General features: G+C 44.6%; 53 protein-coding genes and 1 pseudogene (2 of these 54 cut by a window edge). 14 read left to right on the plus strand and 40 right to left on the minus strand.

Going from position 1 to position 57,671, the window contains the following annotated elements; genetic code table 11:
* The 7 genes from VP98_RS15450 to VP98_RS15480 form a co-directional block, all read right to left on the minus strand.
* On the minus strand, positions 1 to 561 hold the 5' portion of the coding sequence (locus VP98_RS15450; protein ID WP_082087955.1) for a beta-galactosidase. Its footprint begins 1,503 nt before the window's first position; 561 of the gene's 2,064 nt are visible here — the first part of the coding sequence; its start codon is at positions 559 to 561; its stop codon lies beyond the left edge, outside the window.
* On the minus strand, positions 558 to 2,366 hold the full coding sequence (locus tag VP98_RS15455; protein ID WP_046176360.1) for a rhamnogalacturonan lyase: 1,809 nt from the start codon (positions 2,364 to 2,366) through the stop codon (positions 558 to 560). The genes VP98_RS15450 and VP98_RS15455 overlap by 4 nt, the downstream gene beginning before the upstream one ends.
* A 221-nt stretch (positions 2,367 to 2,587) precedes the next feature.
* Complete coding sequence (locus VP98_RS15460; RefSeq protein WP_046176361.1) at positions 2,588 to 3,547, minus strand: 2-hydroxyacid dehydrogenase; 960 nt, start codon at positions 3,545 to 3,547, stop codon at positions 2,588 to 2,590.
* Between the two features lie 178 nt (positions 3,548 to 3,725).
* Complete coding sequence (locus VP98_RS15465) at positions 3,726 to 4,577, minus strand: sugar phosphate isomerase/epimerase family protein (RefSeq protein WP_046176303.1); 852 nt, start codon at positions 4,575 to 4,577, stop codon at positions 3,726 to 3,728.
* 19 nt (positions 4,578 to 4,596) lie between these two features.
* Complete coding sequence (locus VP98_RS15470) at positions 4,597 to 6,357, minus strand: thiamine pyrophosphate-binding protein (RefSeq protein ID WP_046176304.1); 1,761 nt, start codon at positions 6,355 to 6,357, stop codon at positions 4,597 to 4,599.
* Positions 6,354 to 7,355 (minus strand): zinc-dependent alcohol dehydrogenase, encoded by a 1,002-nt coding sequence (locus VP98_RS15475; protein WP_046176305.1) that lies wholly within the window; start codon positions 7,353 to 7,355, stop codon positions 6,354 to 6,356. The genes VP98_RS15470 and VP98_RS15475 overlap by 4 nt, the downstream gene beginning before the upstream one ends.
* Before the next feature lie 52 nt (positions 7,356 to 7,407).
* Positions 7,408 to 8,853, minus strand: coding sequence for an aldehyde dehydrogenase family protein (locus tag VP98_RS15480; RefSeq protein WP_046176306.1), 1,446 nt, complete (start codon positions 8,851 to 8,853; stop codon positions 7,408 to 7,410).
* 241 nt (positions 8,854 to 9,094) lie between these two features.
* Between VP98_RS15480 and VP98_RS15485 the strand changes: the two genes are divergently transcribed.
* A complete protein-coding gene (locus tag VP98_RS15485) occupies positions 9,095 to 10,441 on the plus strand; it encodes a hypothetical protein (protein WP_052712270.1) in 1,347 nt (448 codons plus the stop codon).
* Positions 10,442 to 10,573: 132 nt separating this feature from the next.
* The gene (locus VP98_RS15490; protein ID WP_046176363.1) at positions 10,574 to 11,080 is read left to right on the plus strand and encodes a shikimate kinase; all 507 of its coding nucleotides are present in this window, start codon (positions 10,574 to 10,576) and stop codon (positions 11,078 to 11,080) included.
* A 220-nt stretch (positions 11,081 to 11,300) separates the two neighbouring features.
* Here the strand turns inward: VP98_RS15490 and VP98_RS15495 are convergent, their stop codons facing one another.
* The 11 genes from VP98_RS15495 to nhaC form a co-directional block, all read right to left on the minus strand.
* A complete protein-coding gene (locus tag VP98_RS15495) occupies positions 11,301 to 12,254 on the minus strand; it encodes a hydroxymethylglutaryl-CoA lyase (RefSeq protein ID WP_046176307.1) in 954 nt (317 codons plus the stop codon).
* A 3-nt stretch (positions 12,255 to 12,257) separates the two neighbouring features.
* Entirely contained in the window at positions 12,258 to 13,466 is a 1,209-nt protein-coding gene (locus tag VP98_RS15500; RefSeq protein WP_046176308.1) for a CaiB/BaiF CoA transferase family protein, read from the minus strand.
* A 1-nt stretch (position 13,467) separates the two neighbouring features.
* Entirely contained in the window at positions 13,468 to 14,175 is a 708-nt protein-coding gene (locus VP98_RS15505; protein ID WP_046176309.1) for a FadR/GntR family transcriptional regulator, read from the minus strand.
* A 67-nt stretch (positions 14,176 to 14,242) separates the two neighbouring features.
* Positions 14,243 to 15,265, minus strand: a complete 1,023-nt coding sequence (locus tag VP98_RS15510) for a LacI family DNA-binding transcriptional regulator (protein WP_046176310.1) — start codon at positions 15,263 to 15,265, stop codon at positions 14,243 to 14,245.
* Positions 15,266 to 15,367: 102 nt separating this feature from the next.
* Complete coding sequence (locus VP98_RS15515; protein ID WP_046176311.1) at positions 15,368 to 16,645, minus strand: TRAP transporter large permease; 1,278 nt, start codon at positions 16,643 to 16,645, stop codon at positions 15,368 to 15,370.
* Position 16,646: 1 nt separating this feature from the next.
* Positions 16,647 to 17,180 carry a TRAP transporter small permease gene (locus VP98_RS15520; protein WP_046176312.1) on the minus strand — a complete coding sequence of 178 codons (534 nt, stop codon included), beginning with the start codon at positions 17,178 to 17,180 and terminating at the stop codon, positions 16,647 to 16,649.
* Positions 17,181 to 17,252: 72 nt separating this feature from the next.
* On the minus strand, positions 17,253 to 18,281 hold the full coding sequence (locus VP98_RS15525) for a TRAP transporter substrate-binding protein (protein WP_046176313.1): 1,029 nt from the start codon (positions 18,279 to 18,281) through the stop codon (positions 17,253 to 17,255).
* Between the two features lie 332 nt (positions 18,282 to 18,613).
* A complete protein-coding gene (locus VP98_RS15530) occupies positions 18,614 to 19,825 on the minus strand; it encodes a CynX/NimT family MFS transporter (RefSeq protein ID WP_046176364.1) in 1,212 nt (403 codons plus the stop codon).
* A gap of 218 nt (positions 19,826 to 20,043) precedes the next feature.
* A complete protein-coding gene (locus VP98_RS15535; protein ID WP_156151413.1) occupies positions 20,044 to 20,733 on the minus strand; it encodes a TerC family protein in 690 nt (229 codons plus the stop codon).
* A gap of 73 nt (positions 20,734 to 20,806) precedes the next feature.
* Positions 20,807 to 21,856, minus strand: coding sequence for a lactonase family protein (locus tag VP98_RS15540; RefSeq protein WP_046176315.1), 1,050 nt, complete (start codon positions 21,854 to 21,856; stop codon positions 20,807 to 20,809).
* A gap of 402 nt (positions 21,857 to 22,258) precedes the next feature.
* Positions 22,259 to 23,638: a Na+/H+ antiporter NhaC gene (nhaC, locus tag VP98_RS15545; protein ID WP_046176316.1), complete on the minus strand. Its 1,380-nt coding sequence runs from the start codon at positions 23,636 to 23,638 to the stop codon at positions 22,259 to 22,261.
* Between the two features lie 286 nt (positions 23,639 to 23,924).
* On the opposite strand from nhaC, the gene tlp reads away from it, so the two are divergent.
* A complete protein-coding gene (gene tlp / locus VP98_RS15550; RefSeq protein ID WP_046176317.1) occupies positions 23,925 to 24,152 on the plus strand; it encodes a small acid-soluble spore protein Tlp in 228 nt (75 codons plus the stop codon).
* Positions 24,153 to 24,229: 77 nt separating this feature from the next.
* On the opposite strand, the gene VP98_RS15555 is transcribed toward tlp, so the two are convergent.
* From VP98_RS15555 to VP98_RS15600, 9 genes are all read right to left on the minus strand, one after another.
* Positions 24,230 to 25,765 (minus strand): response regulator, encoded by a 1,536-nt coding sequence (locus VP98_RS15555; RefSeq protein ID WP_046176318.1) that lies wholly within the window; start codon positions 25,763 to 25,765, stop codon positions 24,230 to 24,232.
* Positions 25,762 to 27,582, minus strand: a complete 1,821-nt coding sequence (locus VP98_RS15560) for a sensor histidine kinase (protein ID WP_052712271.1) — start codon at positions 27,580 to 27,582, stop codon at positions 25,762 to 25,764. Before VP98_RS15560 ends, VP98_RS15555 begins: the two co-directional genes overlap by 4 nt.
* Positions 27,583 to 27,651: 69 nt before the next feature.
* On the minus strand, positions 27,652 to 28,737 hold the full coding sequence (locus VP98_RS15565) for a glycoside hydrolase family 88/105 protein (protein ID WP_046176319.1): 1,086 nt from the start codon (positions 28,735 to 28,737) through the stop codon (positions 27,652 to 27,654).
* Between the two features lie 14 nt (positions 28,738 to 28,751).
* The gene (locus VP98_RS15570; RefSeq protein ID WP_046176320.1) at positions 28,752 to 29,075 is read right to left on the minus strand and encodes a cupin domain-containing protein; all 324 of its coding nucleotides are present in this window, start codon (positions 29,073 to 29,075) and stop codon (positions 28,752 to 28,754) included.
* A 599-nt stretch (positions 29,076 to 29,674) separates the two neighbouring features.
* The gene (locus tag VP98_RS15580; RefSeq protein ID WP_046176322.1) at positions 29,675 to 31,018 is read right to left on the minus strand and encodes an ABC transporter substrate-binding protein; all 1,344 of its coding nucleotides are present in this window, start codon (positions 31,016 to 31,018) and stop codon (positions 29,675 to 29,677) included.
* Positions 31,019 to 31,039: 21 nt separating this feature from the next.
* Positions 31,040 to 31,867, minus strand: a complete 828-nt coding sequence (locus VP98_RS15585; RefSeq protein WP_046176323.1) for a carbohydrate ABC transporter permease — start codon at positions 31,865 to 31,867, stop codon at positions 31,040 to 31,042.
* Positions 31,864 to 32,817, minus strand: a complete 954-nt coding sequence (locus VP98_RS15590; protein ID WP_046176324.1) for a carbohydrate ABC transporter permease — start codon at positions 32,815 to 32,817, stop codon at positions 31,864 to 31,866. The genes VP98_RS15585 and VP98_RS15590 overlap by 4 nt, the downstream gene beginning before the upstream one ends.
* Before the next feature lie 153 nt (positions 32,818 to 32,970).
* Positions 32,971 to 33,849, minus strand: a complete 879-nt coding sequence (locus VP98_RS15595; RefSeq protein ID WP_046176325.1) for an aldose 1-epimerase family protein — start codon at positions 33,847 to 33,849, stop codon at positions 32,971 to 32,973.
* Between the two features lie 30 nt (positions 33,850 to 33,879).
* Positions 33,880 to 34,935, minus strand: a complete 1,056-nt coding sequence (locus tag VP98_RS15600; RefSeq protein WP_046176326.1) for an LLM class flavin-dependent oxidoreductase — start codon at positions 34,933 to 34,935, stop codon at positions 33,880 to 33,882.
* Between the two features lie 423 nt (positions 34,936 to 35,358).
* Here VP98_RS15600 and VP98_RS15605 point away from each other — a divergent pair, with 423 nt between their 5' ends.
* Positions 35,359 to 36,300 carry an agmatinase family protein gene (locus VP98_RS15605; RefSeq protein WP_046176327.1) on the plus strand — a complete coding sequence of 314 codons (942 nt, stop codon included), beginning with the start codon at positions 35,359 to 35,361 and terminating at the stop codon, positions 36,298 to 36,300.
* Positions 36,301 to 36,380: 80 nt separating this feature from the next.
* Here the strand turns inward: VP98_RS15605 and VP98_RS15610 are convergent, their stop codons facing one another.
* From VP98_RS15610 to VP98_RS15620, 3 genes are all read right to left on the minus strand, one after another.
* Entirely contained in the window at positions 36,381 to 36,902 is a 522-nt protein-coding gene (locus VP98_RS15610; RefSeq protein WP_046176328.1) for a PTS sugar transporter subunit IIA, read from the minus strand.
* A gap of 29 nt (positions 36,903 to 36,931) precedes the next feature.
* A complete protein-coding gene (gene rbsK / locus VP98_RS15615) occupies positions 36,932 to 37,855 on the minus strand; it encodes a ribokinase (RefSeq protein WP_046176329.1) in 924 nt (307 codons plus the stop codon).
* Between the two features lie 71 nt (positions 37,856 to 37,926).
* Positions 37,927 to 38,196 (minus strand): hypothetical protein, encoded by a 270-nt coding sequence (locus tag VP98_RS15620; protein ID WP_046176330.1) that lies wholly within the window; start codon positions 38,194 to 38,196, stop codon positions 37,927 to 37,929.
* Positions 38,197 to 38,461: 265 nt separating this feature from the next.
* Between VP98_RS15620 and VP98_RS15625 the strand changes: the two genes are divergently transcribed.
* A complete protein-coding gene (locus tag VP98_RS15625; protein ID WP_052712272.1) occupies positions 38,462 to 40,495 on the plus strand; it encodes a sensor domain-containing protein in 2,034 nt (677 codons plus the stop codon).
* Positions 40,496 to 40,510: 15 nt separating this feature from the next.
* Here the strand turns inward: VP98_RS15625 and VP98_RS15630 are convergent, their stop codons facing one another.
* Both VP98_RS15630 and mobB read right to left on the minus strand, forming a co-directional pair.
* Positions 40,511 to 40,981, minus strand: coding sequence for a COG4315 family predicted lipoprotein (locus VP98_RS15630; protein WP_052712273.1), 471 nt, complete (start codon positions 40,979 to 40,981; stop codon positions 40,511 to 40,513).
* A gap of 269 nt (positions 40,982 to 41,250) precedes the next feature.
* Positions 41,251 to 41,736, minus strand: coding sequence for a molybdopterin-guanine dinucleotide biosynthesis protein B (mobB, locus tag VP98_RS15635; RefSeq protein ID WP_046176332.1), 486 nt, complete (start codon positions 41,734 to 41,736; stop codon positions 41,251 to 41,253).
* Between the two features lie 41 nt (positions 41,737 to 41,777).
* Between mobB and VP98_RS15640 the strand changes: the two genes are divergently transcribed.
* Positions 41,778 to 42,356 (plus strand): molybdenum cofactor guanylyltransferase, encoded by a 579-nt coding sequence (locus VP98_RS15640; protein WP_046176333.1) that lies wholly within the window; start codon positions 41,778 to 41,780, stop codon positions 42,354 to 42,356.
* A gap of 29 nt (positions 42,357 to 42,385) precedes the next feature.
* Here VP98_RS15640 and nasC read toward each other — a convergent pair whose 3' ends face one another.
* Together nasC and nirB are read right to left on the minus strand one after the other, a co-directional pair.
* Entirely contained in the window at positions 42,386 to 44,467 is a 2,082-nt protein-coding gene (nasC, locus tag VP98_RS15645) for an assimilatory nitrate reductase catalytic subunit NasC (protein WP_046176334.1), read from the minus strand.
* Between the two features lie 13 nt (positions 44,468 to 44,480).
* The gene (gene nirB, locus VP98_RS15650; RefSeq protein WP_046176335.1) at positions 44,481 to 46,745 is read right to left on the minus strand and encodes a nitrite reductase large subunit NirB; all 2,265 of its coding nucleotides are present in this window, start codon (positions 46,743 to 46,745) and stop codon (positions 44,481 to 44,483) included.
* A gap of 345 nt (positions 46,746 to 47,090) precedes the next feature.
* Between nirB and VP98_RS15655 the strand changes: the two genes are divergently transcribed.
* From VP98_RS15655 to VP98_RS18645, 3 genes and pseudogenes are all read left to right on the plus strand, one after another.
* Complete coding sequence (locus VP98_RS15655) at positions 47,091 to 48,290, plus strand: nitrate/nitrite transporter (protein WP_046176336.1); 1,200 nt, start codon at positions 47,091 to 47,093, stop codon at positions 48,288 to 48,290.
* A 175-nt stretch (positions 48,291 to 48,465) separates the two neighbouring features.
* Positions 48,466 to 49,326, plus strand: a pseudogene (locus VP98_RS15660) (aldo/keto reductase).
* Positions 49,327 to 49,413: 87 nt separating this feature from the next.
* On the plus strand, positions 49,414 to 49,626 hold the full coding sequence (locus tag VP98_RS18645) for a hypothetical protein (protein WP_082087956.1): 213 nt from the start codon (positions 49,414 to 49,416) through the stop codon (positions 49,624 to 49,626).
* Between the two features lie 67 nt (positions 49,627 to 49,693).
* On the opposite strand, the gene VP98_RS15665 is transcribed toward VP98_RS18645, so the two are convergent.
* Entirely contained in the window at positions 49,694 to 50,365 is a 672-nt protein-coding gene (locus VP98_RS15665; RefSeq protein ID WP_046176337.1) for a hypothetical protein, read from the minus strand.
* Positions 50,366 to 50,639: 274 nt separating this feature from the next.
* Here VP98_RS15665 and VP98_RS15670 point away from each other — a divergent pair, with 274 nt between their 5' ends.
* Positions 50,640 to 51,050 (plus strand): DUF4395 domain-containing protein, encoded by a 411-nt coding sequence (locus tag VP98_RS15670; protein ID WP_046176338.1) that lies wholly within the window; start codon positions 50,640 to 50,642, stop codon positions 51,048 to 51,050.
* A 210-nt stretch (positions 51,051 to 51,260) separates the two neighbouring features.
* On the opposite strand, the gene VP98_RS15675 is transcribed toward VP98_RS15670, so the two are convergent.
* The 5 genes from VP98_RS15675 to VP98_RS15695 all read right to left on the minus strand — a co-directional run bounded on the left by VP98_RS15675 (position 51,261) and on the right by VP98_RS15695 (position 54,246).
* Positions 51,261 to 51,575: a hypothetical protein gene (locus tag VP98_RS15675; RefSeq protein ID WP_046176339.1), complete on the minus strand. Its 315-nt coding sequence runs from the start codon at positions 51,573 to 51,575 to the stop codon at positions 51,261 to 51,263.
* A 342-nt stretch (positions 51,576 to 51,917) separates the two neighbouring features.
* Positions 51,918 to 52,163: a hypothetical protein gene (locus VP98_RS15680; RefSeq protein ID WP_046176340.1), complete on the minus strand. Its 246-nt coding sequence runs from the start codon at positions 52,161 to 52,163 to the stop codon at positions 51,918 to 51,920.
* Between the two features lie 57 nt (positions 52,164 to 52,220).
* Entirely contained in the window at positions 52,221 to 53,279 is a 1,059-nt protein-coding gene (gene rlmN, locus VP98_RS15685) for a 23S rRNA (adenine(2503)-C(2))-methyltransferase RlmN (protein WP_046176341.1), read from the minus strand.
* Positions 53,280 to 53,393: 114 nt separating this feature from the next.
* Positions 53,394 to 53,624 (minus strand): hypothetical protein, encoded by a 231-nt coding sequence (locus tag VP98_RS15690; protein ID WP_046176342.1) that lies wholly within the window; start codon positions 53,622 to 53,624, stop codon positions 53,394 to 53,396.
* Positions 53,625 to 53,637: 13 nt separating this feature from the next.
* Positions 53,638 to 54,246, minus strand: coding sequence for a class I SAM-dependent methyltransferase (locus VP98_RS15695; RefSeq protein WP_046176367.1), 609 nt, complete (start codon positions 54,244 to 54,246; stop codon positions 53,638 to 53,640).
* A gap of 329 nt (positions 54,247 to 54,575) precedes the next feature.
* On the opposite strand from VP98_RS15695, the gene VP98_RS15700 reads away from it, so the two are divergent.
* From VP98_RS15700 to VP98_RS15715, 4 genes are all read left to right on the plus strand, one after another.
* Positions 54,576 to 56,012, plus strand: a complete 1,437-nt coding sequence (locus tag VP98_RS15700) for an NAD(P)-binding domain-containing protein (RefSeq protein WP_046176343.1) — start codon at positions 54,576 to 54,578, stop codon at positions 56,010 to 56,012.
* A gap of 119 nt (positions 56,013 to 56,131) precedes the next feature.
* Positions 56,132 to 56,689: a PadR family transcriptional regulator gene (locus VP98_RS15705; RefSeq protein WP_052712274.1), complete on the plus strand. Its 558-nt coding sequence runs from the start codon at positions 56,132 to 56,134 to the stop codon at positions 56,687 to 56,689.
* A gap of 2 nt (positions 56,690 to 56,691) precedes the next feature.
* A complete protein-coding gene (locus VP98_RS15710; RefSeq protein ID WP_046176344.1) occupies positions 56,692 to 57,165 on the plus strand; it encodes a DUF4188 domain-containing protein in 474 nt (157 codons plus the stop codon).
* A 249-nt stretch (positions 57,166 to 57,414) separates the two neighbouring features.
* Positions 57,415 to 57,671, plus strand: the beginning of a protein-coding gene (locus VP98_RS15715; RefSeq protein ID WP_046176369.1) for a response regulator transcription factor. Its footprint extends 439 nt past the window's final position; only the first 257 of its 696 coding nucleotides appear in the window; it begins with the start codon at positions 57,415 to 57,417; its stop codon lies beyond the right edge, outside the window.

Consider the following 57,671-nt stretch of genomic DNA (forward strand, 5'->3'; position numbering starts at 1 on the left):
CTGGCTCCATATGTGTGTGCCCCACTTTTCATTCAGCCGTTCTATTTTCCCAAACTTTTTTTCAAGCCATTGATGCCAGAGATTTTCACATGTACTGCAGAAACATTCTGCAACGTGGGATTTAAATTCATTATCCAGCTGCCAGGCAATAACACCCGGCAGACTGCCAAGCTCCTGGGCCAGATGCTTTGTCACTTCCCCCGCTTTTTTTCGAAAATATTTATTGTTTGTACAAATATGCTGGCGGGAGCCATGGCCCATTTTTTGTCCTTCCTGATTTACAAACAGCCTCTCTTCAAAACCGTGAGTCAGCCAGACAGGAGGTGTCGGGGTTGGTGTGCATATAATGGTCTCAATCCCGTTATCATAAAGTGTTTGAATTACTTCTTTAAAAAAAGTGCTATCCAGGCTGCCTTCTTCAGGCTCAATGGACGACCAGGCAAATTCGCCTATTCTCACAACATTAATGCCCGCCTCTTTCATTAGCTGTATGTCCTGCGCGATTGTTTCTTCATCCCATAATTCCGGATAATAAGCAGCACCATGATAAAGTTTTTTCATTTCTGTACGTTCACCTCGTTTGGGTAATACAGGTCGGGCGCAGGCGGCTTTTTCATGTTATGGCCAAGAAAAAAACCCGGATGCGGCGACTGATTATACGCCACATTCTGCCATGCGACTGACAACCGGTAGACTGGGTCATGCATTAATGTGTAAAAACGATAGTCAGTTTCATCTGTTGTTGTATAAATACGCAAAGATTTGCTGTCTGCTGACCGCCAAATCACTTCTTCCCGCCAGTCGCCGAACAAGTCGGCCTGCAGGCAAGGGTTTCCTTTTGTTCCATTATTCGATCGAGTTCCTTTTGCTGTTAATAAATTGACAAGCCGGCCATTTTCATAATCCCATTTGTCAATTCGCCCAATGCCAATGCCCGTTTCCATGTCATATTCATGGTCAAGGAGCTCACGCAGCAAATCGCCATCCCACCAAATGGCGAAATTAAACGATTGCGGGCTTTGCTCACTAATTCGTTCCCCCGTACTGCTGTATAATCCGCCGTCACCATCCCGCCAGTGTGTAGACGACCAGAGCTCCGCCCCTTCATAACGCGGATCAATATCTGCCGCCATTCCTCTTCCCACATCTTCAAAAGACGGAATGCTCCATAACAGCTCACCTGTTTGTGCATCATGAATTTCAGTTCCATGATCGGATGGGGTTTCGTGAACCTGGAATATCTCCAGTCCTTCTCTGGATGGAATAAAGCTGCTGACATGAATGGCATCCCCATGACCAAGCCCGGTTGTATAAAGTCCGGTCCCATCGTGGTCGATCACACAGGAGCCATAAATAATCTCATCACATCCATCGCCGTCAACGTCGGCTACACTGACACTGTGGTTGCCCTGGCCGCTGTACCCTTCATTTGCGGGCTCCAGGCTGTCAAATGTCCACACTTTTTCAAGCCGGCTGCCGCGCCAGTTATACGCCGCCAGCACTGCTCGTGTATAGTAGCCCCGGCACATCACAATGCTCGGTCTTTCTCCATCTAAATACGCAACACAGGCAAGAAAACGGTCAACACGATTGCCCTCATCATCTCCCCAGTCTATTCCCCGGCCTCGTGGAGGTTCGTACTCAATCGTTTCCAGCGCTTTACCTGAGATGCCTTCAAAAACGGTTAAATATTCAGGACCCTCTAAAACGAACCCTTTTTGATTGCGATAGTCCATGTCAGAATCGCCAATAACCGCTCCTGTTCCATCAATTGTTCCATCTGCAGTTTTGCAGACAATCTCTGCTTTTCCGTCGCCATCAAAGTCATATACTAAAAATTGTGTATAATGAGCGCCGGCCCTTATGTTTTTTCCTAAATCAATCCTCCATAAGTGCGTGCCATCCAGCTTATAAGCATCCAGCAGCACGCTGCCTGTATAGCCGGCATGGGCATTGTCTTTGGAATTTGTCGGGTCCCATTTTAAAATAATTTCGTATTCCCCGTCTCCGTCTATATCTCCCACGCTTGCATCATTTGCCGAATACTCGTATTGAATATTATCTGGCGTTATGCCGCCGGGCGGTTTTTGAAGCGGCACCGATAAGTAGTTCGTATCCCAAACAGCTGCTTCTTCAAAATCAGGCTTCTCAATTCCGCCGATCAAAGGCCTCACCTGATAAGTAGATGTACCGCTTCCTTCTTTATCTAAATAATTTGTGCCGGACTGAAGTTCTTTTGCGATGCATTGGCCGTCACGGTAAACTGAAAAAGAAACGGATTGTTCTTCATGCCCGAGTAAACGCCAGCTCAGATAAACGCCTTTTTCTGTTTTTATGGCGATTAACCCCCGGTTCAGCTTTTCCATTTGCCTCGTTTTTTTCACAGCTCTGTTCCTCCCTTTTTTGTATGCGCTTTCACTTTCTGTTACATTACCTTTCTTTTTTCTTTCCGGCAATGACACTCTTTTGAGAGAGAAGGCACACCGCTAATTGAGACATTTTTGAAAAGTTGCACTTTCTTGATAATACCTAAACAAGCCGCCAGCAATGTGCTGACGGCTTGTTTGATTATGAATTTATCCTTCGATTAGAAGATAGGAGTCTTTAATTCCCTGCCTGTTACACCGGCCACCACGTTCTCCGCGGCCAGCATCGCCATTTTTTTCCGTGTTTCTTCGGTAGCCGAGCCGATATGCGGCAGCGTAACGACATTTGGCATCGAAAGAAGGGGGTTGTCCCGCTCCACCGGCTCCTGCTCAAACACGTCCAGCCCGGCAGCCCAGATCCGGTTTGATTGCAGCGCTTCAATTAATGCCGTCTCATCTACAACCGCACCGCGCGAAGCATTGATAAAAACGGCTGTTTCTTTCATTTGGGAAAATTCCTTTTTGCCAATCAGGCCTTTTGTTTCCGGTGTAAGCGGCGTCATTACACAAACGAAATCCGACCGCTCAAGCAGTTCATCCATCTGGCAATATACCGCATCATATGTATTTTCCGCTTGTTTATTTCGGGAGCGGTTGTGATACAAAATGTTCATATCAAAGCCAAAGCGCGCCCGTTTGGCTAGTGTAGAGCCAATGCCGCCCATTCCAATAATTCCAAGTGTTTTGTGATGGACGTCCAGGCCAAATTGATGATCTTTAAAGCCCTTCTCTGTCCATCCGCCCGTTTTCACAAACTGATCGAGCTCCGGCACGCGGCGCGCGGCAGCCAGCATCAAGGCAACAATCGTATCGGCAACCGTGTCATCGAGTACACCCGGTGTATTCGCTGCCAGGATGCCCCGCTTTTTTATAAGCGGAATATCAAGGTTATCATATCCAACCGATTTGTTTGCAATAACCTTCAAATGTGGCGCCTGGTCCAGCAGTGCTTCATCTACCTTTAAGCGCGTACCGATCAGACCATCTGCTTCTTTAAGCGCTTTCTCAAATTCCGGCATATTTTCTTTGTAATTTGTAAAATACACTACCTCACATGACGCGCGGATGTACTCGAGCGCTTCTTCGTATAAACGATTATAAACTACTACAGTTGGCTTCATTGCGTTCATCCTTTCATGCTTTTCTTTTTCCATTGTAGCACGATCAGGAAAGAATTCTTCTTTATCTTTTGCATTACCTCTTGTTTCTTTAATTTATAAAATAAAAAAGCAGCCTGGCCTGTTTCATCAATAGAAGGTTTTAAAAAAGACTGGCGACTTTTCCGCCAGTCTTCCTTTTTCAATTAATTTTTCGAATTCTTTCTTCTGGCTGCCAGGCAGCTGAATATTTATCCAAATACTGCTTCGCTGACTGCAGGCAGCGCCGCGCAAATTCTTCATAGCCAAGCTCCCTCAGCCGTTTTGCGTGCGGCAGTTCAATCGAATAAGGCACCTGCGGAATGCGGCTTAGAATAGATGCAACATCAATGCCGCCTTCTCCAATATATAGACGTTCTTCTCGCAAAATGCGGGTCATTTCTTCTTTCGATTCCGGGATAGCAGCTGATGCATCACATACGTGTGCAAAATGGAACCATTCACATGGAAGCTGATCAAGGTCTTCCAATTTTTCTCTCGAACGGTGAAAATGATGAATGTCTATCATCAGCCCGTTGTTTTCTTGATTTGCACTTCTTAACAGTTTCACCGCATCTGCCAGCGTAGAAACACCAGCAATCGGCACAAATTCCAGATCGATTGTTAATCCAAACGGCCGGGCTAATTCACATAGTTCCGCAAACCGCTCCAGCGCAAGGGAGCCATCCTTTGTCCAAACACTGCTCAGTACATGTCGGCCGCCAAGCTCCGCTGCGGCTTCCATGGCCGGCAGATAGCTTTTCGGGTCAATGTCATCACAAATACGGGCAAGCTCGATGTCAAGCAGTTTCATTCCTGTATCAGCCATTGCCTTTTTCGTTTCGCGCAGAAGCGCCTTGCTTTCTGTCAATGAAACATCATGCTCACCCGGTACACCCATATGAATAGGCCTCAGGCTGACATAATCATAACCCGTACGGGCAGCAATCGATATCATCTCCGGGGGCGGACAGCCAAGAACGGTCAAATACGCAAGTGAAAACTGGCTGGTCATCTGTTTGCTCCTCCCTCTCTTAGTTCGTTGAAACGTGATGCACGGTTTTGCCCGGTGAATAAATGTCCATGATGTTCCAGTGACCCGCTGTCGGCACCGGATTATTGAGCATCGCAACATCAATCACGACCGGCTTATTCGCCTGGACCGCCGCTTCCAGCGCCGGCTTAAATTCCTCTGCTTTTTGGATCTTTACTCCTTCTACTCCATAAGCGCGGGCAATCGCCGCAAAGTCCGGTGAATAAGGCTCTCCATCTTTCTCAAACAACGTGCCCAGCGTTGTGCCATAGTGGGCTTTCTGCAGGCCGGCAATGGTGCCGAACGCAAAGTTGTTCATAATCACCCAGATGACAGGAATGTTTTCCTCCGCTGCTGTGGCCAGAAGTGCCGGGTTTTGGCCGAAGCCGCCGTCCCCGACAAGGGAGACTACCACGCGGTCCGGGTGCGCGACTTTTACCCCGAGTGCCGCCGGTGCTCCAAAGCCCATTGTCGCAAACCCGCCAGGCGTAAAAATAGTGCCCGGTGTTAAAATGTCAAACTGCTGGCCGACACCGTTTTTATTCCAGCCTACATCGGTTGTAATAAACGCATCACGCGGAAGAACATCGCGCACGTCCGCTAAAATCCGCTGCGGCTGCATTGGAAAGCTGCTGTCTGCTGCGAACTGCTGATTGCTTTCTTTAAATGCCCGCTTCTCTGCTGCAATCTCTGCTTTTAAGGCCTCATTCTGGCGCCCTTCCGGTATAAGACGCTTTGCCGCACGGTTTAAAACGATGAGCGCCTGTTTTAAGTCGGCAACCGCTCCGATTTCAACCGGATAGTTGCGGCCAATTTCACTTGGTTCAATGTCAATTTGAATCAGCTTTGCCGGCGGAAAGCTGAATGTGTACTCTTCTTCCCATGAACTGCTGTCCGCCTCCGCAAAACGGGTGCCAAGCGCCAGCATATAATCTGCTTCTTTGCAGGTATCATTAATGAATTTCGTACCCCAGAAGCCGGTCATGCCTAGCACAAGCGGGTTGTCATCTGCCACCGCGCCTTTGCCCATTAAAGAATGTGCGACGGGGATCCCTAAATGGTTTACGAGTTCCGCCAGCTCTTCTGCTGCATCTGCCAGCAGGATACCGCCGCCTGCATAAATAACAGGGTTCCGGGCATCCAGCAGTGTTTGAACGATTTTTTCTGCTGTTTCTTCGTCAATCGACGGCTTTTGAAGCGATTTCGTATGACGGTACTGCTTTTCAAACAGCGCCGTGTCAATTTCTTTTGAAAAAATATCCATCGGGACCGAGACAAGAACTGGACCCGGTGTACCTGTTTCCGCTAATTGAAACGCTTTCTCCAGAATTTCAGGAAGCAGATGCGGGCTGTCCACACGCCAGGCTCGTTTGACAAAAGGGCGGTAAATTTCGTACTGCGTTGCATCCGCATGAAGATTCACTTCCTGGTGCGGATGCTTGCCGTAGTAGTGGCTCGGGATATCTCCCGCAATCACGACCATTGGTATGCAGTCGAGTGCTGCGTTGGCAACACCGGTTGCCGCATTCGTCAGGCCGGGACCAACATGGCTGAGCACGACGGATGTCTTCTTTTTTGCCCGGGCATAGCCATCCGCTGCATGGGCTGCGACCTGTTCATGGCGGACATTAATAAATCGGATTGAACTTTTTTCAAGCTCGGTTAGGACCGCAATATTCGTGTGCCCGCAAAGGCCAAAGATATGTTCAATGCCGCGGTTTTCCAGGTACTTCACTAATTGTCGGGAAATCAATTCTTTCATGGTCGGGAATCCTCCTTGAAATTCAAGATAATTTTGGCACACTGGCCGGCTGCCGCTTTTTCATAAGCCCGTTCATATTCATGCAGCGGAACAATCTCCGCAATAACAGGATCAATTACAAAATCTGGATGAATCAAGTAGTCAACACTTTGAGCAAAATCAGCTGGAAAGTTATAAATAATGCTGCCGTGAATCGCAATTTCGTTACGGACAATTTTTAAAATTGGCAGTGTTGCTTCTGCTGTCAGGCCGATTAAGACGACTTTCCCGCCAGGCTTGACAATATCAACCGCTTGCTCAACCGCCTGGCTGACACCGGCTGCTTCAATAACGACATCGAATTTTGCTTCTGCCGGAACAGAAGCCGGTGTGTACGTTTGTATGCTTCCATATGCCTGTACATCCGAAAGCTTCGCTTCATTTATATCAATCGCCGTGATCGCTGCCCCGAGATGAGCAGCGAGCGCTATCGCCAGCTGGCCTTCCGTTCCGCATCCAATAACGGCAACAGAGGTTTCACCCGTTATGTTTACATGTTTTAATGCGTGAACCACAACAGCAAATGGCTCAATTAAGACTGCTCGTTCATCCGGCAATTCATCCGGCACCGGCAGAATATACTTCGCTGAAATTGTAAATTCTTCTGCAAAGCCGCCGTCTGTATTGACACCAAGTGACTTTTTGTAAAGACATAAATTTGTATTTCCTTTTTGGCATTGTTCACATTCATCACAATAGGAGTTCGGCTGAATCACAACCCGTGTTCCAACTGGTATAGCAACATCTTTTCCTTTTTCAACAACCATTCCAAGCAGCTCGTGTCCCGGTGTAATCGGATAGGCCGCATGAGAAATTTTACCTTTGTACACACCGATATCCGATCCGCAAATACCGCCGTAAATGAGTTTAATTTTCACTTCATTTTGTTCAGGCGCACGCGCTGCAGCACCTTCCTTTAACGACACATCTCCAGGTCCCGCCAGGTATAAGCTGTGCATACTTTTCACCACCACTTGTTGATCAAAATTCTGCTTTAATGTACACATCGAATCACCTCGGAAGCTGCAGAACGATCATTTTAGATTCTGTCATGTCCTCAATCGCAAAGCGCGGGCCCTCACGGCCGATTCCACTGTTTTTCACACCGCCATATGGCCAATGGTCAAGGCGGAAATTGGATGTTCCATTAAGAACCACGCCGCCGACTTCGAGTTCATGTGCTGCTTTGTAGGCAAGGTCAAGCTGATTAGTAAAGATACCTGCCTGAAGGCCAAAATCAGAATCATTTGCCTGCGCCACCGCGTCCTCGAACGTTTCATAAGGAATAATGCTGACAATCGGTCCAAATACCTCCTCGCAGACAACATTCGCCGATTTTGGCGGGTTTAATAGAATCGTTGGCTGCACGTTGGCTCCATTCTGCTTGCCTCCGCTGACAATTTCCGCTCCTTCTTTTACAGCTAGATCGATCCAATTGATAACGCGTTCGGCTGCTTTTTCATCAACAAGCGTGCCGACATCGGTCTGCGGGTCAAGCGGATCACCTACTTTAAGCTTTTCTACTTCTGTTTTCAGCTTCTCCTTAAACGCTGGAACAATTGACTGATGAACGTAAATACGCTGAACGGAAATACAGCTTTGACCAGAATTGCTGAAGCCCGTTCTCGCACACATCATAGCAGCCCGGTCCAAGTCAGCGTCTTCATGCACAATTGTGGCTGCATTTCCGCCAAGCTCTAACAGCACTTTTTTCATACCGGCAATTGAGCAAATGTTGCGGCTTGCGACAAGGCCACCGGTAAAAGAAATAACATTCACCCGCTCATCCTTAACGATCGCCTGGCCGCTCTCGACGCCGCCCAGCACCATATTAACGGCTCTTTTTGGCAGCCCTGCTTCCAGTAAAAGCTCTAATAAAGCGGTTGCAATTAAAGATGTTTGAGGGGCTGGCTTTAAAATTGTACTGTTGCCGGCCGCAAACGCCGGTCCTACTTTGTGGCAGACAAGATTCAACGGCGCGTTAAACGGCGTAATTGCTGCAATAACACCAACCGGCACGCGGAATGTAACGGCAATTGCATTTATTCCTCTTTCAGATGCATCTCCCGGCAAACTTTGTCCGTTTAAACGTTTTGCTTCTTCTCCTGAAAGTTCAAGAGTTTCTATGGAGCGGGCTACTTCATCCAGAGTGTTTTTCAGCGGCTTCCCGAGTTCCAATGAAATAAGGCGGGCAAATTCTTCTTTTCGTTCTTCTAATAAAAAGGAAGCTTTCTTTAAAATACGCGCCCGTTCATGTGCGGGAATCAAAGAGATTTCTTTTTTGGCATCAAAAGCGGACTTTAAAGCATTTTCAGTATCCTCCATTGCAGCCAGCACCTGGCTGCCAATCACTTCACCAGAATAGGGACTTTTTACTTTAACGGCTTTACGATTTTCTTCCAGCCATTCACCGTTAATAAATGGTCTTGCTTTTTTGTGTTCTAACAATTCAATCACCTGCTTTTGTTTATTAGATCGATCTAAAAATTTATCTTTTAATAGATCGATCTAATGACCGACCTATTAAAAGACCTTCTTTATTGAAAGCGTTAACACAATAATAACTGAATTTTTTTCATGCTGCAACCCTTTTCATTTTTTCTTGAAATTTGTTTTCGGACTCGAAGGATTTCGTGGACGTTTTTAAAAAACTTTGCTACGTTTAAAATCATAGATCGATCTACTAGGAGGTGAAAGAGTGGCTTTGTTTCTTTATCCAGCTTTAATTTTTTTGTTTATGCTTTCCGTTTTCTTGGATGCTTCTTTTCTTCGTTACACGGTCGGAGGTGTTGCATTTCTAGCGCTTTTGAATGCTGCCATTCGGGCAAAGGGCCTTTATTTTTATTCTGGTCTTATTTTCTTCATTATTGGATCAGCTCTTTTTTTCGCTCAGGATCTGCCCTGGTATTCCTTTTTTTTATCTTTTGATTCAATGCTCGGCGTTTTGTCTCTTTTTCTTGTCCTTCCTTTTTTAAATTCGATTATCCGTGTAGGCCATTATGATACAAATTTAAATGTGCTGCTTCGCCGCGATATCCAGACAACAGACAAGCTTTACCGCCGCAGCTTTCTTGTTTCCCATATGCTTGGCTTGTTTTTAAATATCGCGACTATTCCTCTTTTGCGAAACTCGCTTCAGCAAACATTAAAAAAGCTTCCAAAAGAAACAGCTAATTCCTTTTTGTCTGGAAGCCTGCTGCGCGGTTATGCACTGTGTCTTTCATGGAGTCCAATGGAAGTGATGGTCAGTACCTCGCTTGATTTGACCGGAATAACATATTACCAGGTAATTCTGCCAATACTGCTCATCGTCTTTCTTTTTGTGGCGATTGATTATACGCTCTCGTTTTTTAAATACCGGTCCTTTGGTCTGAATATTGCCGATGCTTTGCAGTCCAGAACAAATGTGAAAAGAAAGATGCTGGAAATGGCAGGCATGCTTCTGTTGTTTATTTTACTAACATCTGTTTTTCAGCAATTTTTTCAGAAAGGCTATTTGCTTTCAGTCGTTATAATTATCCTTCCCATTTCATTTTTATGGGCGCTGCTTATAAAAAAACAGAAGCGGTACATACGTGTAACAATTCCGCACTGGAGGGAGCGGACAGCGGGATTGTCTAATTACTTTTTCATGTTCTTAAGCGCCGGTCTTTTTGTCAGCATGCTTGCCGAATCCGGCACTCTGTCTATTTTACAGGACGGATTTCGCAGCGCTTCTGATCAAACATTGCTGTTTTACGTTATGATCGGTTTGTATTTTTTTATCACTTCACTAATCGGCTTTCACCCGCTCGTTTCAATTACCTTGCTGGGAGAACTGCTGCAGCCTGTGCTGCCGGAAGCCTCACCTGTGCCATTGACAATAGTGCTGATAACATGCAGCCTGGCGACGGTCATGTACAGCCCGTTTAATTTGTCTGTTTCCATTTTATCGGAGCTTTTGCGTATTAATCCCTTTGCTATTGTCCGCTGGAATATCCGGTATGCTTTGCTTTACATGAGTGTCAGCAGTTTAATTGCTTACGGAATCGGATTGTTTTTGTAAAATTTCAAAAAATATTTACGGCACTGTAAAGCTGTACTATACTAAATGGTAATTCACTTAGAGGAAAAGGTGTTTTGATTGAATAATGTGCGTACTTCTGCAAGGCAGAAAACGATTGTGCTGATCGGTTTTATGGGTGTCGGTAAAACGACAGTCGGTGAGCTGGTGGCAAAAAAATTATATCGAACGTTTATTGATGTAGACAAAGAAATTGAAAAAGATTTTAGCATGACGATTCCTGAAATTTTTGCGCAGCATGGTGAGCCGTTTTTTCGCAACTATGAAGAAAAGAAAACTTGCGCTCTAGCGCAGGAAAAGCTAAAAGTGCTGTCGATCGGCGGTGGTGCCTTCTTAAATCCTGTTATTCGGAAGGCGTGTCTTGATAACTGTATCGTTTTTTACTTGGACGTTGCCTGGGAAGAGTGGAAAGAACGGCTTAATCTTTTAATTGACAGCCGTCCCATTTTGCAAAGCAAAAATATAACAGAAATAGAAGAACTGTTTTATAAACGGCAGAGTGCTTATGCCATTAACCATTCAAAGCTGTCAATCAATCACCGGTCCGCTGAAGAAGTAGCTGACTTTATCGTTGATTCTTTGAAATACGCCTGGGAACTTTATGAGCCGAATAATGTGTAAAAAGGACTGTCTCGCCTTGCGAGACAGTCCTTTTCTTATTCATTAGCGGCGCAATTCCCCGGCTTTTTGGCGTATTTTCCAGAAATACTGGCGCAATAATGCTATGTGACGGCGCGATACCAAACGTATTGCGCCGTCACAGCAGGAAAGCGCGCCATTCTTTAAAGTTATCGCGCCATTACAGCAGAAAATCAAGCTGGCTTTCCCTGTAAGACCGTAGTTATCCCAACTTTGCCTGGCCTTCTGGTTTAGGGTTGAGTGCCGAACATGGCCCTGCTTGAAGCATATAGCTGCTTTTCTCGCCTGTTTTGCCAAGCATATGCTGAACTTCTTTTGCTGTGGAAATTATTTTTTCCAGGATTATTCCAGTTGCTACCCCCATTTCTTCAAACCCATGGACAAGATCTTCTGTCGCAATATTGCCTGTTGCTCCCGGCGCATACGGGCATCCGCCAAGCCCCGCAACGGAACTGTCAAAGTGGATCACGCCCTGCTGCAGCGCTGAGATTGCATTAGCAAAGGCCATGCCACGGGTATTATGAAGGTGCAATGAGAACGTCATATCCGGAAACCGGTCCTTTAACTGTCCGAGATAGCTGTATACCTGGCGCGGGTTAGCCATCCCGGTTGTATCGGCGAGAGATACTTCTTCAATCCCCATCCTAGTATATCGATCTAATATGGGTACTAAACGTTCTACCGGAACAATTCCTTCATACGGACAGCCAAATGCAACTGAAATGGAACCGCCGACTTTGACGCTGTTTTTCTCCGCCAGGTCAATAATCGGTTCCAGTGCGTTTTGTGCTTCTTCCACCGTGGCATTTGCATTGGATAAGCTGTGTGAGTCCGTTGCCGACAGCATCAGCTTCAGCTTTTTCATCCCGGCATCAATGGCCCGCTGTGCACCTCTTGCATTGGGCACTAATGCACGAAATGCCATGCCGGTTAAATCCTGTGAACGTGATACGACTTCTTCTGCATCCTTTAATTGCGGAATAGCTTTTGGATGAACAAACGAGGTAATCTCCATGGACTTTACACCTGTTTCAGCCAGCCTGCGGATAATCTCTACTTTTGTATCTGTTGGAATCCAGTCATGCTCTGCTTGAAATCCATCACGCGGTGCCACTTCACAGATGATGACTTTCTGGGGCAATGTTAGCTCTTTCATAGGTTAAATAACTCCCTTCGCTTTTAAATCCGCCATCTCTTCGGCTGACAGGCCCAATTTCCCGCCGAAAATTTCGTCATTGTGCTCGCCCAGCTCCGGTGCCCGGCGACGGATGGCACCCGGTGTGGCGGAGAAATTCGGGACAACACCCGGCACTTTGACTTTGCCGAGGCGCGGATGCTCGACTTCCACAATATTGTTCCGTGCCGCGTAGTGAGGATCATGGAAAATATCTTCAATGCTTAAAATCGGGCTGACAGGCACACCGTACGCATCCAGTTTTTCCTGCAGCTCTTTTTGTGTCAGCCCTTTAATGAAGTTCTTCACGATTTCCTGCACGTCCGCATCGTTCTGCAGACGGACCGAGTTTGTGTAATAGCGCTCATCTTCCAGCATATCCGTCCGGTTCATCGCCTCTGCCAGCCGGTTAAATGTTGAATCGGTGCTGCAGACGAGGACCACATACTTTCCGTCTTTTGTTTCATACGTTCCAGCCGGGCTGGAGTGTCCCGCAAGCCCCGGGCTTCTGCCGCGGACTTTCCCGTTTTGATCGTACTCAGCAATTAAAAACTCCAGCATGCGGAAAATCGATTCGTACAAGCCCATTTCCACGACCTGTCCTTCTCCGTCTTCCTGAACATCACGGTGATAAAGAGCGCTTACTGCTGCAAATGCGGCATAAATACCGGTAATATAATCAAGCAGTGAGTAGGATGGACTGACTGGCGGCCGGTCCGGATAGCCCTGTATATACGTGTGGCCGCTGAATGCAGTGCCCGGCGTGCCGAAGCCGGCTTTTTCACGATACGGCCCTGTCTGCCCGTATCCGGAAATGCGCACCATAATCAGCTTTGGATTAACCGCTTTCAAAACATCATAGCCAAGACCCCATTTTTCCAGCGTGCCCGGGCGAAAGTTTTCAATCAGAATATCGACGTCCTGAATCAATTTCAAAAAAAGCTCTTTTCCGTCTTCCGAATGAATATTGAGCGTGATGGATTTTTTGTTGCGGGCCAGCCCCGGCCAGCGGAGCGCTTCCCCATCCTTCCACGGTCCGACGGTGCGGAGCGTGTCCCCTTTATTCGGCAGCTCCACCTTGGTGACGTCTGCACCCAGGTCAGCCAGCAGCGTCGCGCCAAATGGCGCGGCAATCATGGTGGAAATATCTAAGATCTGCACACCCGTTAACGGGCCAACGTTTTTTTGTTCCATCTTACTCCCTCTCCTTTAATATATTTTCACGTATACGCTGCAGGTGAACCTTCATTGCCTCAACGGCCGCCTGCCTGTCTTTTCTCTTCACAGCTTCCAAAATCGCACGGTGTTCCCCAAGCGACTGTTCATACCGTGCTTCTGACTGTAGTGTCTGCTTGCGCACGGGGCGATACATGCTTAAATTGGTTTCCATTAGTGAAACAAACACAAAGTTCTGGGTTGCTTCTGCCAGCGCCAGATGAAAATTGCTGTCTGCTTCCACTTTTTCTTCTGGATTTTTCAGCTTCTCTTCCAGCACTTTTAAAGCAGCTTCCATTTTTACAATATCTTTATCTTCCGCCCGTTCGCTGGCAAGATCAGCAATTCTGGGCTCCAGAGCTTCTCTTGCTTCAATAAAATGCATGACCGCTGATTTTTCAAGAATTTCTACTGGATTAAACCTCGCATTTCCGGGCACACGTTCATCCACTTTTTGAATAAAGCGGCCGCCGCCCGGCTTTGACACAATCAGCCCTTCCGACTCCAGTACTCGGCATGCTTCCCGAAGGGAGGTACGGCTGCAGCCGAGTATTTTGGCTAACTCCCGCTCTGCCGGCAGCCGGTCACCGGGCTTTAATTTCCCCTCTTTAATCAAGTTTCGGATTTGCAGCACAATCTTTTCATATATACGAGTAGTCTGCAATTCATTAAATATTACATCATTCATGTTTAAGAGCCTCCTTTTTGGGCTATTGGGCAGTCCAATTTTCAAAAAGAAAATAGTGAAGAAATCACTATCTTCTTCCCGATGATGCGCGAATAAACAATTCAGGCTCTAAAATGATTCTTTCTTCTTCCCGTGCAGGATCTTTGATTCTTTTGTGAAGTAAATTTGCCGCGTTAATGCCAATATGCTTCGGAAAAGATTCTACTGTCGTTAAAGGAGGATAAAAAGTAGCTGCTTCTAAGACATTATCAAACCCTACAACAGATAAGTCGGTACCCGGGTGCAAGTTTAGCTCTCTCATTCGCTGCATTACACCAAAGGCTACGAGATCATTAAAACAGAAAACGGCTGTCGGCGGATGCTTATGCTTTAAGCTCTCGTCAAGCGCCTCGGCTCCGCCTTCTCTTGTCAATGCACTTTGAAAAATAAGTGATTCATCAGCAGCAAGTCCCGCTTTTTCGAAGGCAGCTCTATACCCTTCAAACCGCTTTTTCCAGGCAGAAGAATCTGATAATCCACCTAAAAAAGCAATTCTTGTGTGGCCGTTTTCAATTAAATGATCAATTGCCGTTTCGACACCTTTTTTGTAATTAATCCCAACATAGTCACAATGCAGCTCAGGAATTTCTCTTACTGCTGTTACAATGGGAACATTCCACTGGCGTATTTTTTCCACAGTTGCCGGTGAGTTATCTGATACCGGACACAAAATTACACCGCCAACACGATGTTCAAGCATCGTTGATAACAGCTTGTCCTGCTTTGTATCTGAATCAAAGGTCGTTGCCAGAAAGACGGTATATCCTTCTTCTTCAAGCTGATGATGCACACCTGTTAAAAATTCAGAATAATACGGATTGGCAAAGTCGGTCACGACAACACCGATTGTAGATGAGCTTTGTGAGCGCAGGTTGGCCGCGATACGGTCATAAACATATCCAAGCTCCTCCATGGATGCCTGTACTTTCTTTTTGGTTGCTTCTGAAATACTCGGGCTATTGCGTACAATCAAAGAAGCCGTCGCCCTTGACACTCCTGCGTGGTCTGCCACCTGCTGCAGTGTCACCCGCCCGCTTTTCTTTTTAGCCATTTCGCACACGTCCATTTCTATTTTCTGTTGCTTCTATTATATAGGACACCGCTTTCACGTCAAAAGAAAATGTGACCGGGCAGTTAGATGATGCATCATCTTTTAACTAAACCAGCTAAGCGGCACAAGCACAAGGTCCGGAATAAAGATAAGTAAAATCAGCACTGCCACTTCAATGAGAAGAAACGGCCAAATGCCTTTCATAAGGTCAACAATGCCAACACGTCCAACACCTGCTGCAACATTCAATACCGTTCCAACCGGTGGTGTCAGCAAGCCGATTGATAAATTTAAAACAAATAAAACACCGAAGTAAACTGGATCAATTCCAGCCATCGTAACAGCAGGAAGCAATACAGGCGTCAAAACTAAAATGGCCGGTGTTAAATCCATAACCATGCCGACAAACAGCACAATAATATTAATAACGATAAGAAGCATAAGCTGATTGCCGGTAAACGGTGCCAGCACATCAGATACAACAGCCGGGATTTGTGCAACCGAGATCACCCAGGCAGATACCATTGCGGCGGCCACAAGAAACATTACGACGCTTGTAGTCCGGGCCGCTTCAACCAGCACGTGATAAAGCTTTTTCATATTTAATTCGCGATAAACAACGAAGCCGACAAATAACGCGTACATCGCAGCTACCACTCCTGCTTCTGTTGGAGTGAAAATACCGCCGCGAAGCCCGCCAATAATAATCACAGGAAACATTAGGGACCATAATGCACTACGGGTTGCCGCCAGCATTTCTTTTAGCGACTTGCGCGGTGACAATTCTACTTTTTCTTTGCGTGAGACAATCGTCCAGACAATTGTCAAACCAACCCCCATCATCAGTCCGGGTACGATGCCTGCTGTAAACAGGGCGGTAATAGATACACCGCTTGTAACACCAAATAAAATCATTGGGATACTTGGAGGGATAACCGGTGCGATAATTCCTCCCGAGGCAATTAACCCTGTCGCACGGTTACGGTTATAGCCTGCTTTTACCATCATGGGAATCAGTACTGCTCCAAGGGCTGCTGTATCCGCTACAGCCGACCCGGACAGCCCTGCAAAAAGGACTGCTGCGATAATCGCTACATAGCCCATACCACCGCGAATGTGGCCGACAATGGCCATTGCAAAGTTGATAATCCGTGTGGACATCCCGCCCGCATTCATCAACTCGCCCGCTAAAATAAAAAACGGAACAGCAAGGAGCGCAAAGCTGTCGGCTCCGTTAATTAAATACTGGGCAATAATCTGGCTGTCAAAGATGTTAAGATAAATCATCATAACAATACTGCTGACTAAAAGGGCAATCGCAATCGGCATGCCAAGCGCCATGATAGCGAACAGGGAGCCGAGAAATAAACCGAGCGACATGTTAATTCACCTCTTTTACTTTCGGAGATTCTTTATAGACTTCTTCCTGCTGTTCATCAGAAGCCGCTTGCTCCCTGCCGAGCAGCACATCAATGGTCTGCGCGATAATAACCACACCCATGCCAATTCCAAGAGCAATTCCGCTTGCATAAACAACAGCGAGTGGAATGCCAGTTGAAGGAGCGGTACTCGTGGTGCTGCTCATCGTCATAAACCAGCTTCCTTTTAAAATAAGCCAAATAACATACAGCATAATTGCATTTGCCAGCAGTGTTACTACTTTTTTCGGAATGCCTTTGAGCTTCCCTGTCAGTAAATCAACGTTAATATGCTGATGATTTTTAAGCGCTGTTACTGCGCCCAAAAAAACAAGCCATATATACAAATAGCGTGATATCTCATCAACACCTGTAATACCAGAGTTAAAAGCATATCGAAGTACAACATTTGTAAAAACAATGACCGACATAACAGCTAAATTAATCGCCATAACAGCATTAATTAATTTGTCAAAGAATGTACCAAGCTTTTTCATCTGCACCACCCTTTTCTTTTGAGAAAAGAAAGCTAAGGGCGTACAGGTGCCTTAGCTTATTTCTTTTCTGCTTTATTCTACTTCCTTCAATACTTGATCCATTAAGTCTGCGCCAATTACCTCAGTATACTTTTCATAAATCGGTTCTGCTTTCGCTTCAAACTCAGCCAGCGCTTCTTCCGAAAGTTCTGTCACTGTCATGCCTTTTTCTTCAAGAAGCGCATATGCTTCTTCGCTTTCCTTTTGGTTCAATTCGCGCTGATAATCTCTCGCTTCATCCGCTGCTTTTCGAACAATCTCTTTTTCTTCATCCGATAATGTGTCCATAAACTTCTGGCTGATCATAAAAACGCTGGCATTGTATACATGGTTTGTTTTTGTTAAGTAATCCTGTACTTCAAAGAAGTTGCCCGTTGTTACATTGCCTGCCGGATTTTCCTGGCCGTCAACAATACCCTGCTCAAGAGCAGTGAAAAGCTCTGTATAAGCCATTGGAGTTGGGTTAGCACCTAGCTCTTTCCAGTAATCGATATGCATTTCGTTTTCAAGTGTCCGGATTTTTAGCCCTTTAACATCTTCCACGGATTTTACTTCCCGTTTGTTATTGGTTAATTGACGGAAGCCGTTTTCCCAATAGTTAAACCCAACAATACCCTGGCTTTCCAGCTTCGTCAGCATCTCTTTTCCAAGATCTCCGTCAAGCACTTTATACGCGGTTTCTTCATCCTTAAATAGGTAAGGCAAATCAAAGACAGTGTATTCCGGCACAAATCCTGCAATTGGTCCCGTCGACATTGTTGTTCCCTGAATAGAATTCATTTTCAATCCTTCAAATACAACACGGTCTCCGCCAAGCTGGCCATCCGGAAATACTTCTACTTTAATAGAGCCGCTTGTTTCCTTTTCCACAATTTCTTGAAACTTGTAAAGACCCTGCGTAAGTGAACGGTCTTTTGAAGTAGCAACTGCCATTTTCATCGTTTTTGCCTCTCCCGATCCGCTGCCTTCATCTGTGCCACCGCTTCCACTGCTGCTTTCTCCTGAACATGCTGCTAAAATCATCATTACTGCTGCCATAAGCAAAACCGCTGCTTTCTTCATTTTCTGGCCTCCTGTTTAAATAGATAAGATAGCGCTTTCAACGTTTGTTAAATTTTAGATCGATCTAAAATTTAACTAAAAAAATTAGATCGATCTAATTCAAAGCGATACTTTTCACATCTTTTGCGGAAGAATGAGAATTTTAAGTAAGCGCTTCGTTTTTTTCATTCTATCCTAATCATCTGAAAATTACAATGGCCTTTTTTGTTTTTTTAATGTCCGGGCTAAGCACGATAATTCATCGTGCTAGAGATCCGAACGTTCCTAAATGTGTTGGATTTATCCTGGAGAAGATAGAGACAGTCGCTTATTTCAACAGCATGAAAAGCTTTTTAAAGCTTTTCTGTCACATAGCCTTCTTTTCCCGCTGCCATGCCAGCAGCAAAAAGGCCGATAACTGCCGTAATTAACAACAGAAGAGGCACTGTCCATCCATTTAATACATCATGCAGCGCACCAAATAAAGCAGGTCCTGCTGCTGCAAACAGGTAGCCGGCAGACTGGGCCATGCCGGATAAGTCGGCGGCTTCAAAAGAATTTCTCGTCCGCAGGCTGAAAAACATCATGGCCAGGCTGAAGGCAAAGCCTCCTGCAATGCCAATTAAAATGATCCAAAGCATGATCCACTCTGTCCATTCGAATAAAATGCCGCTTAATCCTGCTCCCATAAGCAGTACAGTGGTTGCGACAAGCGGCCGCTGGCTGCTCATTCGGCCCGCAATAATGGGCACGATAAATGTAAACGGCAACTGTGTAAATTGAATGAGAGAAAGCATCCAGCCGGCTGATTCCGCCTCAAGTCCCTGCTCGTGCAAAATGTCGGGAAGCCAGGCCACAAGTGAATAAAATAAAAGCGATTGAATTCCCATGAATGCGGTTATCTGCCAGGCAAGTGCCGAGCCTTTTAACCTTGTTTTTTTGTATGTATGTTTTCCCGCTTTTAACGGATGGCGAATGTAGGGCCACTGAGTAAGCCAGACAGCAATAGCAGCTGCCGCCGGTATAATCCAAAATCCCAGAGCCGCCCGCCAGCCAAATCCGCTTGAAGCAGCGATAGGGATGCTAAATCCAGAAGCAAGTGCTCCTGACAGGTTCATTGACATAGCATAAAAGCCGGTCATAAGCCCAATTTTATGAGGGAAATTTAATTTTACAAAAGCCGGCATCAGAACATTGCAAAGGGCAATCGCGAATCCGATCAAAATTGTCCCTGAAAACAACGCTGCTGTGTTTCCGACCGGACGCAGCAGCAGTCCAATCGTTAAAATCAGCAAAGCACTGAACAGTACAACTTCCATTCCAAACTTCCGGGCCAGACTCGCGCCAAATGGCGATAGTGCGGCAAATGCCAGCAAAGGAATCGTTGTCAGGGCGCCTGCTGCTGTGCTCGAGATAAGCAAGTCATCCCGGATAATTATGGTAAGCGGCCCGACTGCAGTGATCGGAGACCTCATATTTAATGCCAGTAAAACGATGCTTAGCAGCAAAAAAAGCTGTCCGGCCTTTGAGCGGCCTTTTTCTTTTTGATAAGCTTGACTGCTCATTTCTTTTTTCTTCTCCTTTACTTTTCCCAAAAAAGAAACCCTGCCGTTAACTGGCAGGGTCAGGCTATTGACAAACGCCCGCTTTCGGTGTCACTTGCCGGCTGTGAATGCTCATGATCCCAAAAGGTCACTCCGCTTCCCAGCCGGCCGCGCTCCTGGAAAGAAAGGCGCTTTCAATCAGCCTGAGTTCCAACTTTGTTTATATTCGCACCCTGCCGTTAACTGGCAGGGTTTCTTCGGATAAAGTGAACAATGAACGTTCCAACAAACGCTGCCGCCAAAATAATAAAGAAAGTCACATGGCTTATCTCAATATGAAAAACGCTCAGCAGCATCTTCACCGATATAATCGCAATTAGTATATAAGCGGTTGTTTCAAGCTCTGGAATCCGGTCAATCAGTTTAATGAATATACCTGCGACTGTCCGCATCATTAGAACACCAAGCATTCCACCGAGAAGCAAAATCCACACTTCCTTGCTGATTCCAAAAGCGGCCAGCACACTGTCGACTGAAAAAGCAATATCCATTAACTCCACTGCGGCAACCGTTCCCCAGAACGGACCAAGCATCCGGACTAAAAAACCCTTCCTGCCTGTGTGATCTGGCTGTTTTTTCTCACTGTCTTCTTCAAAGTGATTAAAAGACAGCCAGGATAAATAAAAGGCTCCAATAATTTTTACCCATTGGATTTCCATCAGCCAGAAACCAAGCCCAATCGCAATAAACCGAAACGCATAAGCACCCAGCAGTCCATAGAACAAAGCTTTTTTCCGCTGCTCTTCAGGCAAATGACGTACCATCACAGCCAGTACAAGCGCATTATCAGCCGATAAAAGCCCTTCAAGAATAACAAGAGTGCCGATCAATCCCCAGCTGACTGGATCTGATAATACACGCATCCACATGTCCCAGTCAAAAAAAGAGGCGTACGTCTGAGTGATGCTGTCTATTGCGCTCAAATGGAAAGCCTTCTTTCAATTAATTTCCTTTAAGAAACGCTACGCACACGCCTTCTGGAACGGTTACTTCCGAGTTTGCCGGTATAAGACGGCCTGTTTCTCCATCACGCTTAAACAAAACAACATTGTGTGTTTTCTCATGGGCGACAATCAAAAACATTTCTGTCGGATCCAGGTCAAAATCACGGGGCCAATCGCCTTTTGTTGAAACAATGTCGACCAAACGAACATCCCGGCCTTCTTTTGCCGTTTCAAATACAGCAATGCTGTTATGACCGCGGTTGCCTGCATAAACAAAGCGGCCATCCGAAGAAATGCGGATTGCGCTGCCCTGGCTGTTCTCTGTAAAATCCGCCGGGATCGTTTTGTAAGAAGCAAGCTGTTCAAACGTCCCATCCTGTTCGTTAAACTCCAGCACAAGCACCTCATTGCTTAATTCCGTCATTACGTACGCCACGCATTCATTGGGATGGAAAACAAGATGGCGCGGACCAGCCCCCGGCTCTGTGCGGAAGACTGCTTTTTTCAATAAATCTTCTCCCGCTACTTCATATGTGATAATTTCATCTGTTCCCAGGTCTACTGCAATCACAAAGCGCTCATCTCTCGTTGTTCCAAAAAAATGTGTATGCGCTTTTTCCTGCCGGTCTGGATTTGGGCCTGTCCCTTCATGCGTTGCCACATCGAGCAAATCAACCAATTCGCCTGTTTCTGCATTTATACTGTACATTTCCGCTGTACCGGTATGATACTGCGCTGTGAAAGCCCTCGTACCATTTTTATTCAGTGTTACGTGGCAGGGTACTCCTTCACTGTCAAGCACATCATTCAGTTTATGAAGACGGCCGTCCTGAATGGAAAACGCCGCAAGCCCGCCGCCTTTTCCTCCTTTTTCTACGGCATATAGAAACTTCTCATTTTCACTAATCGTTACATACGTTGAATTATTTACTTCTGCTGCAACCGCAGCATTTCGGAGTTCGGCTTTTTCTGTGTCAAGCTCGAATGTATGAATCCCTTTTCCATCTTGCTTGGTGTAAGTCCCTATAAATCCTGTAAAAATTGTCATGAAAGTGCCTCCGTTTCATCTGTCGTTCGTCTTTTCCATTATATACGACACTATCATTATACGCTATGGGGCGTAAATAAGTCTTTTCTGCCAATAAATAAAAGGTCAGAATTTTTAATTATTTTTTGAAAAGATATGCTTATCCTTCACTAAAAGCCTGTTTATTCCAGTCTAACTAATAAAAAAAGTGCTTCTTAGTAGAAGCACTCAGAGTGTAGACAAAGTTAGAAAGCAGGCTGATTGAAAACGTTTGTCTTTCCAGGAACGCGGCCGGCTGGGAAGCGGAGTGACCGTTTGGGGGTCATGAGCATTCACAGACGGCAAGTGACGCCGAAAGCAAGCGTTTGTCAACAGCCTGAGTGCTTCTTAGTAGAAGCACTTTCACGCAACAGCAGTATATCATTACTTTTTATCAAGCTTGACCAGTGTAAAGCCTGTATAACCGTAAAGCACGGCGATAACAGGGTTAATAAAGCAAATAAAAGCAAACAGGGCATATTCCATGCCGATATTCAGTGTGGACATAATGAATGCACCGGTAATACCCCAGGGAACCGCTGCATGAAAAATAGTTCCGGCATCTTCAAGTGTTCTTGATAAATTTTTCGGATGAAGATTTGCCTTTCCATACGCAGATTCGAGCATTTGCCCGGGCAGCACAATCGATAAATACTGCTCTCCAATAATGGCATTAACACCCATGCAGGATAAAACAGTGGTAAGAATAACATTGCCTTTCCGGTGCAGGAAGCCGGCGACTCCTTCAATTAATGCCTGGGCAATGCCCACCTGCTGAACAATTCCTCCAAGCGCAAGGGCCACCAGGATAATGGATACACCAAACATCATGCCGGACAGCCCGCCAATTGACAACAGGCTGTCAATTGATTCTACCCCGGTCTCGGCTGTATATCCCGCATAAGCTGTATTCATTATTTCCCCAAATGAAGTCCCCGGAGATGTATAAAATGTTGTTAAAACAGCAACAAATAAACTGAGCGTCAGAGTAGGGAGCGATGCTGTTTTCCGTAAAGCCAGCACAATAATAACGAGAGGCGACAGCAGCGTTAGCGGTGTAAGGTTAAATTGCTCTTTAAGCGTTTGGCTCAGCTCATCAATTTGGCTTAAGTCTGTACTGACAAAATCAGAATTAAAGCCTATAAATAAAAAGATAACCAGCGTGGCCAGCATACTTGGAACCGCCGTCCACATCATATGCCGGATGTGCTCAAAGATATCTACCTTCGCTGTAGCCGAAGCAAGGTTAGTCGTGTCAGAAAGTGGTGATACTTTATCACCAAAAATGGCTCCGGAGACAATAGCCCCTGCTGCCATCGCCGGTGAAATGTCCATTCCATAAGCCACCCCCATTAATGCTACGCCCATCGTACTGATCGCGCTCCATGAACTTCCTGTTACAATAGAAGCGACAGCACAAATCAGCACAGCAGACACTAAAAAGAAGCGGGGAGAGAGAAGCTGCAGCCCATAGTAAGACATTGTCGGCACTGTACCATTTAATACCCAGATGCCAACCAGAATACCAATCATACATAAAATCAAAACAGATGGCAGGCCGGCAGCAATGCTTTTGACCATTGAGTTTTCGATATCTTTCCATTTATGTCCTAACAAAAAACCGTATAAAGCCACTGCCATTGCTGCAATGACAATCGGGATCTGCGGTGCAACCTGGTAATAAAGAATGCTGACGCCTAGAATTCCGGCGACTAGAACTGTCAGCAGAACTGATATAAGAAATGAGGGTTTGCGAATCGCCATAATAAGCCTCCAATATTTAACGTAAACGTATTCACAAGTAACGGAAAAAAAGCAAAAAAAATACAAATCAGGCCGGGCCGGCTTTGTAAATGCATAGCTGGCACACGCATTCTAACATACAACATTCAATGCTTACCTGCAAGATTATTTTCATTAAAATGGGTCTTTAAAAAAATCCTTTGCTGGTCTTTTTTAAAAGTGAGGATGTTTTTCCGTGAAGAATATGCCTTTGTGAAATGGGTACTCTACTGATTGTATCACCTGACCCCACAAAGGAGGAATGACAATGACACATCAACGTCCAAAACCAGATGACCGTTCCGATAATGTTCAAAAGCTGAGAGATATGGTACAAAACACAATTGGCAATATTGAAGCCGCTGAGGAATCAATGGGCTTTGCAAACGAAAAGCAGCGGGCGGCCATTAAAGCAAAAAATGAACGCCGGGAAGAGAGCATCGAGGGAATGCGCGAAGAAATTCACGATGAAGCTGCTGCCCGCAGAAGAAAATAATTATCATCAAAATAAAAAGCAGGCTGTTTCAAATGAATTGAAACAGCCTGCTTTGCTCGTATAATCTCCTTTTAATTTCAGGATAATTTCTTGAACTGTCCAGGTGAGTAATTCGTGTATTGCTTAAAGCAAATACTGAAATACTGGGGATTGCTGTATCCTACCTGGTTTGCTACTTCATATATTTTCAATTGTTCCTGCCGGAGCAGCTGCATCGCTTTTTTCATCCGTAGCTCAAGCAGAAAATCAACAAAATTAACTCCTTTTTCCGCTTTAAATTGTGTGCTTAAATACGCTGCATTCATATGAACGTAATTGGCCGTTTTTTGAAGAGTCAAATCTTCTTCACAAAAGTGTTCTTCAATATAAGCAACTGCTTTATCCACAACCGAATGCTTTTTAAGATGTGCCCCGCTGGCATGGGCTGTTTGTATAAAAAGCTCCTTTAGCTTTTCATATACCTCCTGGATTGTCTGCATTGTATTTATTTCGTGAACATGCCGTGTCATTTCTTTTTTCCACTCTCCGGATTCCTGAAAAAGCGTTACCAGCAAGTGAATAGAGACAACCTGGATGTCCTGCAGAGGGAGATAGGCCCTTTTCATCTGCTCAAGACGTTCCTCTGAAAAAAAGTTTTCTACCTCTGACACCATGCCCATTTTTGCATTTTCAATCAGCCGGCTGTCTGTAAACGCCTGGAGAAATGGCTGTTCTTCCTGGACCGAATCGCTGATGTTCTCGATAGTAAAAAAGCGGTCCTTTCCGACAATATGCCGAAATTCCATGGCTGCTGCGGCCTCCGAGTAAGCATCTGGCACATGCTCCAATGACGGACAAACCTGGCCTGCTGTAATCGTCACGGTGGTATGTAAAAGCTGCCGGATTTTTTCTTGAAAGGAACGAACCTGTTCGCTCCATTCTTCCGTCTCTGCCGGTAAAGACAAAATGGCTGCAAATTCATCTGTCCGCATCTCAACCATAATGCCCGGCGTAAAATGTGCCTGGAATGCAGAAAAAATTTGTTCTTTCAACTGACTATTTTCCGTATGCCGCCCGCCCGGTTCGTCCATTCTTACAAGAAGAACAGTAAAATACGGACCTTGAAGATCGAGCTGCAGTTCTTTTAGCTGGTTATTCAGTTCAGCCGTGTCTGCTTTTTTATGAAGAAGAGGCCGGATAAACTGCCGCTGCCTCATCGGAAGATGGTCGTCAAGCTGCTGCCTTTCTTTTTGCTCTCTTTTCCATTCAGTCCATGCTTCTTTCACCTTTCCCAGCAGCTGGCCGCGGTCAACAGGCTTAAGCAAATAATCAAAAGCACGAATGGAAATCGCTTTTTGGGCAAAGGAAAAATCCTCAAAGCCGGTTAGTAAAATGACTTTTGTGTGAGGATTGGTTTCCTTGATCTTTTCTGCCATTTCAAGTCCATCCATATACGGCATTTTAATATCTGAAATGACAATTTGCGGATTCGTTTTTTGAATCAATTCCATCCCTTTTTCCCCGTCTGCCGCTTCTCCGGCCAGGTGAAAACCATGTTCTTCCCACGGAATAGCCGTCGACAAGCTGCGCCGGATAATCCGGTCATCATCCACAATCACCACATTGCACATCATGTCCACTTCACTCCCTGTTCGGTTTTTGGTATGGTTAATGTTACGGTCGTTCCTATTCCCTCTTCACTTTCAATCACCAGTCCGTAGGCCGGCCCAAAATGCAGGACAATCCGTTCATGCACGCTGCTCAGTCCAATGCCTGTCATTTGTTTTTCCGTTTCTTTTCCATAAATCTCACGGCGAATAGCCTCTAATTTGTCTGCTGGCATTCCTTTGCCGTTATCCTGTACAGAAAGCCGTAAATGATCACTTTCTTCCTGTACAGCTACTCGAATGAGGCCCGCACCCCTTGTTTGCTTGACGCCATGGTATAAAGCATTTTCAACGAGCGGCTGGAGCGTCAGCTTCATAATTTGGTAGCGGCCGAGCGATTCGTCGAGCTGAATACTGTAGGAAAAATCATCTCCATAACGCATTTCCTGTATGAAAAGATAGTTTTGAATATGATCAATCTCTTCCTTGACCGTAATCATTTCACGGCCTTTGCTGATGCTGATTCGGAAAAAGTTAGACAGCGCACTGATCATGGCGCTTGCTTCCTCGTTCATCCCCATGTCACTTAAGCTTTTAATAGAATAAAGCGTATTATATAAAAAATGCGGTGTAATTTGTGCGTACAGAATGGCGTATTCAAGGCGCCGCTTTTCTTCCTGCTCCACTTTTACCTGGTCAATCAGTTCATTCAGCTTTTGCATCATTTCTTCTATCCCCTGGTTTAAAATGTTCATCTCTTTTGTAACGTGCTGAGAGGATTCAACAGGAATGGCAATATTTCTTTCATTAACAAGCTTCATTTTTTGAACGAGTGACTGAATCGGCCCGGTAATATAACGGGCAAATATATTAGAAAGCATACTGGCTACGATCATTAAGCATACAATAATCGTAATTGTTACATATTTAATGTAATCTACTTTTTGCAGTACATCCTCCTCCGGAAAAACCGCTGCTACTTTCCAATGATTCAAATTCATTGTATCGTAAATAACAACCATTTTTTTGCCATCCGGCTTTTGAAATTCAAATTGCCCCCGCTCTTCTGCCGCTTCCCGCGCATATTGAATAGCCGCTTCATCAATCATGTAAGGCTCATCAACCTGCTTGGATAGAACAGATCCATCCTCGCTAATAAGAGCCAGATAGCCATTTTCACCGAGAAGCGATTCACTGAAAATGCGCCCAAAATAATCGTCCCGCAAATTAAATAAAACAATTCCATGCGCTTCTGACTCGGCGGTTCCAATTAATTTAAATACACTGATAACTTTGTTGGACTCTGTATTTATCCCAAAGAAAACATCGTCTTCGTGCAGGTTTCGCCAGTAATAACCCTCTTTGCTTCCAGAAAATTTCCGCGCATATTCGCGAAAATCAAAATGGACAAAATTCGTCTGCCCGTCATTTTTGGTAATCTGAAATTCTCCATCATGCATATCGACCAGGATAGATTCAATCATTGAATTGTAGTTAATAAAAATCTCATTTAAATGGTTGTTAAAGGAAATATAATCCCGGGGAGAAATATCCTCTGGATCATTGGCGATAATGGAATTCATGATTGGATCATTGGCAAGCGAAACAAGCTGGTCAAACACATCTGTAAAGCGATTTTCCATATATCCCGTTGTTTGAAAAACGGTATCGTCAATATTCTTGTATGCGTTTTCTTTAATTTGGTCGGCGGCAAGAAAATATGAGACACCGCCCATAAACGCGATAAATAAAATCATAACCGGCAAATAAAGGCTGATAATCGTTGATTTAAATGAAAAAAAGAGATGTTTTTGAATAAACGTCTTCCACTTTTTCAAACGCATGCTTATTCAAGCCCTTCTGTCTATCGAGTATACATTTAACGATATCATCTTCTTGCCGGTTTGGATATTTTATTTTTTTGCCTGCTCCAGCGCCATTGCCGCCAGAATAAAAGCACCAACTCCATGCAGGTCATTGGCGGAAGCGGGACGGGAAACATAGTAGTCATATACACCTGCCGAAGTTCCAACACAAATGCCATTCAGCTTCCACTGCCCATTCTCTGTTTCGACCATGTGCTCCACTAATCCATCAAACGCTTTTTCCGCCTGTACCAGATACGAAGCATCTGCATAACCATTTTGAACGGCTTTTGAAATAATATAAATAAACAAACTCGTACCAGACGATTCCAGCCAGTTATCTTCAGCTTCTCCTTTATGGGTTACCTGGTGCCATAGGCCAGTTTTCTCGTCCTGGAAGTGAAGGAGCGATGGAATAAGTGCCTCTATTTCCTCAATCAGTTCTGCACGCGACGGGTGATAATCTGGAAGCATATCCAGGATGTCAATAAGTGCGGTGCCATACCAGCCGATCGAGCGTGACCAGAACTCCGGAGAACAGCCGGTTTCTGGATTTGCCCACGGTTGCTGCTTTTTCTCATCCCATGCATGATAAAATAAGCCGGTTTCTTCATCTTTTGTATGCATTCGCATCAGTTTTTCCTGATACATAACCTGCTCAATAAGCTCGGGTTCATGAAAATGATCATTGTACATAAGCGCAAACGGCCCGGCCATATAAAGGCCGTCGAGCCACATCTGGTATGGATACTTATCTTTATGCCAGAAGCCGCCTTCGGTTGTTTTATTAAAGGACCTGTATAAGCTCCGCAGTTTCTTCGCTGCGATCATATACCGTTCGTCGCCTGTTTTTCTGTATAGCGGAAATAGAAGAATGCCTACCTGAATGGCATCAAGCTCTTCTCTTGCGAACAAAAAGTTTCCTTCCTCGTCTACAAGCAGATCAACATAGCTTTTTACATATTGAAAATACTCTTCTTTACCGGTTTGTTCGTAAACACGCAGCATTCCTTCCAGAAAAACACCCTGGTGGTAATGCCAGATGCCAGCCGGGGGCAGCTCTTCCGGTGTATAGGTACTCATCACTGCCTGGCATGCCTGTTCCGCTGTTTCAATCATTGAAATGGTTTTCATATATTGTCAGCTCCTTAATAAAAATCTTCACGCTGCGGCGTAAATACGTCTAAAATAATGGACTGGTCATCAAGTGCCTTTACACCGTGCTGTGTATTAGATGGCACATAAACACTGTCTCCTTTTTGAAGCAGGCGGATATCGCCGTCCAGGTTAAATTCAAAGCGGCCTTGCACAATATAACAAACCTGTTCATGCTCATGCGAATGCATTTCTCCAATTGCGTCCTTCTCAAAGGTAACTTCCGCCATTGTCAGCGTGCCGCCGCGGCCGAGCAGCTTCCGCACCGCGCCTACACCTGCGCTTGTTTTTTCCGTCTCACTGTTTTTTACAAACATATCTTCACTCCTCCAATATAAGTAAGTAAGGCCAGCAGGGTATCTTCACTGCCTGAATCATATTTTTGCTTGATCACCAAAATGAATGAAAAGATGCCTATTTCGGCATCTTACAGTGTTAAAAAGTAGAGCCGCCAAGAATATATTCCAGTTTTGAGCTGAGATGATCTTCTTTTTAGCAGTCTAACGTGCTATTTTCTTTTAAAAGCAGTGACAGGGGCTGCGGCCTGCCCTCCACCCGTTGTGTTTCTAAAAAAGCATGTTTGTCTTTCCCTTTCTCATTGGAAAAAGAAAGGTTTTGAAAGCCAATAAGCAGGGACCGAGCCGCTGTCTCTTTTGTATTAAGGAGACAAAGGAAGCGAAATGATCCCCATATAACGCTTGTCACAGGCCACTTTGGCGGCGGGAGGGCAGCACAGACTCCTGTGGGACTAAGCGGGCAGCCGAGACCGATGAAGACGCCAGGCGCAGTAGGGATCGGCGCCTGCCCCACGGAAAGCGGAGCTGCCCGGACGCCGCCGATCCTGCCTCTTCGTGTGCACAGCGTCGATAATCATTTGTCTACAATCTATGAGATGCCTATTCCAGCATCTCTTCTTTTATTTCTTGAAGTGTTCGTCATACTGCTTTTGAGATTCTTCGATTGCACCGGCCCATTCATCCAGGAATTCCTTGACAGTTATTTTTCCGCTCATAACATTTTGGACGCCGGAGTCAACAGTGTTGTCCAGGATAGAACGGTAGTCAGGCAGATAGAATGGCGGTTTGTAAAGAACAAGATTTGGGTCTTCATATACTTCAAACGCTACTTTAATATGCTCAGCATTTTTCACCCATTCTTCTTCAAGTACGTCTGCATTTGTTGGAATTTGTCCCACCTGCTCGTTCCAGTAGCTCTGGCTTTCAGCCGAGTTTAAGAATTTGGTAAATTCCCATGCCGCTTCAGGGTGTTCCGTTGACTTAAAGATAGAAATACCAATTGTGTTGCCGCCTTCCGCTACATATTTTCCATCTTCTGACTTCGGAAGTGCAAGCGCTTTAAACTGGCCTGGCTCAAGAGCTTCACTATGCTCACCATATGAACCGACATTGTGCTGCACCATCGCGACTGCTCCTGTATCAAAACCAGCAATCATTTCTTTGTAGCCATTTGTAATATCGCTTTTCGGCGTGAATTTTTGATACATATCAAAATACTTTTCTAAAAACTCTACGTGCTTTGGATCGTTAATTGTGCTTTTCCCTTTGTCATCTACGTATTCCTCGATACCGGAATACGCATACATCATACGCTGCAGCTGAAAAGAACCGCCTGCTCCGCCGCGAATCGTATAGCCGTACCGGTTGTTTGCTTTGTCTGTCATGCTTTCAGCAGCAGCGAAAAATTCATCCCACGTCTCTGGAGCTTTCACATTTTTCTCCTGGAACCAATCTGGACGGTACCAGAGAATATCAATGTTTTGCGTATAAGGAATACCGTATAATTTCTCGTCCATTACAATTTCTTTATTGAAATCAATTGCACTTTTATTAATCTTGTCTTTGTCCTCCCATTCATCATACTGCTCATCAAGAGGAAGAAGTGCCTCCCGTGCTGCAAACTCAGGAAGCCAGCTTGTCTGGACACTTCCCATATCCGGCATATCATCTGCCGCAATGGCTGCATCCAGCTTTTGTTTTGCTGAATCTTTTGGAAGTCCGACGTATTCTACATCAATATTTTCATTCTCCGCTTCAAAACGGGAAATTAATTCTTCCCAAATAGGTGTCCGCTGAGGGCCGGCATTTTCATCCCAAAATGTGATGGTTACTGGCTCATCCGGGTTCGCTTTTTCCCCGGAGCCTGATCCCTGTACTTCCGTGTCATCATTTCCACACCCCGCCATCAGCATAGATGCTAAAACAAAAGATGTTGTCATGCCATGAAATAATTTTTTCCCCATTTTAATTCCCCCTGTTTTAAATTAGCCTTTGACTGCGCCGCCAAGACCGCTGACCAGATGTTTCTGTGCGTAGATAAAGAGCAATACTGCCGGCACAAGCGCGATCACACTTCCTGCAGCCAGCGCGCCATAGTTTACATTAAATTCACCCATCATATAGCTAAGCCCGACCGGAAGCGTAAACTTGCTTTGCTGGTTGGTCAGCATAAGCGCCAATAAAAATTCATTCCATGTATAAATCAACGTAAAAACGCCCGTTGCGACGATACCAGGAACCAGAAGCGGGAATACAACGTGCCGAAGCGACTGAATCCGGTTGCATCCATCAATCATTGCCGCTTCCTCCAGCTCCTTCGGTACATTTGAAATAAAGCCGCTCATTAAAACGGTGGTAAATGGAATTTCAACAGCTGCATACGTAATAATGAGCGAAAGCGGGCTGCTGATTAAGCCTAAATTTTTAAAAATAAGAAACAATGGGATAATGAGCATCGCCCGCGGAATAAATTGCGTGCACAGCAGCATAACCATGAATGCGCGCTTTCCTTTAAACTTATACCGGCTGAGCGCATAGCCCGATAAAATCGATAAAACAAGAACAAGGGCAACTGTGCTTACACCGACAATTAAACTATTTTTAAAATACGTGGCAAATCCCACATTGCTCCAGGCAATAACAAAGTTATCAATCGTCGGAGCGGTCGGGATATACTCGACCGGACGCTTCACAATATCTCCATCCATTTTAAACGCTGTATTTATCGTCCAATAAAATGGAAACATTGTAAAGACCAGCATAACAGCAAGCGGCAGGCGAAGTGTCAGCCAGCGGTCCATCGTTCGATTCATCGTTCTGCCTCCTCTTTTTCATATTTCGTTACTTTCAAAAAGACAACCGCAAAGATCAATAAGATACAGAATGAAATAACCGTTAAAGCGGAACCATATCCAAAATTACTGCCATGTACGGCCAGAGACGCAATATACATCGTTAACGTTGTTGTTGACTCTGCCGGTCCTCCGCCTGTTAAGTTAAAAATCAAGTCTACATTGTTAAACTCCCAAATTGTGCGAAGGAGTACAGTTAAAATAATCGTATTTTTCAGCTGTGGCAGTGTAATATAGAAAAACGTTTTTCTTCTTCCTGCCCCATCCACTTTGGCCGCTTCATACATTTCATTTGGGATGCTCTGCAAAGCAGCTAAAAGTGTAATCGCAAAAAATGGAATTCCGCGCCATAATTCAGCAATAACGACCGAGCCAAAAGCAGTGCTGACGTCTGACAGCCAGGCTTTGCTCTCGCTAATCAATCCAATACGCATTAATAAATCGTTGATTACGCCCATATGCTCATTGTACATAAGAGACCACATAACCGATGCAAGTACACCGGAAATCGCCCATGGGATAAACGCAGCTGCCCGGAATATGCCTCTAAACTTGAACGCCTGGTTTAAAAGCAGAGCAACGGCCATTCCAAAAACCAGCTGAAGGCCGACCTGGGTAACGACCCATTTTAAGGTAACCAGCAAGCTTGGCAAAAACATCTTATCCGCTGTGAAGACTTCTTTGAAATTTTCCAGCCCCACAAATCCATTGTAATAAGGCGCTGACAAATCATAATTAAATAAACTGTAATAGAAAACGGTTCCAATCGGATAAAACAAAAAAGCGACAACGATAAAAACGGACGGAGCAATCATTAAATATGGAACCCAGTTGATTTTGTTCCGCTTTTTTTTAGGTGCTTCATATTCCTGCATGCGCCTTGCTATATCCACGTTAGACGGAGCACTCATTAGCGTTTCCCTCCCGGTTTTGTTTTTTTATAGTGTAATTGAAAACGCTATCATTTATAATTCAATATTTTTAGAAAAATGTATAAATTTTTTAGGAATTAAAAAAACTGTCTAAAGGGCTTCTTCAAGACCCTTCAGACAGTTTTGTTTTTTTTAAATAAACGCAATCGTATAGTCTGCTTCGAAGCAGCCGCCCTTTTCCAGTTCGTTTATTCCCATTTTTTCATTCAAATTCCCGGTAGTATTTACGGTGTCCGCAATTCCATACCAGGGTTCAATGCAAACAAAAGGAGCCATCGTGCTTCGATCCCGGTTGTAGCTTGACCAAATGCCGACAAACGGAAACCCTGTTAAATTAACATCCACTCCGTGTCCGGTCTGGCTGGAGGTGAGCGAAACCCGATCAATCTGGCTGTAAATAAACGCATCATTCTGGAACAATGACGCCTGGATCGAAATTGGCTCAATTTCATTTAAGGAATCCTTTTCTCTAACCAATGAATCAACCAGTTCATACTGCGTTACCTTCCTGCCAGGGGCCGGTGTGAAGGTGAGCGTATAGTCCCCGGCCTTTTCCCCGCTCGAAAGCGGTACATTAAAAGCAGGATGCGCACCAATGGAAAAGTACATTTTTTTATTGTGTTTGTTGTGGATTTCCCATCGCACATTTAGCGATTGTCCGCTCAGTGTATAATGAATGACCGCTTGAAACCGGTATGGATATACGTCTAAAAACGCATCAGATGATTCAAAAACAAATGAAACGTGATCTGCATCCTGCTGATGTATCGAAAATTCCACGTCACGCAGAAAACCGTGCTGTGATAAATGATAGGACTTTCCATCAAGCTTATATTGATCCCGCTTCAGCCTTCCGACTATCGGAAATAGCACGGGCGAAACGCGTCCCCAGTAGGTGCTGTCACCATTCCACATATAATTCAGCCCTGTTTTTTTGCCAAAAACCTCCCGCAATTCCGCGCCGGACTTTGAAAAAACGGCTTTTAACTCTTCATTTTCAAGAATGATCATGAACAGGCTCCTTTCACATATATCAAAAGATTATTGATGCCCTTCTGACTCCCACTTTGCTGCTTCTTCCCGTACAATCGGTGCTACTTCTTTCCCAAGCAGTTCAATGGCTTTCATGACCAAATCATGCGGCATAGTGCCAACCGGCACATGAAGCAGAAAACGGGTAATGCCCACATTTTTTCGAAGGTGAATAATTTTATCCGCCACCGCTTTTGGGTCACCTACATACAATGCACCTTCAAAGCTGCGGGCAGCGTCAAAGCTAGACCGGGTGTACGGCCCCCATCCGCGTTCCCGTCCAAGATTATTCATAACAGCCTGCGTAGACGGATAAAATTGCTCTGCCGCTAATTCTGTGCTTTCTGCAATAAATCCGTGTGAATGAGATGCAACGGGCAATTTTGCCGGATCATGACCGGCATGAGCCGCCGCTTTTTTATAAAGTTTAACAAGCGGCGCAAATTGAACCGGACTGCCGCCGATAATCGCCAGTACAAGCGGCAGTCCAAGCAGTCCTGCCCGAACAACGGATTCCGAATTTCCTCCGCTGCCGATCCAGACTGGCAGCTGGTTTTGAACCGGCCGCGGATAAATACCCAGATTATCAATCGCCGGCCGGTGTCCGCCCTTCCATGTTACCTTTTCCGATTCCCGGATTTTCAAAAGCAGCTCCAATTTCTCATCAAAGAGTTCATTGTAATCCTTCAAATCGTAGCCAAAAAGCGGAAACGATTCAATGAATGAACCGCGGCCTGCCATAATTTCCGCCCGTCCATTTGAAATGCCATCAAGCGTAGCAAAATCTTGAAACACCCGTACTGGATCAGCAGACGAGAGTACCGTTACTGCACTTGTCAGCCGGATGTGTTTTGTCTGTGGTGCAGCTGCTGCCAGCACAAGTGCCGGGGAAGAAGCTGCATAGTCACTGCGATGATGCTCCCCAACACCAAACACATCAAGCCCTACCTGATCTGCCAGGATAATTTCTTCTACTACTTCACGCAGCCTTTGCGCATGGCTGATGACTTTTCCTGTTTCTACATCCGGTGTTGTTTCAACAAAGGTGCTGATTCCAATCTCCATTTATTCCCTACCCTTCCAAGCCGGTTTCATTTTTCCTTCTTAAGTTAACATGATCTTATCGTTCCATAAACTATTTTGAATTTCGCCCAATTAAACAGAACCCCGGTAAAAATTCTTTATAAATTTCTACACCGGCTGCAAAATACCTTCTTCTGCAAAAAGTCTTTCCGGTCCTGCCGGTGTCTTTGCCAAAACGGCCGGAAAAAGAAAATCAGGGGCGATATTCTCCTTGCCCGGGGCGAAAAAAGTTTTTTCCGCCCCTGACTGTGTGAAAACCGCCCCATATTAAAAAATACTGGCCAGAAAACGATCAATCTTCGCAAACAGATGGGAAAAGAATAAAGGAATCTAGAAATTGCCGGTTTTTTTCCTTTTTGTTAGGGAAAAGGAAAACCACTCTCTCTGTTTGAAAGGACTGTTTAGATGACTGAAACTATTTATGGAAACACTCCCTGCTTTCTCGGAGCAAAAAATTTAGTAACGGCTGATCGTTTGGATGAAGTTGACGCTGTTGTTTATGGTGTGCCGTGGGAAGGCGCTGTGACATGGGGCGATTACACGGGGTGTGAACTTGGTCCAAAAGTGATGCGCTTGAGTTCCGGACGCTACAGCGGCTATTTACCCGAGCTTGATCATATTGATGTGTTTGAACACATAAAGCTTGGTGATATAGGCGATGTTGATATTGTACCGGCAGATGTCGAAGAGACGATGAACCGTATTACTAATTTCACCGACACTCTCTGGAAAAGCGGCAAATTTTTAATCGGACTTGGCGGTGATCACGGCATCACTTTTCCCATTATCAGGTCTTTGACGAACCAGGGAAAGAAAGTAGGAATTATTCATCTAGATGCACACTTCGACAACCTCCCCTCCCATGAAGGAGACCCTTATGCGCGCTGCAGTCCATTTATGCGCCTCTATGAACAGAAGGGCGTGCGAAATGAAAGTATTATTCACGCAGGGATCCACGGCCCCCGCAATAAGCCGGAAAGCGGCCGCAATGCGCGTGATGCCGGCGCTGTAACAATAACCGTTAATGAAATTCGCGAGCACAAAGATTTAAAAATACTTGGCCGCCAGCTTTATGAGATGGCTTCAAAAGAAGTGGATTGTGTGTATTTAAGCATCTGCAGTGATGTTCTAGATTATGCCTTCAATCCGGGAGGACCGGTTGACGGAAACGGGCTTACTTCTTATGAACTATTAACGCTTGTACATGAAATTGCCAGGCAGGGCATTATCGGGATGGATTTTGTAGAAGTATATCCCCAGCAGGACCCGGCCCAGTTTTCTGCTCATTTATCATCAACCATTATTTTGTACGCACTTGCCGGGCATGCCTTGAGCCAAAAACAATAAGAACGGAATTTTTTGGCCGGAAGCCTTTTAAAATCAAATTTCATGTAAAAGAGGAAGCCCCGCTGACGAGGCTTCCTCTTTTATTTTAACTTTACTGTTAACACAGTTGTTTCACCGGCAGCTGCCGATATATTTTCATTCTTTTCCATACTTTGAACCATATCGCCGTTTGAAATAATCATAGGCGTGAGTACACTGGCCGCTTTTTCACGAACGAGTTCAAGGCTGTATGTAAGAAGCACATCTCCCTTCTTTACCTGGTCCCCTTCTGAGACTTTAATATCGAATCCTTCTCCCTTCATGTTGACCGTATCGAGCCCAACATGAATTAAAATTTCAAGGCCCCCTGCCGTTTCCAGGCCGATTGCATGCTTTGTGGGGAAAATGTTTAATATTTTTGCATCGGCCGGCGCGACTACTTTTCCTTCCGCAGGGTTGACGGCCACTCCATCACCCATCATTTTTTGAGAAAAAACCGGATCTGGCACTTCCTCCAGCCCTACAACATCACCAGTTAGTGGAGAAGCGAGCACTACTTCCTTTACATTTTCCGATAAACCGCTTTCTTCCTTGTTTCCAAAAAGCTTATTTAAAAAACCCATATATAAACCTCCTTTTTTTGTTTTATTCCCTAAAGCCTGCTGGTTAAAAACGCTTTTATTTCTTTAATGGAAGGCATTGAAACAGCCGTGCCTTCTTTCATGACTGAAAGTGCCGACACAGCCTGGCCAAACTGAACAGCGTCTTCGATTTCCATTCCACTGCTGATTGCATGGGCAAAACCGCCATTAAAAGCATCACCGGCTCCGGTTGTATCGACTGCATTGACTGGAAAGGCTTCTATTTGTTTTCCGATTCCCAAACCTTTTGATAAAAACACACCTTTTTTCCCGAGCGTAATGACGACAGTATCGACACCTTTCCTATGTAAAGAATCTGCTGCTTTTTGAGCAGAGGTCCGGTCTACTATCTCAATGCCGGTCATTCCTTTAGCTTCTGTTTCATTCGGTGTTAAATAAGCAATGTGCTCAAGCCATTCATCAGGAACTGCCAGATAAGGAGCGGGATTTAATAAAATTGGCGTTTGATGGCGCACAGCCTGTTTAATGGCCGCCTCAACCGCTTCTAAACTGATTTCAAGCTGCAGCAGCAAAATATCCGCTTTTTTCACAGCCTCCTCAGCCGCTTCTACCTCTAAGCCGGTCATTGTACCGCAGGCACCCGGGGCGATCACGATATCATTTTCTCCTTGATCATCAACGGCAATAAGAGCTGTACCTGTTGCAAACTCCCCACTTCTTTTAATAAATTGCACATCAATCCCTTCCCGTTCAAAATGCCGCATCGCTTCATCACCAAAAACATCAAGGCCGATTTTGGTAACAAACATAACGCTAGAGCCGCTTCTTGCCGCTGCCGTTGCCTGGTTGCCCCCTTTCCCGCCCGGTCCCATTTGAAAAGGACCGCCCAAAACCGTTTCACCCGGCACCGGCAAATGCGGTGTCCGGCTCATTAAATCCGTAACATAGCTGCCTACTACTGTTACCTGTCCCACTCTTATCACCTCAACTTAAGCATAAAAGAAAGAAGTCTCTAATGCCAATGAAAGGCAGAAGAGACTTTTATTTATGCCGGACGCTCATTGTGAAGCGCTTTCATTTTTTGCAGAAAGAAATTTTCCTGTTCAAGACGCTTGCCTTCAATAAATTCTTCCCGGGCAATTTCCTTTACCGAGGTGACCCCATTGTGCTTTACCCCGGGCATATCCGCTGCCTGTTCCATAATAAAAACCGGTGTGCAGCTTTCTTCTGTTACCAAATAACGTGCCACACTTACCTCATTCCGCTTGCCTACGTGACCATACCGTAAAACCACCTTCCAATATTTCCATCTCATATTGATCCCTCCGATTTTATATATTATGTACTGTATACCCCTTTTAGCCCTAAAAAAAAAATTTACTTTATTCAAAAAAGTAAATTTGTTGAGAATACCCACAAAGCCGATCCTTTTTTATAAAACTTTTATAAGATCAGTTCCTTCGAAAGCAGCGCCTGCCTATGATACTTGAAATCGCGTTTCATTATTTTTCCCTCATTGCAAAAATCAGATAAAGAAGTAAAATATACCTATATAACTCCCATGTGAAAGGTTGAATGTAATGCTGAACTACCTGCATGATTTTCCGTCAATTGCCCGTGCCATTGACCAGCGCTTTTCCATCTCTGTTACAGACTGTAACGGTATCATTTTGTGTGTGAATGACAAGTTTTGTAAGCTTTCAAAATATGAGCGCCATGAAATTATCGGGCAGAAGCATTCAATGTTTGATTCCGGATTGCTCCCTGATGGCCACTTTCAGGATATGTGGGAATCATTAACGCAGGGAAAGGTATGGCAGAGCGAAGTACACAACCGTGCGAAAGACGGGACAATTTACAGTATTAATGCTACGGTTGTGCCTGTGCAGGACGAAAACAGCCGCCTGTTAAAATATATTTCGATCGACGCTGATATTACAGATAAATTCCAAATGGAAGAAGCGCTGAAAAAAGCGCTGAAAAACGATTTTTGGACAACTGTAAAAAATTTGCAGAATGCTGTTTTTAAATATAAAGAAAATGAGGAAGGCCGCCTTACTCTTACAATGCTCGAAGGCAAACTAGTTGAAAAGATAGGCGTTCCTGATGACTGGAAGCGTGAGCGCCTCCTGGAAACTATGCCTTCAAAGCGCATATTTGATTATTTATCAGGCTATTTTCGCCGCGGTTTGGCGGGCGAAGAGGTGCATTTTGAATTAAATATGCCACAATTTACCCTTCTTATTTATCTGTCTCCTCTCTTTGAAGATGGAAGAGTAACGGAAGTAGTCGGCACCGCTATTGACATTACCGAGCGAAAAGAAAGTGAAAGACAGGTAAAGAAAATGGCTCATTATGATGATTTAACCAGTCTTCCCAACCGCCGGCTGTTTCAAAAAAAACTCGGCAAAGCATTAACCGCTTCTGAAAAAAACGGTGAATCTTTTGCTGTTATGTTTCTCGACCTGGACCGCTTTAAAAATATTAATGACACATTGGGCCATAATAACGGCGATCTTTTGCTGAAGAAGGTGGCGGACCGCCTGCAGCATTGCATCCGGCAAACAGACACCGCTGCCCGGCTGGGCGGGGACGAATATGCTATTTTGCTTCCATCAATTAAACGTAAAGAAGCGGAATTAATTGCCAGGCGTATTTGTGAAGAAATGAATCATTTTTTTCTCATAGAAAAGCTTGATATTTTTATTAGTACCAGCATTGGCATTAGCATGTATCCAGACGATGGAGCGAATGCAGAGACGCTTATACGCAATGCGGATGCCGCTATGTATTTCGCAAAAGAAAGCGGCAAAAACAATTATCAGTTTTTCACAAGTGACTTGCATCGTAATATAAGCGAAAGAATGATGCTAGAAAGAGAACTGCATCGTGCGATCGAGGAACAGCAGTTTCATTTGGTATATCAGCCTCAGGTTGATATTGCTTCCAATAAAATTATCGGAGCTGAAGCATTGCTGCGTTGGAATCATCCGGAAACCGGGTTTATTTCTCCGGCAGATTTTATCCCGCTTGCAGAAGAAACGGGGCTTATCATCCCAATTGGCACATGGGTTCTGGAACACGCCTGTAAACAAAACAAAGCATGGCAGGATGCGGGCCTGAATCCGATTCGCATAAGTGTGAATGTATCGCTCCGGCAGTTTATGCAGCATAACTTCGTTGAGGAAGTGGAGCGAATTCTTGAGCGGACCGGCCTGGCACCCGAGTGGCTCGATATTGAGATTACGGAAAGCATGACAGCTGACGTCTCTTACGCGCAGAAAATATTAAATCGGCTGCACAGCCTTGGTATCCATATCAGTATTGATGATTTTGGAACCGGATATAGCTCACTCAGCTATTTAAGCAGTTTTCCAATTACCAGGCTGAAAATTGATCAGTCTTTTGTGAGCGATTTAACTGAAAACCGGCAGGCAATTGTGAAAACGATTATCGATCTTGCCCAGAACCTCAACTTAAATGTAATTGCCGAGGGAGTAGAATCAAAAGAACAGGCACGGCTTTTAATGGCATTAAAATGTGAAGAAGCACAGGGCTATTTATACGCAAAGCCGCTTTCTTCTGAAGAAATGAAAAAAAGGCTGTTCAACTAATTTTAACAGCCTTTTTTATTGAGCCCTCGCGGTGCGCTCTATCGAGTTATTTACTGTATACCATTTGTCGTCCGCACTGTATCCATTCGTTTGTCCGGCCATTTGATCACGGGAAAAATAATAAAGCGGATACCCTTTATAAGTAGATTGCTTTTCACCTGTATCCGGCCTTGTGATCACGCCAAAATCCGATTTGCTGAATCCTTCAGGCACTTTACTTGAGCCAAGATAAAAAGGCGGCCACTCCTCCAGGCAATGATTGGTGCAGGAAGATATCCCTTTTTCATCATTCAGATAGTAATAAAGAGTCATGCCTGCTGAATCAGCTAAATACTGTCCCGTTTCTTCTTTTTTCATAATACGAAGCGGCTCTGTAGGATTTTGAGCTGCATCCTGAGGCTCGTTGATTGGTGCCGACATATCTTCAGGTGCTTCATCCGCCATACAGCCGGCAAGCAATAGAACGAGAAAGAACCATTTCCACATTTTGTCCATCCCCCTTTTTTAGAAGGATGTCCATAAAAAGCATAGTTTATTCTTTGTTTCACGTGAAACATCCAGCGAAATTTGATTACTTTACTTGAATAATATACGCTGTATGTATGGAAATATAAGGATTTAATTCACGGGGTTAATGTTTCTGACTGCTTTTCAGTTAAAGCTGTTTGCTGCATCAGGAGTTTTTTCTTCTAAATGAATGAAGATAGGTCCGCAAAACAGGAAATCATTTTGCCTGGCTCTTAACTGTGCAATGTTCATTGCGTGATCTTTTTTAAAATAAACGGGATATACTGCTTCTCTTCTTCAATATAAAACGTCCGGTGAGGAGTAATCAGCAGAGGAACCCAGCTGATCACACATTGAATGTTTTCAAGCTCCAGGAGAGGCAGGTCCTCTTCAGTCCGTATCAGCACTGCCTTCGGGTAAGATTCCTTTTTATATCCTTCTACAAAAATACAGTCAACTGGAAAAAGACTGTATAGCGCAAGAATATCCTTGAGCTTCCAGCTTTCCCTGGGGATGTTTAGCTGCAGGACTCCATCTCCTTCTACACCAGCAATCAAAGCTCCTGCCTGATGATGCCGGTCACTATCTTTTGAATAATCCGGCACACCGCCATGGCCATGGTGCTTGATTGCGGCAGCCTTCACTCCAAGGTCTGAAGCAGCCCGTATTAATTTTTCCATTAACGTTGTTTTGCCGCTATTTTGATAGCCCACAATTTGAAACACATTTTTCATATCGAATACCTCCGCGTTATAATGAAAGTGGGAGTGATAAAATGAATACAGCCGGTATTGTACTTGCGGGGGGACAGTCTTCAAGATACGGACGCCCCAAGATGTTTGAAAGACACAATGGGAAACCTTTTTATCAATACAGTGTTGAGGCGCTTGCCGCCAATGGCCTTCAGCCTGTTATTGTTTCAACAAATCACCTTCTGGCAGGCCAATTTACAACAGAAGGCATTGAACTTGTGATTGAAAATGATCTATACAATGGCCCCCTTTTTGCCATTCATCATGTTATGAAACAATATGAAGAGCCGGAATGGTTTTTTGTGCTTTCTGCGGATATTCCGTTTGTTACAGGCACATTTGTTGATCAGCTGCTTCTGCACCGCCACTCTGATTATAACGCCATTGTACCGGTTCAAGGGGGAAAATTACAGCCGCTTCTCGCTCTTTACCACCGCCGTTGTCTTCCTGTCATGGACACTGTGTTAAATAAAAACAAGCGAAGCTTAATGTCTCTCTTACAAAATACAAATTTCAAAACTATTCCATTTAATAATAATGAACAATATTTTATTAATATAAACACAGAAATGGATTTTGTGGAACATAAAGGGATAAACTAAAAAACACAGCCCAAATCGGGCTGTGTTTTTTAAGAAATAAGAGGAGCAACTGCTACAGCACATACTTTAAATCCTGGCATCTTACAGGCGGGGTCCAGCTCCTCGCTCGTCAGTTTATTAATATTTTGGATTCCGTCCCAATGCATTGGCACAAAAACGGTGTCTTCACGGATCGAAGCAGTCAGCCTGCTCCGCACAATAATTTCACCTCGTTTTGATTGCACTTTGACAAGCGTGTCATCCTGTATATGAAGACTGCGGGCCGTTTTCGGATGAATCTCAATAAAGGATTCAAACTGGCGCGCTTCAAGCGTGGGGCTTTTATGTGTCTGCACTCCTGTTAAGTAATGCCCGAGCACCCGGCCGGTTGTTAAGTGAAGCGGATATGCCGCTTCTGCTCGTTCTTTCGGAAAATGATTCGGCACGGGAATCAGCTCGGCTTTGCCATCAGGCCGCGGAAACGAGGTCTCAAATAACCGCTTTTCACCCGGGTGGTCCAGTGCCGGACAGGGCCAGTAAATTCCTTCTTCCTCGCGGAGCCGGCCGTACGTAATGCCGTAATAATCGGCAATACCTCCACGGCTGGCAGCCCGAAGTTCTTCAAAAATATCTTCCGCATTTGCATAAGGAAAATGGGACCCTTTTCCAAGAGCAGCTGCCAGACCGGACAGCACTTCCCAGTCCTGCTTCGCCAGGCCGGGCGGCAGGCATGCCGCTTCCCGCAGCAAAACCCTTCCTTCTAAATTCGTTAATGTACCCGTATTTTCTAGATAAGCAGCTGTCGGCAAAATAATATCTGCCAGCCGGGCTGTTTCCGAAAAGTGCATATCTGCAGCAACAAAAAAGTCAAGCTTTCGAATTCCTTCTTCCACAAAATTGGCGTTCGGATTAGAAACAATCGGATTCGAACCCATTAAAAAGAGAGCCCGAATTTCCTGCCTGTGGACTTTTTCCATCATTTCATAAGCAGAAACACCTTTACCGGGAAGTTCCTCCGGCTGGAGACCCCACACTTTTGCTATATAAGCACGATCTTCATCGTTTTCAATCGAGCGGTAGCCGGGCAGCTGATCCGCTTTTTGGCCATGCTCGCGGCCTCCCTGGCCGTTTGCCTGGCCTGTCACCGCTCCGTAGCCGCTTCCCGGCTTGCCAATTTTCCCGGTTGCAAGCAAAATATTAATAAAATTCCGGACGGCCATAGAACCATCGGTTTGCTGCTCCACACCGCGGGCTGTTAAAATCATTCCGGAGGCGGCTTCTCCAAACCGGCGGCCTGCTTCCTCAATATCTTCTTTCGGAACCCCTGTAATAGACGAAATTTCGTCCAGGCTGATAGAATCTATATGGGATTTTACATGATCAAAACCGGTCGTACGCTTTTCTATAAATAGTTCATCGGCATAACCGCCATCCAGAATAACCTTCAACAGGCCATTGGCAAGAGCCGCATCCATTCCCGGTTTTACTTTTAAATGAAGGTCGGCTATTTGGGCAGTCGCTGTATAACGGGGATCAATAACAATGATGAAAGCACCATTTTCTTTTGCATCGTTAAAATAAGGCATTAATGTTGGCTGGCACTCGGCAATATTGGTCCCCGCCAGAATCAGGCACTCCGACTGCCTCACTTCTGAAAGAGGATTGGTCAGTCCCCTGTCCACACCAAACGCTTTATTGCCTGCTGCAGCGGCAGCCGACATACAAAAACGGCCATTATAATCAATATATCTTGTTTTTAATGCTACACGGGCAAACTTTCCAAGCGCATATGATGTTTCATTTGTCAGTGAGCCTCCGCCGTAAACGCCAATGGCGTCATAGCCAAATTCATTTTGCAGCTCATGAAATTTCTCAGTAATCCGCGCATAGGCTTCTTCCCATGATACAGGAACAAATTTCCCATCCTTTTTCATTAACGGTTCCGTAATCCTCTCTCCGCTCAATGCATGCTGATACGCGTTCATTCCCTTAATACAAAGACGGCCCTCTGAAGCAGCGTTTTGTTTTGGTTCCACTTCATACGTTTTTGTGCCGGATTCTACTTTTTCAATAATCGTCATTTTGCATTGAACACTGCAAAAGGGACATTGCGTTTCCATAACTGTATCCATCTTTTCACCTGCTTTAAAAGGCTGCGGCTGCCTGTTTATTTTTCACTTCTTCTGCTGATCCTTTTCGCTTTAACATTTCTTCCCGAATAAATGTGATACCAAGACGATCACGCCATTTTTCGGTTGATTCGCCGTAAAAAGCGGTTTCATGGTAGTAGGAAAGCAGCACTTCCGTCATGCGGATTGTTTCTTCTTCCTGCATACCGGAATACAGCCGCTCGCCTTCCGCATATAACTCCCAGCCTCCCGGAGCACCGAGCAATCCAACATTTGCCTGAAGTGCCTTTGCTTCATCACGAAGGCCGGATGAAACAGCAATCACCAGCCGTGCCGGAAAAATATATGATTTTAGTTTTTCTTCTAGTCTCTTTCCAAGACCAAGTGAATCCTGAAAAGCATCTTTTACATACTGAATGCCTGCACAGGTGCCAACCGCGCGCAATTCCTCTCCATAGAGAGGTGCCGATACGGAAAGTTCCTCTCTCACAGCACGGATGTCTTTTCCTTTTATTCCATATAGTTCTATCCGGGGGCCTTCTGCCAGCTTTACAAGTGGAACATTGTATTTTTCTACTGTATCTGCAATGCTTCGGAGCTGCTTTGCGCCGGTAATCCCTCCACAAATCCGGGGAGCGGCCATATATGTGCCGTCCGGCTGCGGCTTTTCTTTAATATCTGGCAGGCTGCGGCTGTACCTTCCTCTGTAATACTGAATAGCAGGACGGCATATTTCACAGCCCGTTTCGGTCTTCCAATGAAGACGCCTCATCAGCTGTTCTTCTGATTCGTTTGCATAAAGCTGAACCGTTTCAATTATGTCGGCATGATCCGCTTCTGTGCAGGCGCAAACAGCCTCTTTTGCACTGACTTCCGCTCCATTCCGCTTTACAAAGTCAAGAATGTCTGCCACAACCGGGCGGCAGCCTCCACAGGAGCTGGATGCTTTTGTACATGATTTAATGTCGTCAACACTATTTAATTCCTGCTCACACACAGCACGGGTGATGGTTCCTTTCGAGACACTGTTACAAGTACATACAATATCATGATCGGCCATTGAGGCAATACGCTCATCCTTGTTTCCAGGAGTGCTGTTCATTTCTTTTTCTAAAGCTGTGTAATCCGTTTTCTTTTGAATCATGCCCAGCAGTCTGGCACTTTCAGAAATATCGCCAAACAGGACGGCGCCAGCTATTTTTTTATTCCGGACAACAATCTTTTTATATGTGTTTTTAATCCCATCAAGCCATTGCAAAGATTGGGTTTCATCGCTGTCCATAAATTCTCCAGATGAAAAAACATCCACACCCGACACTTTTAACCGGGTTGATAAAACAGACCCCTGGTAGCCTGGATGCTCCTGTCCGCAAATATGGGCGGCAAGTGCTTTTCCCTGCTCATAAAGCGGCGCGACAAGCCCGTAAACAAAGCCCCGGTGCTCAGCGCATTCACCGACTGCATATACATTCGGAATGCTGGTCCGCATGAAGTCATCTACTACGATGGCCCGATTCACTTCAATATCCGTATTGGCTGCTATTTCTATATTTGGCCGGACACCGACAGCCATAACAATTAAGTCTGCTTCACGCCAGCTGCCATCTGAAAAACGAAGGCCTTTTACCCGTCTGTGGCCGGTAATTTCCGCCGAATGCTTTTTCAGCAGGAAATTCATTCCCTGTGCTTCCAGTTCTTTTTGAAGCATGCCGGCAGCCATGGGATCAAGCTGGCGGTCCATAATGTAATCACCAATATGAACGACATCAACCTGCATTCCCAGGTTTAAAAGACTGCGTGCTGCTTCAAGGCCAAGCAGCCCCCCTCCAATGACAATTGCTTTTTTATATTTTTTAGAGGCTTCGACCATTTTCCCACAATCATAAATGTCCCGAAATGCGGTCACGCCTTCTTTTTTCGCTCCAGGAAGCGGCAGCATAAACGGAAGAGAACCTGTGGCAATGACCAGTTCATCATATGGCACAATACGATCCTTTGAAGAAACTACATATTTCTGTTCTGTATCGATTTGGATTACCGGGTCCCCGGTGTACAGGGTAATTTGATTCGCTTCGTACCATGACCAGTCATTCAGGGTAATGCTTTCAATGGATGTATCGCCTTGAAGAACTTTAGACAATAAAATTCGATTGTAATTCGGATGCGGCTCTTTTCCGAATATCGTAATCTCGAATTTATCCGCATAAATGGCCAGGATTTCCTCGACTGCACGTACACCCGCCATTCCATTCCCAATTACGACCAATTTCCTTTTATTCATGCGTAAAACCCTCCCTCTTTTTTTAGTCCGTCTTGAAGGCCGGGTTCCGGTGAGCCTGATTCCCTGTAAATAAATTTTGCAGAAGCCTGGCTGGTTTTCTGCAGGCATCTCCACTTATGGCTGCCGTCGGCATAAAAGCAAAAGTCGTCATTTACAACACTCCTTTTATTTCATGTTAACTTATATAACACAATATAAGAGGTTTTTTTGAAAGTCAATCAGATTTTTCCGACTTTTTGAAATAATTCGTAAGGTTTTCTAACAAGTATATGGAAAGTATCTTTTATCCCTCCTACACTTACATTGAACAGCACCATTACTTAACCATGTGAAGGAGAGGAACAAATGAAATTATCAAGCCTGAAAGAGCGCGGCCATGCGCCGTCATTATTTGCGTCATTTTTATATTTTGATATTAGCTTTATGATCTGGGTTATGCTTGGAGCACTCGGTGTTTATATTACGGAAGACTTTGGCCTTTCTCCTTCTCAAAAGGGCATGATCGTTGCAATACCTACTTTAGCCGGTTCTTTCTTCCGTATTGTTCTTGGCATTTTAACGGACCGGATCGGCCCGCGCCAAACAGCCATTGGCGGTATGCTTGTCACAATGATTCCACTGCTCTGGGGATTTTTCTTTGGACAAACAATTAATGAGCTTTACTTCATCGGTATTTTGCTCGGCGTAGCCGGAGCAAGCTTTGCTGTCGCGCTGCCTATGGCAAGCCGCTGGTATCCGCCGGAGCTGCAGGGTGTCGCCATGGGGATCGCCGGAGCCGGAAACAGCGGAACCGTACTTGCAACCCTTTTTGGTCCTCGTCTTGCGGAAGTCATCGGCTGGCATGGTGTCATGGGAGTAGCAGCTATTCCGCTTGCACTTGTGTTTATTACGTATATTTTAATAGCCAAAAATCCGCCGAATCAGCCTGCGCCGCAGCCAATTATCAATTACTTTAAAGTATTCAATCAAAAGGATACCTGGTATTTCTGCCTGCTTTACAGCGTTACCTTCGGAGGATTTGTGGGGCTGACAAGCTTCTTAAGCATTTTCTTTGTAGACCAGTATGGCCTGTCTAAAGTCCGGGCAGGCGACTTCCTGACTCTGTGCGTGATTGCAGGAAGCCTGTTCCGTCCGGTAGGCGGCATGATCGCCGACAAAATTGGCGGTGCAAAGCTGCTGAACGTCTTGTTTGTCGCTGTTGCCCTTACTATGTTCGGGGTAAGTACCCTTCCCTCCCTGCCCGTTGTGATTGCCCTGCTGTTTTTAGGCATGATGGCTCTTGGAATGGGCAACGGTGCGGTTTTCCAGCTCGTCCCTCAGCGCTTCCAAAAAGAAATTGGAATGGTAACAGGAATTGTTGGCGCAGCCGGCGGTGTTGGCGGTTTTCTTTTACCAAACATTTTGGGAACGCTAAAGCAGGTAACCGGCACATACGCTTCCGGCTTTATGGTTTATGCAGCAATTGGAATTGCGGCATTAATTTTATTGGTTATTGCGCAGATTTCATGGCGCAAAGCATATGCGCTAAAAGAAGAGTCTGCATAAGAAGAGTGACAGCCGCTTAGCCATGGATATTTCCGGCTCTAGCTTACTGCAGCACTTTAAAAAGCGGCCGGTCCGATATTGAAATCGGACTGGCCGCTTTTTGCTTTGTCAAAAGCTGGCATGGGAAAAGAGTCATATAATAAGGAAAGGACTTGATTTTTAAAGAAAACAATTCATTCGAGCCGCTCTTGAAAATCGAAAAGTTTCCCTGCCAGACGGCACCCCTGGCTATCGGACAGGGAACATGGTATATAGGTGAAGACTCTTCTCAAAAAGCAGCCGGGGTTCGCGCGATTCAGCTTGGAATCGTGCTCGGGATGTCACTGGTTAATACGGCGGAAATGTACGGCGAAGGAAATTCAAAGCGCATTGTTGGCGAAGCAATCCAGGGCAGGCGTGATAATATCGTCCTGGTTTCAAAAGTGTATCCGCACAATGCAGGCTTAGACCAGATCTCCTCCTCTTGCGAACAAAGCTTACAGCGCTTTGGCACAGATCACCTGGATTTATACCTTTTACACTGGCGGGGGCGTGTACCGCTGAACGAAACAATTGAAGGCATGGAAAAACTGAAGAAAGAAGGAAAAATCAGAAGATGGGGTGTTTCAAATTTTGATACAACTGATATGAAGGAACTGTTCAACACACCCGGCGGCGAGAAATGCGCCGTAAATCAAGTACTCTACCACCTTGGATCGAGAGGCATTGAATACAATTTAATCCCCTGGCTGGAAAGAAAAAAATCCCTGTCATGGCTTACAGTCCGCTTGCACAGATCGGCTCTCTTCGTAAAAAATTGCTAGTTAATCCTGCGGTCAAAGATACCGCTGATTCACATGGGGTAGCCACTCTTCAAATGGCACTTGCATGGACAATCCGTTCAAATCATGTGAGTTCTATGCCAAAATCAGCGCAGGAAAAGCATATTTTAATGAATGCACAGGCAGCTTCCATTACGCTGATCGAGGAAGAAGCGGCTAAACTGGACTCTATTTCTCCATCATCTGTACGTAAAATGCCGCTTGATATTCTTTAAGTTTATTTAATTAATTGGATGTTTGTCCGTTGCAGAAAAACTGGCGGATGCATTTACTAACTGTATAGAAGCGTGGAGGTGATAAATATGCATCGTCATCATGTGCGCCCGATTGTGTGCCCGCCGAGATGTGTTGTTAAAAACACGTATACTACAAGAGAAATCCCTGTTATTCATCCGGTTATTACTATTAACCGTCAGCACATCGTCAACGTGCCGCGCCACATGTATCAGCCAATCACTCGAAATGAAGTGGTGGACCCTGGCTATCCGCGTCACTGCTGCGGCCCCTGGCAATAACAAACAACCCGGCTGTTTCATGACAGTCCGGGTTGTTTTTATGTTTCACGTGAAACATCCGTGAATTTTACAATGGCTTCAAATCAATACGGTCTCTGTTTCCAAGCTTCTCCACCATTTCATTCCACTCTTTTGGCTTATTCGAGAGAACCGAATAGTAATCAACAATAAAATCACGCACAAAGCTCGCTTTAAGAGAATCGATGTTTTCTTTAAAAGGCTGGAAGCAAAGATCAAGGTTCGTTACTGCTTCTCCTTCATTTGTCCAGGCAGGGTGTACATACGAAAAATCAAGCCTCATATAGCCAAGATGAGAAAGCACTTCCCTCCTTACAATCGGGTCCATTACCTTGATACCCGCAAAAGAGTGATTTGTCATACGGTACGGGTCATAAATTTCGGCAAACATGCCGATTAAGTCAAGATTATGCTCCTGTGAAAGCTTCATTAAATCCTCATGGCGTTTCTTCGCTAAAAATGGGCCAACACCCAATCCCTCTTTTAAAATAATCGTAAAATCGGTCATAGCTATGTTTAATTTTTTACTGTATCGGTACTCAGTAATGCCAGCGACTTCCTCATTCTCAACCGCTAAAAACACTCGTATAGATGGATCTTTTAACGGCTCAGCCCATAAATCATACTCAAGCACTTCTTCTGGCGGGAATACCGCCTGCATGGTTTTATGCAGGCGGTCAAACATAGAGTCTTCGATACTGTTAACTCGTATGTATTCCATATTCCTTCCTCCTTTTTCATGACCGAAAACCGGCTTATCCCTTAAAGCTTGCGAAGGCCGGAGCATATAGAAAAAATTGTATTTTTACATCGTTTGCTAAAATCCTTCTTCATTTACTATCGCACGGATATTTCATTTATTCATGGATGTATAGGCTTTCACTTTATCATATTTTTATTCGGTTTTCCCCTGAAAAAGTCTAAAGCTATAAAATATATTTCTTTATTCCGATTAAATTAATCAGTACAATAAGGGTAAAGGAAGGTGAACACGTATGGGTATTCCAAAACCCCTTGTCCAAATAAATCAGCTATTCATCGTTTTCTTTGTTGCAGCAGGATTACTTGTCCATCCGGCGATTTTATTTCTTCCATTCTTTATTGGCGTATATACATTGCTAACAAAAAGAAATCCAATCATTTTATTCAGCCGCCGCTTTTTAAAAAAGCCGGCCAGTCAATATATACAAGAAGATAAAGACCAGCAGATTTTTAATCAGCGGATCGCAACAGTCTGCCTTGGCTTTTCTCTTTTTGCTTTTTATATTGGCTGGACAGCACTTGGTTATACATTCGGCATTCTGGTAATCACTGCCGCTGCTGTCGCACTTATGGGCTTTTGCATCGGCTGCTTTATCCGCTACCAGTATATAATGTGGCGCCACCGCCGGCGGACACGCGCTTAATAAAAAAGCGGCCCTTCTTATTGTAAGCAGTTTAATTAGTGTAGAGAAAGCTTAAAACGATAAGCTGATGAATTTACAAGTTAAATCACAGAGTAAATAGGGTACAAAAAAGCTCAGAGTACATTGCTCTGAGCTTGTCTGTTTTAGGGGGTAACCCCCATTAAAGTCCCATCACTTTAAATACTGTCTCACAAACTGAAATTCATATATCTATTTTGCTGTTTTGTAACGATATACGCTCATTGTGATTATATTTAAAATGATGGTAACGATAAGAAGAATTGCTGAGGTAAAAGCCACGGCATACATCGTGTCCATAAGAGCAATCCAATCCTCGGCCGTTACTTTATGATAGGTATAAAAAATCTGAAAGCACAGTGAAATACAGCAAGCACTGATGCTTATAACGGATAGAACGACCCAATTATTATTTTCCTGCTTTTTATTTCGCGTTAGATTAACAAGAGGAAGTATCCAGGCAATTAGTCCAAGCAGGAGACTTCCAAGATTAAGTAAACCAAACATATACCTAGCCTCCTTTTGCATTTTTTAGTAACCCTGCCCGTTAGAGGAACAAGCCTATTTTTCTTTTCTAATATTTTAACATAAGGGACCTTTTCCTTTTGTTAATTTTTAACTTACCCAATAACAACCACAACTGAAAATGCCGAGTCTGCAATAACCGTTGTCCTCCTATTAATGGATATATTATTTTACTTGCTAATTCGGCAACGAAAACAGGAATAACCTTATACATAAATAAAAAAACGAGTATGAAACCTTTATGATTCCATACTCATTGCCCAATGTTAATCCTATTGTTTTCCTCGTTATCTAAAATCCGTATTTCTATTGAGTTCAGCTTTTTCATATAAAATACATCGATCGTTTTTTCATATAGAAAGCAGCCGCCAGTACGGCAACGGGGACGAGCAGGGTCAGTTTAAACAGCGGCCCGCTGTCTCCTAAAGCAATAAGCAGTGTTGGCGGCACAAATGCCAGGCCGCTCCCCAGCATGGCTTTCCATGATTTTTTCCATAGTCCGGCAGCAAGCAGAATAACAGCCACAGCCAACAATCCCCATAAAAGAAGCCCAACTAGAAGAAAGTCCATCTTCAGCCCTCCTGTTTATGATTCTGCTTTCGCTCTTTATATACCCGTTTGCTCCTTTTATTGCTTTGCTTTTTGAATTTGTTTACTGCGCAACTGACCGCAGGCAGCATCAATGTCTGTTCCATGTTCCTGGCGAACCACACAGTTAATGCCTTTTTTCTTCAGCGTATCATAAAATGCCATAATCGCTTCCGGTGTGCTGCGCTGGTATTGCCCATGCTCATCGACCGGGTTATAGGGAATTAAATTCACATACTGCTTTTTATGGCCGATTAGCTCTGCCAGCTCCAGCGCATGCTCTACCTGGTCATTTACGTCTTTTAATAAAATATATTCAAATGTAATGCGGCGGTTCGTGTTTTCCAAATAATAATCCACCGCATCCATCAGCTTCTCAAGCGGGATCGCTTTATTGATCTTCATAATTTGCGTACGAAGCTCATTGGTCGGTGCATGAAGAGAGATCGCCAGGTTAACGGGAATTTTTGTATCAGTAAAGGCGTAAATTTTATCCGCCAGCCCGCTTGTTGACACGGTAATATGGCGTGCGGCAATCTCGAGTCCTTTTTGATCAATAACGACTTTTAAAAAGTCCATCAGGTTTTCGAAATTATCGAATGGTTCACCGATTCCCATGACAACAATGTGGCTGACTTTTTCCCTTTTTCCTGCTTCATCAAGCGCACGCTGAACGTTCATAATTTGTTCCACGATCTCACCGCTTGAAAGGTCACGCGTTTTCTTTAACAGACCGCTGGCGCAGAAGCTGCAGCCGATATTGCAGCCAACTTGTGTGGTAACGCAGACAGACAAACCAAATTTATGGCGCATCATTACGGTTTCAATCAAGTTGCCGTCTGTCAGCTTAAATAAAAATTTAATCGTTCCGTCGGCTGATTCCTGCTTTACATGCTCCTGCAGCGTATGCATAACAAAATGCTCTTTTAAAAGCTGGACACATTCGGGCTTTACATCTGTCATCGCATCAAAGTTTGTTACCCGCTCCCGGTACAAACTGTTCCATATCCGCTGCGCCCAAAACTTTGTATATCCATGCGGCAAAAGCCAAGCTTCCAGCTGCTCAAACGTCAATCCGTAAATGGATTCTTTGTTCATTCTATAAATAGCCTCTTTTCGTTGCTTAAATTCAAAATGTCCTACTTTCAAAAATAACGCAAATAAGCCGCCTGCACAAGTACTAAGCAGTGAAGGCGGCTTACAATTTTTATGTTAATTTCTTACAATAATTTCGAGCCTGTTGTTTCGGACTTCTTTCTCTTCCTCAGAGGCAAGGTCGTATTTCTTTAATAAATGAAACAATTCATTCAACAGATCCTGGGTCCGTTCCTCTGTTAAATAATTTTCCAGCCGGCCATATAACTCTCCTGGAAGAGAAGGCTGCTGGCTTTCCAGTTTTTTTCGTACATCTTCAAAAGAATGGTCCAACTTGCATTCACTCATTCAAAACACTCCTTCACTCATGATTTTGAAAAAGAACAAATCGTTCATTTTCATTTTTTTTGTATAAGTTGTCCAGCTTGATTTCATCCACCCAATTAAATATTGTTTCATTCTGTAAAAAAAAGATATATTCATCGGATGGGTAATACAAAATAATGGTTACCCGGCGCGGAGACTGTTCCATTGAAATTAAAATCTGCTGCACGACTTTCCTGAAAATCTGCACTGAAAAAGGATTGAAAAAATAAAAAACAGTGTCTTCTGCTTTCACCTCATACTCTTCCGCCTTTAAGCATTGAAACTCAACTATCCCCCGCCGGCGCTTTCTTCTTTTCATATACCCTATTTTGTTTTGAAGACACTCCTCATAAAAAGCGGGATTCATTTCAATTCCTGTGACGAAGGATTGAAAACGGTCATGCACGTAAAAAGCAACCCGTCCTTTTCCGCAGCCAACGTCAATAAACCTGTCATTTGCACTTAATTCACAGCGTGAAAACAGCTGGTCAAGCCCTTCATATGGCGTCGGCTCGTAGCGATGATAGTGAGCCAGCTGAGGAAACCCCCGCTGATCGCCTGCTGTTCGAATAAAAAGCCGCTCGTCATATACTCTGTCATTTATCATTATGCTCTTCCTCATTTTATTCTGTTTTTCTTTATTTTATCATTCCTCATCAAAAGCAAGCGGTTTGTTTTATTTGACCTTTACGAGTTTCCGCTTTAATCTTGGAGTTTTTCTATATAGATAAAGAGGCAATAACCTTGCTTATAGTGATGATCACTAACGAAAAAAAGTAAATTCAGTTAAAATGCTCAAGAAATTATTTCTTTTAAATGATAATGTATAATAAACTAACTTTTTAATGTTATAAAATGTAACACATTATCAATTTCTCTTTCTGGTTAATAACAATTTGTACTGCACATATCTGTTGAAGGGAATGAATTATCTTGAGCTTGGATACGCTGACAGAACGAATCAAAACCGACCTTTCTTATCTTGCTTTTGGAGGTCCTGACTGGTCAAAGCCCCTTACTCATCCTGACGGCCATGTGTATGATGTTATTATTGTGGGCGGCGGACAAAGCGGGCTGGGAGCGGCCTTTGGCTTATTGAGGGAACGGGTTTCAAATATTCTGGTTATTGATGAAAACAGTGAAGGCTTTGAAGGGCCATGGGTAACATACGCTCGAATGATGACACTGCGGACACCGAAGCACTTAACCTCTATTGACCTTGGTATTCCTTCTTTAACCTTCCGCTCCTGGTGGGAAGCACAGCACGGCGCTGAAGGCTGGGAAACAATCGACAAGATACCGAGAAGCGAATGGATGAATTATTTGCGCTGGTATCGAAAAGTGCTCAATTTGCCAGTGGTAAACGAAGTAAAATTAAAATTAATTGAGCCTCTTGGCGGCCTGTACCGCCTGCATATCGAAGGGGCCGGGGCTTCCTCTCCTCTATTGCTGGCACGCAAGGTTATTCTTGCGACCGGAATTCAAGGAGGAGGCGAATGGCATGTACCGCCAATGATTTCAGAGAATCTTCCAAAACAGCTTTATGCCCACACATCGGAAGCGATCGACTTTGATGCGCTGAAGGGCAAAAAAGCTGCTGTACTCGGCGGCGGTGCTTCTGCGTTTGATAATGCGAATTTCGCTTTGTCAGAAGGTGCTGCAGAAGCGCATGTGTTTATCCGGCGAAAAGAAATGCCGCGTGTCAACCCAATTCGCCAGATGGAAGTCTCAGGCATGATTGAACGCTTTCCTTGTTTGCCGGATGCGGATAAGTATACGGCGATCCGGCACTTTTTTAAGCATAACCAGCCGCCGACCAATGATACCTTTTCACGCGCCTCCTCGTGGCCCGGCTTTCATCTTCACCTGGCAGCCCCGTGGCTTGATGTAAAAGCGTCAGAAGAAGGAGCCGTTGTCACAACACCAAACGGGACATTTACATTTGATTTTCTAATTATCAGTACAGGACTTTTAACCGACCCTGCGCTGCGTCCGGAGCTAAAACTGGTGGAGCAGCATATCGCCCGCTGGAGCGACCGCTACAAAGCTTCCGCCGAAGAAGCAGTGCCAATGCTGGATGCACACCCTTATCTTACCCCGGGCTTTGCTTATACAAGCAGAAGTGCTGAAGGAGAAGAAAAAGTGCGCGGTTTATTTGCTTTTAATTATTCAGCCCTCCTTAATAGCGGAATTTCTGCTTCAGCTCTTTCCGGCATGCGCTGCGGCGTGCCAAAGCTTGTCTCAGAAGTGGCCGACCAGCTCTTTTTAGACAATCGCGAAGAAAATGTAAAACAATTTTTGGCTTATAATGAACCCGAGTTTACCGGCGTTTGGCCCAAAGCGGAGGTGCCGGCACAAGCGCAATCATAACCATTTCATTTCAAACACGCGAATTCTCGTGTGTTTTTTTTATAAAAAATTTACTTTTCAGACAATTACCTTTATTATATCTTTTAGATATATATCATAAGGATACAGGAGGTGATTTATTGGCAAAAGAAGCTCAAACGCCTTTCATTTTGCTTGGCTTAATGACAACCGGATGCAGCACAGGCTATTCAATGAAGCAGCTGATTGACACGGGGTTGAGCCATTTCTGGAAAATCAGCTACGGACAGATTTATCCTGCACTGAAAAAGCTTACCGATGAAGGACTGGCAGAGGTTCAACAAGAAACGCAGGAAGATAAGCCCGATAAAAAAGTATACAACATGACTCCTAAAGGAAAAAAAGCTCTTGAGCAATGGCTGGCCTCCCCTATTGAAGGCGGGCTTCCAGTTCAGAAAAATGAGTGGCTGCTTAAGCTTTTTTTCAGCCGCCATGAGTCCACGGAAACGGCCATTGTAAAAATTAAGCAGTACAAAGAGCAATTACAGCAGCGCTTCTCTCTCTACAAACAGATCGAAAAAATGATAACGGAATGTGCAGTCCGGTCAGAAGATGAACGATTCTGGCTGTTTACTCTCCGCCACGGCTTAAAGCTGACATCCGCTGCTCTTGACTGGTGCGATGAAGTAATCGATGAACTTCAAAAGGAGGGGGAATAAAAATGGGCAGAAAGCTAGAAGAAGGCCGCTTTATGGCTGTGCACGGCCGAGAAACAGCAGTGTTTATGATCGGCATGCGAATCAATAAAGTATGGGCAGTTCATAAATGGCTCCCCGTTTTTATGGCCATGGGCCCTATGCTTAAAGAGCTTTACACGAATAAAGAACTTGGCTTTTTATCTGCAGAGGGAATGTATGGCTGGCGTATGATTACACTTGTTCAATACTGGGACTCCAAAGAGAATTTGTATGCCTACGCAAAGGGCGAAAAGCATATGAAGGCCTGGAAAGACTTTTATCAAAAAGCGGCTTCTTCCCAGGCCGTCGGCATTTACCATGAAACATATATTGTTACACCTGGCAGTTATGAGACCTTTTACAACTGTATGCCTGCTTTCGGGCTCTCTAAAGCCATTGGGCTTCAGCCCGTCGGAAAAAAGATGGAAACAGCCAGGGAGCGGTTAAACTCTTTGTAAAGCTAATGGAGTATTCTATCATCTGAACAGCAATAGGATCATTTTATTCAAAATGATCTCTTTTTTTATTAACTGATATAGAAAATGATGTAAAATATAGAAGAAGCTTTTATATCGCCGTTTATGATCGCGGCAGAGCTAAAAGAGCAGAGGCGCCGCAGAGTGTTTGATATGTGTAATCCCTTTTTAGGCCGCGCCCTCTGCTGTTTTCGATACACTAAAAAGGAACCGGACAGTGTGGTGAATAAAATGTTTAAACTGCTTTTGATTGAAGATGACACAACCCTTTTTGAAGAAATTAAAGACCGTCTTATACAATGGTCTTACGATGTATACGGCATCAGTGATTTCGGCCAGGTGATGAGTGAATTTACAGCTGTCCAGCCTGATCTTGTGATCATTGACATCCAGCTGCCGAAATTTGACGGGTTTCATTGGTGCCGGATGATCCGCTCGCATTCAAACGTCCCGATCTTATTTCTGTCGTCACGTGACCATCCAACGGA

Source organism: Domibacillus indicus (genome assembly GCF_000970685.1).
In the GTDB taxonomy this organism is placed as follows: domain Bacteria; phylum Bacillota; class Bacilli; order Bacillales; family Domibacillaceae; genus Domibacillus; species Domibacillus indicus.

Coding starts and splice junctions, on each gene's coding strand:
- VP98_RS15455 (WP_046176360.1), bottom strand. CDS start 2,366: ATGGAAAAGCTGAACCGGGGGTTAATCGCCATAAAAACAGAAAAAGGC.
- VP98_RS15460 (WP_046176361.1), bottom strand. CDS start 3,547: ATGAAGCCAACTGTAGTAGTTTATAATCGTTTATACGAAGAAGCGCTC.
- VP98_RS15465 (WP_046176303.1), bottom strand. CDS start 4,577: ATGACCAGCCAGTTTTCACTTGCGTATTTGACCGTTCTTGGCTGTCCG.
- VP98_RS15470 (WP_046176304.1), bottom strand. CDS start 6,357: ATGAAAGAATTGATTTCCCGACAATTAGTGAAGTACCTGGAAAACCGC.
- VP98_RS15475 (WP_046176305.1), bottom strand. CDS start 7,355: ATGCACAGCTTATACCTGGCGGGACCTGGAGATGTGTCGTTAAAGGAA.
- VP98_RS15490 (WP_046176363.1), top strand. CDS start 10,574: ATGGGTGTCGGTAAAACGACAGTCGGTGAGCTGGTGGCAAAAAAATTA.
- VP98_RS15495 (WP_046176307.1), bottom strand. CDS start 12,254: ATGAAAGAGCTAACATTGCCCCAGAAAGTCATCATCTGTGAAGTGGCA.
- VP98_RS15500 (WP_046176308.1), bottom strand. CDS start 13,466: ATGGAACAAAAAAACGTTGGCCCGTTAACGGGTGTGCAGATCTTAGAT.
- VP98_RS15505 (WP_046176309.1), bottom strand. CDS start 14,175: ATGAATGATGTAATATTTAATGAATTGCAGACTACTCGTATATATGAA.
- VP98_RS15510 (WP_046176310.1), bottom strand. CDS start 15,265: ATGGCTAAAAAGAAAAGCGGGCGGGTGACACTGCAGCAGGTGGCAGAC.
- VP98_RS15515 (WP_046176311.1), bottom strand. CDS start 16,645: ATGTCGCTCGGTTTATTTCTCGGCTCCCTGTTCGCTATCATGGCGCTT.
- VP98_RS15520 (WP_046176312.1), bottom strand. CDS start 17,180: ATGAAAAAGCTTGGTACATTCTTTGACAAATTAATTAATGCTGTTATG.
- VP98_RS15525 (WP_046176313.1), bottom strand. CDS start 18,281: ATGAAGAAAGCAGCGGTTTTGCTTATGGCAGCAGTAATGATGATTTTA.
- VP98_RS15530 (WP_046176364.1), bottom strand. CDS start 19,825: ATGAGCAGTCAAGCTTATCAAAAAGAAAAAGGCCGCTCAAAGGCCGGA.
- VP98_RS15535 (WP_156151413.1), bottom strand. CDS start 20,733: ATGTGGATGCGTGTATTATCAGATCCAGTCAGCTGGGGATTGATCGGC.
- VP98_RS15540 (WP_046176315.1), bottom strand. CDS start 21,856: ATGACAATTTTTACAGGATTTATAGGGACTTACACCAAGCAAGATGGA.
- nhaC (WP_046176316.1), bottom strand. CDS start 23,638: ATGGCGATTCGCAAACCCTCATTTCTTATATCAGTTCTGCTGACAGTT.
- tlp (WP_046176317.1), top strand. CDS start 23,925: ATGACACATCAACGTCCAAAACCAGATGACCGTTCCGATAATGTTCAA.
- VP98_RS15555 (WP_046176318.1), bottom strand. CDS start 25,765: ATGATGTGCAATGTGGTGATTGTGGATGATGACCGGATTATCCGGCGC.
- VP98_RS15560 (WP_052712271.1), bottom strand. CDS start 27,582: ATGCGTTTGAAAAAGTGGAAGACGTTTATTCAAAAACATCTCTTTTTT.
- VP98_RS15565 (WP_046176319.1), bottom strand. CDS start 28,737: ATGAAAACCATTTCAATGATTGAAACAGCGGAACAGGCATGCCAGGCA.
- VP98_RS15570 (WP_046176320.1), bottom strand. CDS start 29,075: ATGTTTGTAAAAAACAGTGAGACGGAAAAAACAAGCGCAGGTGTAGGC.
- VP98_RS15580 (WP_046176322.1), bottom strand. CDS start 31,018: ATGGGGAAAAAATTATTTCATGGCATGACAACATCTTTTGTTTTAGCA.
- VP98_RS15585 (WP_046176323.1), bottom strand. CDS start 31,867: ATGAATCGAACGATGGACCGCTGGCTGACACTTCGCCTGCCGCTTGCT.
- VP98_RS15590 (WP_046176324.1), bottom strand. CDS start 32,817: ATGAGTGCTCCGTCTAACGTGGATATAGCAAGGCGCATGCAGGAATAT.
- VP98_RS15595 (WP_046176325.1), bottom strand. CDS start 33,849: ATGATCATTCTTGAAAATGAAGAGTTAAAAGCCGTTTTTTCAAAGTCC.
- VP98_RS15600 (WP_046176326.1), bottom strand. CDS start 34,935: ATGGAGATTGGAATCAGCACCTTTGTTGAAACAACACCGGATGTAGAA.
- VP98_RS15605 (WP_046176327.1), top strand. CDS start 35,359: ATGACTGAAACTATTTATGGAAACACTCCCTGCTTTCTCGGAGCAAAA.
- VP98_RS15610 (WP_046176328.1), bottom strand. CDS start 36,902: ATGGGTTTTTTAAATAAGCTTTTTGGAAACAAGGAAGAAAGCGGTTTA.
- VP98_RS15620 (WP_046176330.1), bottom strand. CDS start 38,196: ATGAGATGGAAATATTGGAAGGTGGTTTTACGGTATGGTCACGTAGGC.
- VP98_RS15625 (WP_052712272.1), top strand. CDS start 38,462: ATGCTGAACTACCTGCATGATTTTCCGTCAATTGCCCGTGCCATTGAC.
- VP98_RS15630 (WP_052712273.1), bottom strand. CDS start 40,981: ATGTGGAAATGGTTCTTTCTCGTTCTATTGCTTGCCGGCTGTATGGCG.
- mobB (WP_046176332.1), bottom strand. CDS start 41,736: ATGAAAAATGTGTTTCAAATTGTGGGCTATCAAAATAGCGGCAAAACA.
- VP98_RS15640 (WP_046176333.1), top strand. CDS start 41,778: ATGAATACAGCCGGTATTGTACTTGCGGGGGGACAGTCTTCAAGATAC.
- nasC (WP_046176334.1), bottom strand. CDS start 44,467: ATGGATACAGTTATGGAAACGCAATGTCCCTTTTGCAGTGTTCAATGC.
- nirB (WP_046176335.1), bottom strand. CDS start 46,745: ATGAATAAAAGGAAATTGGTCGTAATTGGGAATGGAATGGCGGGTGTA.
- VP98_RS15655 (WP_046176336.1), top strand. CDS start 47,091: ATGAAATTATCAAGCCTGAAAGAGCGCGGCCATGCGCCGTCATTATTT.
- VP98_RS18645 (WP_082087956.1), top strand. CDS start 49,414: ATGCATCGTCATCATGTGCGCCCGATTGTGTGCCCGCCGAGATGTGTT.
- VP98_RS15665 (WP_046176337.1), bottom strand. CDS start 50,365: ATGGAATACATACGAGTTAACAGTATCGAAGACTCTATGTTTGACCGC.
- VP98_RS15670 (WP_046176338.1), top strand. CDS start 50,640: ATGGGTATTCCAAAACCCCTTGTCCAAATAAATCAGCTATTCATCGTT.
- VP98_RS15675 (WP_046176339.1), bottom strand. CDS start 51,575: ATGTTTGGTTTACTTAATCTTGGAAGTCTCCTGCTTGGACTAATTGCC.
- VP98_RS15680 (WP_046176340.1), bottom strand. CDS start 52,163: ATGGACTTTCTTCTAGTTGGGCTTCTTTTATGGGGATTGTTGGCTGTG.
- rlmN (WP_046176341.1), bottom strand. CDS start 53,279: ATGAACAAAGAATCCATTTACGGATTGACGTTTGAGCAGCTGGAAGCT.
- VP98_RS15690 (WP_046176342.1), bottom strand. CDS start 53,624: ATGAGTGAATGCAAGTTGGACCATTCTTTTGAAGATGTACGAAAAAAA.
- VP98_RS15710 (WP_046176344.1), top strand. CDS start 56,692: ATGGGCAGAAAGCTAGAAGAAGGCCGCTTTATGGCTGTGCACGGCCGA.